This is a genomic window from Exiguobacterium sp. s28 (assembly GCF_018618135.1).
Lineage (GTDB): Bacteria > Bacillota > Bacilli > Exiguobacteriales > Exiguobacteriaceae > Exiguobacterium > Exiguobacterium mexicanum_A.
Genome location: NZ_JACSLL010000003.1, coordinates 1 through 56,330 on the forward strand (window position 1 = coordinate 1; position 56,330 = coordinate 56,330).

Below are 56,330 nucleotides of genomic sequence, written 5' to 3' on the forward strand. Positions count from 1 at the left end.
TGGCAAGTCCTTTTTCTTTTCTAAAATAGGAGTGCAGAGTTGTGTACGTTTCCGTTGCACACTTCTGCACTCCTATTTTGCATTACACAGCTAGCTTCAATCAATCAAATTATTTTCACTGCTTATCGACTGATTGATTCTACAATTCAAGTAGTCATCAAATCTACCAAAATAAGTCCTATAGTAAGGTATTAACTCAGAATCCAATACGCTTAATCTTGAGTTATGCTCATTCGCTAATGTTGATCGCCATATCAAATCATCCATTTTTGCAGCTTCCCTTAGATGTATCGAAAATTTTATATAATCCATGAAGTTAAAAGGTTGAGACATCTCGACGCCGTACAATTGATCCGAATACTTTTTCGAATGGTTGTAATCTTCAAAAGAATCTACGTTCTGAAGATTAGGTATTACTAAATTTACAGCGAGAGGAAATGCTCCTGACTCTAAGTTATTATCTATTCGCTTTGATAAATAAGCGATTCCATATACATCAGGCAACTCACTTACAATCTGCATAATGATTTGAGAAATAATGTACTCTGATCTAAACGTTGTCGTATGATTTTTATTTACAAAAGACGTTGCACAAACTAAAGGCCATAATTCAATCATATTCTCGGCTATTTTCTTGAAATCAGTTCTTAACGTTATTGTTTTTGGATTATCAACTTGTCCATAAATGTTTATCATATTGAGCGTTGTCATATCAAACGCTAAATCTAGTATCTTTTTATCACCACATAACTTTACAGCAGAAACATTAAATTCTTCATCTCGTGGTTTATCCATCTCCAGCCAACAACAGTAAGAAGTACTTCCTAAATAGAAACAAGGAATTCCTGGAACACTGAATCTCTGTGTTGAAATTTTTTGTCTTAAAGTCATTGGAATAGGAAGTAAGTCCGAATGTGAATATTCACCTCTACCTACCCTTGCTCTAAAAAATGTTGGTTCTATACCACTATCTATATCTAAAAAACCGTAGAATGCGGGGCTTTCATCTATTTTTGAAATTAAAGGCGTTTCTAAATAGCAATCAATTATTTCCTCAATCTCTTTTTTGGCTTTTTCAAACTTTCCAGAATAATAAAAAACTAATGAATTTTTAATGTGTGCTATATTCTTTGCAGTCTTATGCTTTACCAAAGCAGGAATAACATCGGAACTTTGGACTACTGTTTCGTATTTGTCTAAACACTGACATAAATCTGTATAGTATCTATTATCCTCAGCTATTTTAATTGGGAGTTTGAATTCACTAAACGCCTCTTCTTTAATTAGTCCTAGGATATAGTCTTCTGTATTCAATAAATTATCCTCCTTTTCTAAAAAATAAAATTGATAGGCGACTATCACCGCCACAGTTGGACGGTGTTCGCGAACTCGATATCGGTCGCGATTTCCCCGTCGAGGGCATGTAAATCGAAATCCTTGCCGTCGAGCCACTCCTGAAAATCGAAAATGACCGGGTCGCGGTCGCCACCGAGGGCGAACCACGTCTCGAGCGTCTCCGGGAAGTAAGCGGCCGTATGGATCGTGCCGGCCCAGCTCTTGTACAGCTCCGAGAAGACGCCCTTGTCCGAGTCGTTCATGAGCCGGAACGCGCTCTCGGCGTCCTGGACGATATGTTGATACATCTTGATTTCCATCATCCGGCGTGTTGAATCGTCGAGATGGTAACGGTTCTCGTGTTGTAGCAGCTCGAAATGGTTCGTACAGATATTCGACTCGCGGACACGAATATCGCGTGGTGTCGCTTCGATCACGCGTGTCTTCGACGACTTGTCGTGGACGACATACGTGAACGAGCCGCGGTGCGGAATCTCTTGAAGCAGATCGACCGCTTCCTCGACCGTGGCGCACGTCTCGAGAATCATTCGGCCGATCATCTGGCAGACGAACCCATCTCCAGGCCGCCGGCGGTTGATGAAGTTATAGCCCATGGCGAGCCCTTTCTCGTTCATCCCGTCCATCCGGCCGGTGACGCGTGAGACGGGACCGATGACGGCGTAACCCTCATCTGGCTGGAACACGTTATAGCGTCCATCGTACGTCATCGGGTGATAGTCATAGTTGCGGACGAGGAAGTTGTCCCCCGTCAAAATCGAACAGCCGCTGACCGGGTTATTGACCCGGAAATGACCGAAGTGAAGGAGCGTGTCGGCGAGCGTCAACTCGAGCTCGTCCTGCAGACCGAGCAGTTCTTCCCAAATCTTCGGGGCGAACCGGACGAACGCCTGCTTCGCCTCGCGCTCATCAATCTCAAAGCGCGGGACGCGGAGCTTCCATTGGTCAGTCCGATTCTCGAGCAGTTTGCTGCGCTTAATATAAGTACCTTGAAAACGGCCAAAGTCATAGTGACTGCCGCGAAATTGTGTGAGTTCACTTGAGACACGTTGCATGAAAAAACCTCCCTTGCGTCTAGTATAACGGACGCAACGGAGGTATGTCTGACTTGAGACTGTTTACAACTTGAACTGTCGGCTCATGCGCTGCATGTCCTCGGCCGTGTGCGACAAATCTTTGACGAGCCGGTTCATCGTCTCGCTCGTCGCCGACATTTGTTCGGTCGAGGCGGCCACTTCCTCGTTGCCGGCCGTACTCTCTTCAGAAATCGACGCGATGTCCGAGAGACCACGTTTGATGTCGTCTTGGTTCGTCTTGACGCGTCCGAGCTGTCCTTGCATCGAGTTCGTCAGGCGCTGCATCTCCCGCACGCTCTGCTCAATCTCATTGAAGGCGCGCTTCGTCTCCTCGAGCGTCCGCTTGCCATCCTCGGCGGCGTGCATGCTGTCCGTGAACGTCTCGCCGAGCGCAATCGAGTTTCGTTTGACGCTGCCAACGATTTCCGAAATCTCACTGACCGACCGCGCAACGCTGTCGGATAACTTGCGAATCTCAGAAGCGACGACGGCGAAGCCTTTTCCATGCTCCCCGGCACGAGCCGCCTCGATGGCCGCGTTCAAGGCGAGCAAGTTCGTCTGCTCCGAGATTTGACGGATCATCGTGACGAGCGCCGTCACTTCGTCCGCCTGTTGCTCGAAGTCCTTCACCTGGCCTTGCGACTCGCGCACTTGCAGATGGATGTTCGTCATCTTGCCGACGGCATCCTCCATCAGTTCGAGCCCTTCTGCCGTCACCCGACTGACGACTTCCGCTTGTTCGCTCACGCCGTTCCCGTCGTGCGCCGTCTGGTCGACAAGTCCCGAGAACTCATTCATATGTCCGTACAGTTTCATCGTGAGCACGCTCTGATTCTCGACACCGCCCGCGATTTCTTCCATCGTGAACGCGATTTGACGCGAGGCGTCATTCACTTCTTCCGAGATACTCGCCACGTTGCCGCTCTCGTCACGCACCGTCTGAGCGGATGTCTGCAATCCGGAAATCAAGTCGCGGAGCATTTTCGTCATCTGATCCATCGAGGCGGTGAGCCGCTTGATCTCATCGTTCGCTTTCAACTGGATGTTGTCCATCTCCCTGGCCGCTGTCGCCAAGTCGCCGCTCGCGATATGGGTCGCGACACGTTCGAGCTCACGGAGCGGTCGGAGTTTCCAGCCAAGGTAGCGCCAGATGATGACCGAGGCGATCCCAAGCAAGATGACGAGTCCGATGAGAATCGGCGGCAAGCTCTCTTGCAACACGTCTTCCGTCACCGCGGCGACGTCACTCGCCCCTTTATCGATTCCAAGGACACCGATGACGTCCCCGCCTTGTTTGATTGGAACGAGCACGGTCATATAGTCCCCGTACTCTGGATCCTCGACAATCGGTGTCGTGACGGTCCCACCTTCAAACGCCGCTCTCGCATCTGCAAACGACGTCGCTGTCGTCGGCGTTCCGATATCGACCGCGTCGGCCGCGCTCATCCCATCGACGATGATTTGAAGCTCTTCGCCGTCGGCTGCGAGTGTGTACACATACATGGCCCCGATTTGCGTCCGATACGTGTCGAGCTGTTCCCGAAACTGCTCGAACCGTTCTTCTTTCGTCGGGTTCTGTAAAAAGGCCGCATACGCTTCCGTGTCGATCGCCTCGCTGATGCGGGCCCCGTCCGCTAACAGGACCGCTTGCATCGAGCTCTGTACCGTATGCTTCGTGCTGACGTACTGCAGCACGCCGAACATGACGATGAGCAGCGTGATGAATGCCAACATCATCGCCAAAATCCGTGTCTGCAGTGACTGTGGTTTATTTCGTTTCATGTGATTCCCTCCATTCGTCCTTATTCCTTATATCGGACGACTGTCGCGAAGAGTCCACAAAAAAACGGATGATTTTCGACAAAAATCATCCGTTCGTTCATTCATTTGTCGAATCTACAACCTCGAGCGGCATCGACACCTCGGCCTCGCCTTCTTCTCCGATATGGAAGAGCGGGAGGGTCTCGGTAACGAATAGGTCAGGGTTCAAATCCGCTTGATAGACGTACGTCCGGACGTCCCCTTCGCGTTCCGCGACGAGTTCACCGAACGGGATTGGGACACGGGTGCCATCGACTTCATAACTGATGATCGTCGTCGGATCGAGGCGACGGTCTTCGAGCATCCGAATCGTGAACAGCATCGTCGAGCTGTTCGTCCGCTCGAGCGAGACCGCAATCGATTCCGATTGACCGGCCCGTTTTTCAATCATCGCATCTTCGACGTCCTGCTCGAACACGACGTTCTCTTCGGCCGGATCATCTTGCACTTGTTGGCAACCGACGATGGTCGCCAATCCGAGAATCAAGGCAATCACCAATACGCGCATCTCGTTCTCTCCTCACTTCAAGGCGAAAGTGAGTTCCGCTTCACAAGCAACTTCTCCATCGACCGTCGCCACGGCGCGCCCTTTACCGATTGGTCCGCGCACTTTCAAAATCTCGACCTCGAGGCGTAATTGATCGCCCGGGACGACTTGACGTTTGAAGCGACATCCATCGATACCTGCGAAGAACGCGAGCTTGCCTCGGTTCGACTCCTGCTTGAGCATCGCGAACGCGCCGACTTGCGCGAGCGCCTCGACGATCAACACGCCAGGCATGACGTTATAGTCTGGGAAATGTCCATTGAAGAACTCTTCGTTCGCCGTCACATTCTTTAATCCAACGGCCCGTTTGCCTTCTTCGACCTCAAGAATCCGGTCGATGAGCAAAAACGGGTACCGATGCGGGATCACTTCTTTAATCTGTTCAATCGTGTACATGGTTCCACCACCCTTATGATGTTAGCCAAAAATCGGTGATATGGCGCCACGTGTCGATGTTGAACACGTCCTTCCACTCGCCTCCGCCAATCACGCTGTACCCGATGATGGCCCCAATCGCAAGCATCACGAAAGCCAACAACAGGACAACGATGACGCGTAACAAGATTGGGAAACGTCGATGGTTCGATAATCGTTTCCGCTCCGTCCGCTCTTTAGACTCGGTCTGTTCCGAGCCGTTTTGTTCTTCCTTCGCCACGTCCATACATCCTTTCAGCTGAATTAATTATAACATATTAGTACCAGGTAATAAAACTGTTGCATGAGTTCTATATAAGTGTAACGTATCTACTATACGTCGAACAAGCGCCCGGCCTAGGGCAAGGGCGACGCTTCTGTGAAAAATACTGCCCGTTTCCACCTATGCTGTGCTACCGTAAGAGTATTCATCATTTAGGAGGGTTTATTTTTATGTGGAAAGAATTCAAAGAGTTTGCAATCAAAGGCAATGTAATTGACCTCGCCGTCGCCTTCATCCTCGGGGCCGCCTTCACGGCCATCGTCACGTCGCTCGTCAACGACATCTTCATGCCGTTCCTCGGCATCCTCATCGGCGGCATCGACTTCTCGACGCTCGCGGTGTCGGTGCTCGGCGTGAACGTGACGTACGGCAACTTCTTACAAGAAATCGTCAAGTTTTTCCTCATCGCCTTCGCCTTGTTCATGATGGTCAAAGTGTTGAACCGTCTGAAACGTGAGAAAGCGGTCGAAGAGACACCAGAACCGGAACTGTCGCGTGAAGAGCAGCTCCTATCTGAAATCCGTGACTTGTTAAAAGAGCGTCCATAACGTAGTAACGCCTGAACCGAAGTCGGTTCAGGCGTTTTTGTCGAGAATCGACATCACTCGGCTGACGGCGTCCGTGAGAAGCGGTTCTGCCTGGTGCATCGCCTCGGCGAGCGTCATTACCCGGGAAATGATTGAAAACACGGCACGGATTCCGGCGTCCGGAACGGCGATTACGTCTGTTTGTCCGGTGAAGACGAGCGTCGGGACCCCGTGTGCGTGGGCGAGACGGGCCAACCCGTACGGTGCTTTCCCGTGAAGCGACTGCGCATCGAAGCGACCTTCTCCCGTGATCAACCAGTCGGCCGTGCGCAGTTTCTTCTCCAGGTTCGACCAGCGTATGACTTCTTCAATGCCGCTCACGTACCGGGCACCGAGGTGGTAGAGCGCGAAGCCGATGCCTCCGGCTGCGCCCGCCCCAGGTCGCGTGGTCAAATCACGTTCGAAACAACGGGCGTACGTGGCAAGCAGTTCGTCATAGCACACGACTTCTTCTGGCGCCAACCCTTTCTGCGGACCGAACACGGCCGCGGCCCCGTCTTGTCCAAGGAGTGGATTCGTCACGTCCGCGGCGATGCGCCATTCGACATAACCCGCTTCCGGGAGGAGTCCTGTCCAATCGACTTGCACGACGCGCTCAAGTTGATGCGGGAACGGTCCAATGACATGTCCAAACTCATCGAAGAAGCGGACACCAAGCGCCTCGAGCAATCCCTTTCCCCCGTCGACGGTCGCGCTCCCGCCGAGGCCGACGGTGATGCGTGTCGCCCCGCGCTCGAGCGCATGCCGGATTTGCAAACCCGTTCCGTACGAACTATAGCGCCACGGGTCGAGCGTATCGACGAGTGTGAGCCCGGACGCTTCGGCGACTTCGATGACCGCTGCTCGTCCCGCCTCGAGCCACCCGTAACGCGTTGTTCGTAACGTCCCGTCGAGCGACACGACGTCCTGCGTGACGATTTCGGCATCCGGATGTGTCAGCAGCCACGCGTCTAAAAAGCCTTCCCCGCCGTCTGAGATCGGTACCTCGACGACGTCGTGCCCAGCGAGCGCCCGACCAACCGCTCGGTTCGCCTCCACACTCGTCATCGACCCTTTGAACGAATCCATCGCCACGACAATTCGCATGTCCATCCCTCCTCCTATTCAGTGTAACGCAAAAACCGCCCTTCCGAAGAAGAACGGTCCCTGATTAACGAAGCGACGTGACGAGTCCCATCATCTGGTCACTCATCGACAACGCCCGTGAATTCATCTGATACGCGCGCTGCGTGATCGTCATATCGGTCATCTCTTTCGTCAAATCGACGTTCGACGATTCGAGGGTGCCTTCAATCAACAAATTGCCGAGTGGACGGTCGATGTCAGCCGCCAAGTCGGCCGCATAGACGTTGTCTCCGAGTGGACGGAGCGCCGACGTGTTGCGTACCTCGACAATATCGAGGCGGCCGAACTCTTGCTCGACGCCGTTCACGCTGGCGACGACCGTGCCGTCTTGACGGACGCGGTGCGCCGTCGCCTCGTTCGGCATGACGATCGGATTGCCGTCCGCACCAAGAAGGGCGTTCCCGTTCACGTCGACGAGCGTCGTTTGTTCACCGACCGAGAGCTGCATGTTCCCGCTCCGGGTCAATCCGACACCGTTCTCTGTCTCGACGGCGAAGAACTGGCGGCTCGCTTTCAAGAACACATCAAGGCCACGGTCCGTCTTCCGGATTTGGCCGATATTGAACTGTTGACTGATGTCAGCGACGTGGCCGCCAACGCCGATGCGAATCCCATTCGGGGTGTCGCGTCCGACTTCAAGTTCGGCACGCGGTTGATTGTCATACGCCTGCGACAAGAGCGAGGCAAAGTGGGTCTGTTCCCGCTTATAGCCGGCCGTATCGACGTTGGCGATGTTATGGCCCGTCACGTCAAGTTGACGCTGAAGCTGGGTGAGCGACGAGACCGAGTTATAGATCGATTGCATGGGCTTCCTCCTTAACGAATCCGAGCGATCTCAATGGCCCGCTCGGCACTCTTGTCATACGCTTGGACGACTTTTTGGTTCGCCTCGAACTGACGGTACGTCGTCATCAAATCGGCCATCGTCCGATCGAGGTCGACGTTCGCCTCTTCGATGAATCCTTGTTGGAATTGGACGTTCGCTGCTGGCGGTGCGTCTCCGTTGACCCGGTAATCGTTCCCGACCTGTTCGAGCGTCGCTAAGTCATTAACTTGGACGGCACCGAGTGTCGCCACATTCTCGCCGAGCGACGTGATTTGTCCGTCGCCTGACAATGTGAACTCACTTGATGGCAGCTGGATGCGCTCGCCTGCGTCAGAGAGGATATATCCGCCATCCGCCGAGCGTAAAAAACGCTCCTCGTCGACCGCGAACCGTCCATTCGTCGTATAGAGCGTCTCGCCGTTCTGTTCGACGGCGAACATGGCGGCACCCGTCGCGTCAGCCGGCACCTTCATATATACGTCGGTCGGGCTGCCCGTCTCCGAGATGCTCCCGCTCGAGAATCGAGGCATCGTCTCTTGAAGGTAGACACCTGTCGATAACGTGCCAACTTCACCTTGGACGCGTGAGCGCGCATTCCCAGGGTGGCTCACTTGGGCGAGCAACATTTCCGGGAACGAGCGAACGACGCCGTTGGACGCCTTGAATCCTGGTGTCCGGACGTTACCGAGGTTATTGCTCAAAATCTCTTGTTGGCGCTGGAGCGCGTTCATCGCGCCCGCCGCCGTATATAATCCGCGTAGCATGGTCGTCTTCCTTTCATCGTTCAAAGTCTTCACTCTGTATATCGTACCAAATGAATGTTTCATTCACCGTTTTTTGAAAAAAAGTAAAAAAACCACTTCACGATGATGAAGTGGTTTTGCATCAAGCGACGATCGGGAGTTCGACCATCATCGTCGTCCCATTCCCAAGTTCCGAACGGACACTGATCGTTCCGCCGTGCGATTCGATGATCTCTTTACAGATCGCGAGTCCGAGGCCGGTGCCTCCAATATTGCGACTCTGCTCGTTCTGGACACGGTAAAACTTATCAAACAGTCGTTCGGCATCTGCGGGTGCCACACCCATGCCTTCGTCTTCGATGGCGATCCGGATGACATCGTCCTCGCACGAGACGTTGACGGCGATATTACCGCCGTCGGGTGAATATTTAATAGCGTTGTTCAAGATATTTGAGAACACTTGGCGCAGTTGCGCCGGGTCTCCTGAGACACGGAGCGTTTCATCACAATCGAAATGGAACGCATGCAACTCGGTCGATCCGGCATGAATCTCGAGAACGTCCGACAACAGTTCGAACAAACTCTCGACTTTGAAGTCTTGCTCCGCTTTACCAGCCTCCATCTTCTGAACATCGAGCAAGTTGCTGACGAGCCGCTCGAGCCGGGTCGTCTCACTGTGTATCATGCTCAAGTAGCGTTTCCGCTTCTCTTCGTCGACGTGACGATGTTCAAGCAGTTCGGTAAAACCGAGAATCGATGTGAGCGGGGTCCGAAGTTCATGAGACACCGTCGCGACGAGTTCCGTCTTCAAGCGGTCAATCTCAATCTCTTTCGTAATGTCCCGTGACACAAACATCACGCCGAAACGTTCGTCCTGCAGTTCAATCGGTTCGGCGTACATCCGTATGATACGTCTTCCCCCTTGCATCGAATACGTAAACGTCTCATCGAAGATTCCGCAGTTCTTCGCCCGGTGCGTGAACCGGTTGAGGCCGTCTTGGTCATCGATTTGATCCATGAACGGTTCGTAGAATGCGTCAATCGGATACAGGCTCTGACGGTCGCCGAACGGGAACGGTTGCTCATACAGTTCGAACAACGCCTCGTTGGCGAAACGTTGATTCGTGTCTGCCTCGACGAAGACAATCGCATCACGCATCGTGTGCAAGATCCGGGCCGTCTTCTCGCGCTCTTTCTCGAGTTCATCATGTTGATGAATCAACGAGCTCGACATCTCCGTGAATGAATTCGACAGTTGACCGACCTCGTTTTGGAGCGGTTTGATTGGAATGAGCGTGGCGTGCGGGTCGACCGCGAGCCGTTCACTGTTCGTGATGAGCGCCTCGAGCTGTCTCGTTAAGCGTACGATATACGGTTGCAAGCTGATGAACAGAACAAACAAAGCTCCGAGTAGAATGAGCAGCCACATCCATTGGGCTTTCGCGAGCTGTTCGGATAGTTGCTCACGCAGGCCCGTCTCTTGATAATCGAGCTCAGACCGATAGTCCGTGAACACCGATTCCATATCGACGATGCTCGCGCTCATATCGGCCGCACTATTCGAATTAAATTTGAATCGTGTCTGATTCGATGATGCGTTGCTCGGCATGAGTTGGCCGACGGTCGCCATCTGTAAGAACGGCTCATCGACTTCCCCGTTTGCTTTGGCGACAACGTAACGCTCAAGTCCGGGCATGACGCGAGATGTATAGATGGTGAACAATAGGCGTGCCTCTTCCGCGAACGTCGTCTCTTCGTTCGTCGCAGCGTTTTGTTCGAACCACATCGTCTGGTCGTCGATTCGGTCTTGGGCTTGCTTGACTTCCGCTAGCAACGCGTCTTCTCCAAGCAAGACGTGACCGCGCATCTCGTATTGCATCGACTGCCATGTCTCAAACAAATCGGTCGCCCGCGATCGTTGTTCACTGATCCGTTCGAGCTCGACTGTCGTTTCGCGGATCGCCTGTTGGGTATAAAAGTATGTGCCGAGTGACGTCAATGTGATTAAGGCGATTAATACGTAAAACACAGTGAGGACTTGGCGGCTAATTCGTTGTTCGATCCAGCGTTTCATATGTGGCCTTCTTTCATATCGGGGATTGATCGGATTGGATAGGTCAGTATGTTCGGCTATTCAAAAAAGTCAGTTTCGTGTACGATAAGAAAACATTCGTCACGTTAATATGTGAACGATTAGTGTCAGTATATCGTTCGTTTCTCACAAGAAACTCACAAACCACGAAGGGAATATGCAGATGACCCCTAAATCGATTGGGCTGGTCGTGTTGATGGTCTTCTTCGCGCTCGTTGGCGGCTTCGCCTTGACGCGCGGACAGACGATCGACGATTCAGTCACCGTCACACAAGGAACGGCCGATTTGATCGATTCTCGTGTGACCGAACAACTCATGCGTCTCGATGGGACGTGGCGCTTTCAATCGAGCCTGCTCGAGCGAGTCGACCGCGAGTCTTATCGACAACTCCCGCATGTGACACCACACAAGATGGCTACTTATGAAGCTGACATTTCACTACCTCCCGGACAATACGCTTTGCGTGTGCCGCGTAACCACCCACATGTCAACCTTCTCATTGATGGAGAAGCTGTTTCACCCGTCTACGCATCGACAGATGAAGACCTTCGGCATGCCTACCTCGTTCTTCTAGATACGCATACCCCGACGTTCCGTCTGACGATTCAAACGGCTGAGACGAATGAGCTCTCGACTGGAATTTCCGATAGCCTGCTCATCGGTCCAACGAGCAATATGATGACCTATCATAATCAATACTTCAGTTATGAGTTCGTGATTATCCTCATCTCGCTCCTCATTTTTTCATTCTACGCAATCGTTTGGCTGTTCCATCGTAAGGAATCGCTCTATTTATATGGGGCTGCTTTCTTTTTCCTCGTCAGCGTCTCGCTTATGACGAGTGATCAAATGATTGTATTCGAAATCGTCCCTATGATGTCTTACGTTTTGGCCCATAAATTAAATTTGATTACGGCATTACTGAGTGTCGCGATGTTAATCAACTTTGCGTTACGTCTCGAACGCGTCCCGTTTCGGCACTTTTTGAAATACGCGTCCTACCCGCTCTATGCGTTCAGCCTGATCGCCTTGGTGCTGCCAGAAGGTGCGCACGCGACGTTCGACCAATTCCCTTGGGTGTATGTCCTGTTCATCACGTTTTTCTGGACCGGGCTGAACATCAATTGGCTGTTCGAACGAAAAAACGACGGCTATCCGTTCGAATTTCTCGTGTTCACGATCTCACTCATCATCGGCTATGTCGGCCAGTTGATCAACGTTCTGATTGACCACCCGAACCAAGAACTGTATACGAGCGTCATGTCGCTCATTTACTTCCTGCTCATGTTCACGTTGCTCCCGATTCACTTGTCGACGGATAAACGGCAAAAGCGTGAAGTGCAGACGTTCGCCAACCAAAGTGAGATTTCGTTCTTCAACGCCCAAATCAAGCCACACTTCCTATACAACACGTTCGGGAACGTGATTGCGCTCTGTTACACGGCACCGACCGAGGCGGCACGTTTGCTCAGTCATTTGAGCACATATGTCCGCTTCATCTTCGAGAACGGGCGGACCGAGAACAATATCTCGCTCAAGCAAGAACTCGACGTCATCGACTCGTATTTGATGATCGAGCAGACTCGCTTCAATGATGCATTCACCATCACGAAAGATATCGACGAATCCGTCCTCAACGCCTCGATTCCACCGCTGTTATTGCAACCGCTCGTCGAGAACGCGGTCCAGCATGGGTTGATGAAACAACCAGGCATCAAACGGCTCATGCTGTCTGTGAAATCTTCAAACGATGCGATCGATATCCGGATTGCTGACAACGGCATCGGGTTCAATCCGACACCGCACTTGAGAAAATCGAATGGAATCGGTATCCCGAATGTCAAGAATCGGATCGACTTCATACCAGATGCCACGTTTAAATTAAATTCTGAACCAGGAGTCGGCACGCATGTGCATATCCGACTCCCAAAACGAGAGAGGATGAACGAGCAACATGCGCACGATCTTGATTGAAGATGAACACCATATTTTAAGGATGATGGAGCGCCTCATCCAAGCCGAACCGAACTTGAAATGGATGGGGTCGTTCCACGACCCGTTCCAAGCGCTTGAATTTTTAGCAAACCAGGAAGTCGATCTTGTCTTCCTCGATATCGAGATGCCGCAGATGAACGGTCTCGATTTCGCCAAGCGCTTGCCCGAGACGACACAAGTCGTCTTCACGACGGCGCACAGCCAATACGCGGTCGATGCGTTCAACCTGCAAGCGACGCACTATCTGCTCAAGCCGATCACCGAACAGATGATTCACGATTTGATTCCACGCGTCTCGAAGCGATACAAGGAGACAATGTCGACCGAGCATCATCGGACGTGTACGATTCAATGTCTCGACCACTTCTCGGTCAAGACGCAAGACGGCGACCTCGTCAAATGGCCGACACAGAAGACCGAGGAGCTGTTCGCCTACTTGATTTACCATCGCGATAAAGTCGTCAACAAGTGGCTGATCGCCGAGACGCTGTACCCGGACATCGACGAGCCGCAGCGTGCGCTCCATAACGTCTATAACCTCGTCTATCGGTTGAAGAAGACGCTCGCCGAGTACGATTTGAGCATCTCGGTCCAGACGATCAATAACGGCTACTCGCTTCACTTGGACGACGTCTGTCTATGCGATTACCACGATTGGCTGGACGCGAAGCACAAACCGTTCCCACAAGCAGATTTGAACGCCCGTCTCTTCGTCGACAAAGACTATACGTGGCATTGAAAAAGAGCTTGTCCCGATTCAGGAGAAGCTCAGCTCGTTGACCACTATGAAACATCCTGCTCGTCTTTCGGCGCCCACGCTTTCCGCAGGCAATCCCGGAGCCGCATCGCGACTCACGTCGCTGCTGGGTCTCCGTCGGATTGCTTTCCTGTCGGAGTCGGGGCGCCTTTGACGAGCAACGCAAACGGTCGCCTTCAGGCGGCCGTTTTTCATGTCTATCGCTCTTCATTCACATAACGACCATTGAACACAAGAAACGGCAACTATACATCGTCGCCCCCATTCAAAACGAACCAACTCGCTGTTTGGCGAATCGGTTCGTTCACAACCCGAGCTTGTCCCTATCTATAGGACAAGCTCTTTTTAGCGTCCGACGAAGCCGCCATCGACGTGAAGATGTTGTCCGTTGACCCACGCCCCGTCCGGCCCCATGAGGAACGCGATATAGCGGGCCGTGTCCTCAGGTGTGCCGATGCGCCCATGCGGGAACAGCGGTACGAGCTGCTCACGGAGCGCGTCATCAATCCAACCCGAATCGGTCGGACCCGGATCGAGCGCGTTCACAGAGATTCCGTACTGCCCTGCCCCGTTGGCGAGCGCCGGTGTGATGGCGATCAACATGCCTTTCGTGGCGATATAAGCCAAGTTGGATGCATCCGCTCCCCCGGATACCATGAACAAGATGCGTCCGTCCGTATGCGCCGCTCGTTTGTATCGCTCGATGAAGGCGAACGTCAGGCCGAGCGTCCCTTCGTTATTGACAAGATAATGGTGACGGAGCGTCTCGGTCGAGAACGTATCGACACTCACGTGCCGCTCATACGTCGCGTTGTTAATGAGACGGCTCGGAGTACCGAGCGCCGCTTCGACGCGGTCGAGCAGCCCTTCTGCGTCTCCAGACGACAAATCATACGCCTCGTGTGCGACACGGGCGCCTGAGGCCCGTAATTCGTCGACAAAGCCGTCGATGAAGTCGGGTTCCGCTCCGACGCCTTCCGTGCCATCAAACGGGCTCCAGTGCGTCATATACAAATCGTGGCCTGCCATAGCAAGTTTTCGCGCGATGGCCGCCCCGATGCCTTGCGTCCGGCTGACACCGGTAATGAGTGTGAGTGGTCGTGTCATTCAATCATCCCCTTTACTCCTTAATTGGTGAGAAAATACGGTCCCCAGTCCGCTTCGTGCGGGATGACATACGTCCACGTATAAGCCGGGTCGACGATATAGATATCCGCGTAGTCCATGGTCTCGACAATCAAGTCTCTCCTAGTGAGTGGTTTTGCTTGCGTCAAATCGAGCTCGAGCACATCGTTCGAGTGTTGAAAAAAGAGGATCGCTTTCCACTTTCCGGCCCGTTCGAACGCGTGATCAGCAGCCGTTCCGACGAGACAGCTGTCAGTCCTTGCCACGATATCCTCCCACAAATAAGGAGAAAGCCGTATCGGCTGTTCTGGTCGTATGAAGTGTGCCACCCATGTCTGACGCGCTTCTTGGCCCCGTTCTTCAACCACTGTGACCTCGACCCCTTTCGCCGTCAATCGCTCAATCAATGGATTCATCTGCACCCCTCCCCCTTTAGTCTATCCATTTACAGGAAATTCGGACAGTCTTGAATGCAAAAAAGGCACGACGCCTGCAGACGTCGTACCTCTATCTCGTATTACTTCAAACGATCTAAATGCTCGAGCATGATGCCCGTGCCGTGTGCGACGCTGAGCGTCGGCTCTTCGGCGATCATGACGGGCAACCCGACACGCTCGGCCACGAGCTGGTCGATGCCGTGGAGGAGCGAGCCGCCACCTGTCATGATGATGCCGCGGTCGATGATATCGGCCGCAAGTTCCGGAGGCGTCTGTTCGAGGACGCGCTTCGTCGCTTCGACGATTTCATTCGCCGATTCGGCCATCGCTTCACGGAGTTCTTCCGACGTAATCGTTACCGTACGCGGAAGCCCACGCACCATGTCACGACCGCGGATATCCATCGTCTCGTTACGACCGCCTGGGAAGACCGTCGCAATCTCTTTCTTGATTTGCTCGGCCGTCCGCTCACCGATGACGAGCTTATGCTTGTCCTTGATGGCGCGGAGGATGTCCGTATCGAAACGGTCTCCGGCGATTTTGATCGTTTCACCGCAGACGATATCGCCCATCGAGAGGATGGCAACGTCTGTCGTCCCGCCACCGATGTCGACGATCATATGACCGACCGGCTTCCAGATGTCCATGCCCGAACCGACCGCTGCTGCCTTCGGTTCTACGGCGAGGAAGACCTCTTTCGCGCCGGCCTTCTCGGCCGCCTCACGGATCGCTTTCGCTTCAACCGGTGTCACGTTTGCCGGTGTACAGATGAGCATGCGGATGCCGCCAAAGAAACCGCGGACTTGGATCTTCTCGACGAAATGGCGAAGCATTTCTTCGGTTGTCGCGAAGTCAGCGATGACCCCATCACGGAGTGGACGGATGGCGACGATGTCACCTGGCGTACGTCCGACCATCTGATACGCTTCCGTTCCGACAGCGAGTACTTTCCCTGTCGAACGCTTGATGGCAACGACGGATGGCTCGTCGAGGACGATGCCTCGACCTTTGACGTGGATGACGACGTTTGCTGTTCCTAAATCAATCCCGATATCTTTTGAAAACATGGTGTGTAGGTTCCTCCGTTCGTTACTTCATTGAAAAGAGCGAGAAGAGTCTCTCCTCGCTCCTATGAGTCTATTAATTAGTTCTTGACCATCTCTTCGGCAACTTCGACGTTCCCTTGGATCCGCTCGATGTCAGCACCAAGCGCTTGCAATTTCTTGTGGAAGTCGACGTAGCCACGGTCGATGTGGTAGAGATCGCCAACGCGTGTCTCTTCGTCCGCGATGAGTCCCGCGAGGACGAGGGCAGCACCGGCACGAAGGTCAGTCGAGACGACTTCAGCACCTTGGAGGCGAACGCCGCCTTTGATGATCGCCGAGCGTCCTTCGATTTTAATGTCTGCGTTCATACGGCGGAATTCTTCGACGTGCATGAAGCGGTTCTCGAACACTGTTTCGGTGATGACCGATGTGCCGCCAGCTTTCAAGACGAGCGCCATCATTTGTGCTTGGATGTCAGTCGGGAAACCAGGGTGTGGCATCGTCTTCACGTCGACCGGCTTCAACACATCCGGTGCGATGACACGCATGCCTTCTGACGTATCCTCGAACTTGACGCCCATTTCTTCCATCTTCGAGATGAGCGGGCGAAGGTGCTCGCGCTCTGCGCCGATGACTTCGATGTCGCCACCTGTGATCGCTCCAGCAACGAGGAACGTACCGGCTTCGATGCGGTCAGGGATGATTGAATGCTCGGCACCATGGAGTTTCTCCACGCCTTCGATTCGAATCGTTTCTGTACCGGCACCACGGACGTGTGCGCCCATACCGTTCAAGAAGTTGGCAAGGTCGACGATTTCAGGTTCTTTGGCGACGTTTTCGATGACCGTTGTTCCTTCAGCAAGGACTGCCGCCATCATGATGTTCTCTGTCGCGCCGACAGATGGGAAGTCCAAGTAGATCTTCGCACCTTTCAAGCGACCGTCGACCGAAGCTTCGACGAAACCGTTGCCGATGACCGTCTTCGCGCCCATTGCCTCGAAGCCTTTTAAGTGGAGGTCAATCGGACGTGACCCGATCGAGCAACCGCCTGGCATTGCGACACGCGCATGCCCAAGACGAGCAAGGAGAGGACCCATAACAAGGATCGAGGCACGCATCTTGCGGACGTACTCAAGCGGCGCCTCGTCTTTGATTGTGCCCGACGCATCGACAGTGACTTCGTTATTCGCTTCGTCAAACGCAACCTCTGCACCGAGGTGGCGAAGTACTTTGTTAATCGTGTACACATCAGCGAGGCGTGGCACGTTTTGAAGTACCGACTTTCCTTCGCTTGCTAAAAGAGTGGCAACCAATGTTTTGAGTACGGCGTTTTTAGCTCCTTCAACACGCACAGTACCTGACAATTTACGTCCTCCACGGACTACAATCAAATCCTTCATATCTCTCTTTGTCCTCCAACTTCGTTGTTTTTTTGTTTTATACGTCGATATCCGCTACCGGATGTGGTTATGTCGATTACTACGATGGTTTGTAACACGTGACGCTTCATCAGAGAGAAAAATAATAATAAAAGCACTCATGAAATTCTGATGAAAAATTCGTCATGTCAGACGAATTTATCCTACACGATAAACATATAAGAAACGTTACAGCAGGATTACAGTTTAGTAATCGTTTCCCTGCCTACTGTAATGGTGCGAGCGCCTGGGCCAATCGGATATACTCCAAAAAGAACTGGGCGATCAGTGAACCGAAGACGACGGCCACGAGGACACGCAAGACTGCTGCTTGCGGACTCCTCACTTGATTGAGCAAGCGGTCCCATTTGACCGGCATGAGTGCCCACCAAGCGACGTAGATCGCTACGACGTAAATGACGAGCGATAACACGGTGTTCAACATCGACGATTCCCCTCTTTTCAAAAATTCGTACCATTTTTAATCATAGCATGTCACGTCAGAGAAAAAAAGACTTAGCGTTTAAGTGAGTGGTGGAATGGGTTCATCCGATCAACTCGCTTTCTATCCATAAACCGCATACAAAAAGGAACGTCAATCGGCGCATGGCCTTAGTACAGTAATTGACGTCCCTTCAACATTTCAAACATTATTCACTTCGCCGTCATACGTTTGGCTCCATCGAATCGCCTCGACATAGTAACGTGACAAGTCAGGCGCTGTCTCCTCGACAGGCACGGTCAACTGCTCGTAGGCGAGGACCGTGTCGAGTAAACCCCGCAACTCGTTGTCTTCTCCGAGGAGCGCTGCCTTGACGATTGGTTCGACCGGCAACTCCGAGACGAGCGTCTGCATCTCCTCATCCAAAATCACATCGAGCGACGAGAAAATCCCGGTGATGAACGCATCGAACGCCGTCACTTGCGGCAATGTCTCGGCAGCGATCAGCTCCATCATCTTGCCCCGGACCACACTCTGTTTAATTAATTCTTTCGATTCGGACGTCTGCAGCTCCCGAAGCAGCATCAAGTACGACCAGCGTCGCATCTCATCGAGACCGATTCGTGCGACGGCCTGCTCAATCGATTGAATCGTATGACGACCTTTCTGATAGACCGTGTTGACCGAACGCAACATCTTATACGACAAATCCACACTGCGTTCGATTTGGCTCGCGATGCGGCGGAAGTTCGGCTCTGGCTTGTCGAGCTCTTTCAACACTTCGACGAGCGTATGCCGGAGCGGATGAACCTCGGCACCGTGGACGACCGTCGGCCGGCTGAAGAAATACCCTTGGAACATGTGATAGCCGAGTTTTTTGGCGATCTCATATTCAAACGGCGTCTCAATCTTTTCCGCTAAAAATTCGACGCGATGCCCGAGCGCATCGATCAGCCGCTTCTGTTGGTCGATCGGTGTTGCTTGATAATCGATTTTAATGATATCGGCGAGCCCGATGAGCGGTCGATACTTCTCTTCGAACACGAAGTCGTCGAGGGCGATCGTATAGCCTTTCCGGCGCAAGGAGCGCAAAGCGGCCAACACTTTCTCTGTCGGCTCGACGTGTTCGAGCACTTCGACGACGAGTGTCTGTCGTGGCAACAAAGCCGGCACTTCGCTCTCAATCAAATTTTGCGGAAAGTTGATGAACGCCCGCGTCCCTTCCGTCAATTCCCGAAAGTTGAAGACGAGATAGGCATTATGTATCACGTCAGCGGTCGCGAGTGCGTCATCGACGTGTTCAAATATATTTTTTTCGCTGCGGCGATATAACAGTTCATAGCCACAGACGCGTAATTTCTGATCAAAAATCGGTTGGCGCGCAACATAAACTTTCATTCCCTTTAGCTCCTTTACCGTAGTTCCCACCTATATTATCGGATAAGGCGCCCCTTCCTTCCACTATTTGGGCGTGAAACTTCTGATGCTTTTGACCTATATATATAGAAGGAACATGATCTATTCGGTCTAGACGCAAAAAAATCTCCCCTGCGGCTGCAGGAGAGATGTTGGTTATTCTTTGATATCGCGAATGCTCAAGCGGTTGATCGCTTTTTTGAGCGCGAGCTCCGCGCGACGGAATTCGAGGTCCGAGAGCTTCGTGTCTTGGAGACGACGCTCGGCACGAACTTTCGCCGCAGAAGCGCGGTCGTAGTCGATTTTATCCGCCATTTCGGCTGTTTCAGCTAAGATCGTCACCGTGTCGGGACGAACTTCCATGAAACCGCCGCTGAGTGCGATCAGCGTGCGTCCACCATCTTCGTGGCGCAGTTTGAGAACTGAGATATCGAGCGGTGTCACCATCGGGATGTGTTTCGGTAAGATACCGAGTTCACCAGTCACCGATTTTGCGACGACCATCCGTGCCTCGCCCTCATAGGCTGCACCATCCGGGGTGACGACGTTGACGTGAAGAGTATTCATCGTCTAGTTTCCCCCTTCCGTGTAGGTCTTAGACCAACGTCTTCGCTTTTTCGATGACGTCTTCGATTGGACCAACGAGACGGAATGCATCTTCTGGAAGATCATCGTGTTTACCATCGAGGATCTCTTTGAAGCCGCGGACTGTCTCTTTAACTGGTACGTACGAACCTTTTTGGCCTGTGAACTGCTCAGCCACGTGGAAGTTTTGTGACAAGAAGAACTGAATGCGACGCGCACGGTGAACCGTGAGCTTATCGTCTTCAGACAACTCGTCCATACCGAGGATTGCGATGATATCTTGAAGCTCTTTGTAACGTTGAAGCGTCTGCTGGACGTTACGGGCTACTTCGTAGTGCTCTGGTCCGACGATGTCAGGCGAGAGGGCACGTGAAGTCGATGCGAGCGGGTCAACGGCTGGGTAGATCCCCATCTCCGAAAGACGACGCTCCAAGTTAGTCGTTGCATCAAGGTGAGCGAACGTTGTCGCTGGAGCCGGGTCAGTATAGTCATCGGCTGGTACGTATACGGCTTGAATCGATGTAACCGATCCTTTAGCTGTTGACGTGATCCGCTCTTGAAGCATACCCATTTCCGTCGCGAGTGTCGGTTGGTAACCTACGGCAGATGGCATCCGACCGAGAAGGGCCGAAACTTCCGAACCTGCCTGTGTGAAACGGAAGATGTTATCGACGAAGAGAAGAACGTCTTGTCCTTGCTCATCGCGGAAGTATTCTGCCATTGTAAGACCCGTCAAGGCTACGCGAAGACGCGCGCCCGGCGGCTCGTTCATCTGACCGAAGACCATCGCCGTTTGCTTGATAACGCCTGAGTCCGTCATCTCGTGGAACAAGTCATTTCCTTCACGCGTACGCTCGCCGACTCCTGCGAATACAGAAATCCCGCTGTGCTCTTGCGCGATGTTGTTGATAAGTTCCTGGATGAGAACGGTTTTACCTACACCGGCACCACCGAAGAGGCCGATTTTACCACCTTTGATGTAAGGTGCGAGAAGGTCGACGACTTTGATCCCTGTTTCCAAGATCTCAACTTTTGTCGACAATTCATCGAACGTCGGTGCGAGACGGTGGATTGGTGACCGACGGACAGTCGGTGATACTTCTTTATCGTCAATCGGGTTACCGAGTACGTTGAAGACACGACCGAGCGTCTCTTCTCCGACCGGTACTGAAATCGGTGAACCTAAGTCAAGTACTTCCATGCCGCGGCGAACGCCGTCCGTTGAGTCCATCGCAATCGTACGGACCGTGTCATCCCCAAGGTGAATCGCCACCTCGAGCGTCAAGTCGACACTGACATCTTGCGCCGATTCAGCCACATGCGTGACTTTGAGGGCGTTGTAGATGTTCGGTAAGTGGTTGTCGAACTTAACGTCGATAACTGGGCCCATGACTGCGACTACGCGGCCTTTCATGCCGTATTCGTTCATCGTGTTAGCCTCCTACAATCTAGAGGGCGTGCGCTTATTCAAGCGCAGCCGCACCTCCGACAATCTCTGTGATTTCTTGTGTGATCGCCGCTTGACGCGCGCGGTTGAACTTGAGCTTGAGTCCACGGATGAGTTCATCCGCGTTGTCCGTCGCGTTCGACATCGCCGTCATCCGAGCCGCGTGCTCCGATACTTTCGCATCAAGGAGCGCGCCGTAGATGAGTCCTTCCGCGTAACGCGGAAGGAGCGCTGCTAAGATCGTTTCTTCTTCTGGTTCGTATTCATACATCACATTAGATGCGGTCTGTTCGATATTCCCAAGCGGAAGCAATCGATCGATCTTCACTTCTTGGCTGATGACAGAGATGAATGAGTTGTAGCAAAGCTTCAATTCATCGATCTCGCCTTCACTGAACGCGCCGACCGTCTGTTTGACGATCTCTGCGACTTCAACGAATGATGGCTGGTCGTTGAGTCCTGTCATGGCACTGTACACCGGAATGTTACGGGCCTTGAAGAACTGAACGCCGACCTTCCCGATCACGTACAGACGGTATTCGTCTGTTGAACCGTGTTTGGCTTTCAACTCGCGATACACGTCACGAAGGACGCTGGCGTTGTATCCACCAGCAAGTCCGCGGTCTGACGTGATGACGATATAGCCGGTCCGTTTAACGGGACGGACTTGAAGCATCGGGTGTGTTGCGCCTGAAGTACCGCCGGCAATCGACGAGATGACTTCCTGCAACTTGGTCATGTACGGCTTGAAGTTGGCGTTGCTCCCTTGAGCGCGGTTCAATTTCGAGGCCGACACCATGTTCATCGCTTTCGTGATTTGCTTCGTGCTTTGGGTCGAGGTGATCCGCATCTGGATCTCACGTAATGATGCCATTTCGATTCACCACCTTAATAGACGCTCGTCACCGGATTAAACCGATGGCGAGAACGTCTTTTTGAATTCCGTAAGTGCATCGACCATCGCCTCGTCAGCAGGAAGGTTTCCTGTTTGACGGATTTCACGGCAGAGGTCCGCACGGTTTTGGTCGAGCCATGCGTTCATTTCTTTTTCGAAACGACGGATGTCTTCGACTGGGACGTCATCGAGATGACCTTTCGTGAGAGCGTAGATGATGATTACTTGCTTGTCGACCGAAAGCGGTGCGTTCAAGTCTTGTTTCAAGACTTCAACAGTCCGTTGTCCACGGTTGAGCTTCGCTTGTGTCGCTTTGTCGAGGTCCGACCCGAACTGGGCGAACGCTTCGAGCTCACGGTATGACGCGAGGTCAAGACGGAGCGTACCGGCAACTTTCTTCATCGCTTTCACTTGAGCCGAACCACCAACACGCGATACCGAGAGACCGGCGTTGATCGCTGGACGTACCCCTGAGAAGAAGAGGTCCGACTGAAGGAAGATTTGACCGTCTGTGATCGAGATTACGTTCGTCGGGATGTAAGCCGAGATATCCGACGCCTGTGTCTCGATGAACGGAAGTGCTGTCAATGAACCACCGCCGAGTTCGTCGTTCAACTTCGCCGCACGCTCAAGAAGGCGTGAGTGGAGGTAGAAGACATCCCCTGGGTAGGCTTCGCGGCCTGGAGGACGACGGAGAAGAAGCGAGAGCTCACGATAAGCTGCCGCTTGTTTCGAGAGGTCATCATACACGACGAGGACGTGTTGTCCGCGGTCCATGAAGTACTCACCCATCGATACCCCAGCGAATGGTGCGAGGTAAAGAAGTGGGGCTGGCTGTGAAGCCGATGCCGAAACAACGATCGTGTAATCGAGGGCGCCGTTTTGACGGAGCGTCTCAACTACGCCACGGACAGTCGATTCTTTCTGACCGATTGCGACGTAGATACAGACCATGTTTTCTTCTTTTTGGTTGATGATCGCGTCGATTGCGATCGAAGTCTTACCAGTTTGACGGTCACCGATGATGAGCTCACGCTGACCGCGACCGATTGGTACGAGGGCGTCAATCGCCTTAATCCCAGTTTGGAGCGGTTCGTGAACTGACTTACGGGCCATAACGCCGTAAGCTTTACGCTCGATCGGGTTGTATGTGTCCGTCACGATCGGTCCGAGACCGTCGATTGGTTGTCCGAGCGGGTTGACGACGCGTCCGAGGAGCGCTTCACCGACTGGAACTTCCATGATGCGGCCCGTACGTTTTACCGAGTCGCCTTCTTTGATGCCTTTGTAGTCGCCAAGGATGATAATCCCGACGTTACCTTCTTCTAAGTTTTGCGCCAAGCCCATTACGCCGTTAGAGAACTCTACGAGTTCCCCCGCCATAACGTTATCGAGTCCGTATGCACGAGCGATACCGTCACCTACTTGAATGACTGTACCTGTCTCACTGACTTCGATTTCAGAACCGTACGAAGCGATCCGCTCTTTTAGCAGGGCGCTGATTTCTTCAGCTTTGATCGTCATTGAATTCACCCCTATTTCTTACGCATTCAACAATTCACGCTCGAGGCGTGTTAGTTTGTTTTCGATTGTGTCATCATACGTCGTGTAGCCGATCTGGACACGGAGTCCACCGATGACGTCTTCATCGACGACGTTCTTCAATTGAAGCGTCTTGTTCATCTTCTGACCGAAGACGAGTTCGACTTCTTTCAACTCTGTTGCCGACAACGGGTAAGCACTCGTGACGAACCCTTCGGCGATGCCACGGTAGTCGTTGATATAATCAAGGACGTAGCGCGACAAGCCGCGAACTTCGCTCGCACGGTCGTTTTCGACCATGACGAGAAGTGTGTTGAGCACGATATCTGTCATGTCACCAAAGCTATGTGTTAAAAGCTGTGCAAGCTCGCTGTCACTGATCGCCGGATTCGTTAAGAGATCCGTGAGTTCAGGAGTCGCGTGGAGCACTTCATCGAGCAGACGCACTTCCGCTTCGACTTGGTCGAGCGTGCCTTGTTCCCGCGCTAAGTCGAAGAGCGCTTTGGCATAGCGTTTTGCTAACGATGTGTTCATCAGTTAGCACCTTTCGCTTTAGACAGGAAGTCTGTAACGAGGGCACGTTGTTTCACTTCGTCGCCTTTAAGGTCTGACTGAAGGACGTGGCGTGCGGCCGAGAGCGCCTGTGTGACGACTTCGGTCTGGAGCGATTGCTTCGCGAGCTCACGCTCACGTTCGATCGCTTTACCCGCCTCGATCTTGATTTGTTCGGCTTCCAAACGCGCCTGCTCCACCAAGCGTGCTTGTTCCGCTTCTGCTTGACGACGGCTTGAATCAAGCATTTCTTTCGATTCTGTACGTGCGGCGCTTAACGCGTCACGTTGTTCGACTACATATGTTTCCGCATCTTTGCGGCTCTTTTCAGCGAGCTCAATTTCGTTCGCTACATACTCTTCACGCTGTCTCATCATTCCAAGGAGTGGTCCCCAAGCAAATTTCTTCAACAGGGCCAAGAGTACGAGGAATGTGAAAAGTGTAAAGATCATATCCAGGATGCGGAGGCCTTCGCCGCCAGCACCAGCTGCAATCATCATCGTATCCATGCATACCCTCCTCTTGACTAAATAAGTGAGGGAGACACGCTCCCTCTTACGTTGTTCTCGTTAACTCGTAATCAAGAGTTGAGGAGAAGGAAACCGACAGCCACACCGATGATCGGGAGGGCTTCAACCAAACCGATACCGATGAACATTGTTTGACGAAGTTCGTTTTTGAGTTCTGGCTGACGTGCTTGTCCTTGTACTGTTCCGTATACGATGAGACCGTTACCGATACCAGCCGCGAGTGCTCCAAGACCGATAACGAGTGCTGTTGCGAGAAGATTCATTTGTTCCATTGTGTATATTCCTCCTAAAAGTTAAGTAAATAGTTTTTTTGTTCAACGCTTTGGCGAGACCTGCCCGAATTAATGCTCGGCAGAAGCTTTATGCCCGATATACACCATTGCAAGCGTCAGGAAAATGTAGGATTGGATAACCCCGATAAAGATTGAGAAACCTTGCCATAAAATCATTGGGAGAATTGCGAACACAGCACCGAGCGGGTTAAGTGCCCCTTCTGCGGTAATTGCGAGTCCCAAGATGATGGTAATCATGATTTCACCGGCAAAGATGTTACCGTAAAGACGCAGACCGAGCGTCAAGGTGTTCGCGAACTCCTCGATGAGCTTGATCGGCAATAAGAACCAGACCGGCTTCACGAATTCCGCCGAGTAGTGCTTCAAACCGTGTAGCTTCACGCCGTAATAGTGCGACATTGCAACGACGAGTGTCGACAATGCCAACGTGACGTAAGGATCGGCCGTCGGTGAGTTGAACCATAGATAGTGACCAGAAATGACGTTAAACGGTAGACCCATTAAGTTTGAGAAGAGAATGAACAAAATCAACGTCATTCCAAACCCGATAAAACGGCCACCTGTCTTCCAGTCCATCGCACTCGAGATAATCCCGCGTGTGAATTCTGCGAAGAATTCCATTAAGTTCTGCTTACCCGTCGGCTTCATAGCCAAGCGTCGCGTTCCCCAAACGGCAAACGTAAATACGAGTAGTGATGCGATCAGCACCGTAATGACGTTCGTCCAGCTCCCATATAACGTATAATCTCCGAGTTGTAGAGAATATGTGGGAAACTCATGACCCATTAGTATTCACCTCTTTTCCTGCTGAGCTGGGCAAGTGTGAACTCGCCAAATTGTATGATGTGGCCGGCGATTAGACCAGTTACCACCGCTATCAGCGATACTCGATCCTCATAAAAGAGACCGACTATCACGGCTAGTGCACCGACTGCCATCCTTGAAACAGTCCCGTGCGACTTCGGGCGTCGTCCATGTTCGATCACGTCAAACATCCGAATGACGCTTCGATTCTGCATATGTAGAATGATGAGACTGGCGACCCCGCCTAAGAACAAGCCGAGAAATACCGGTTTGTACATAGGGACGATGAGCGCTCCGATGAGGAGAATGGCGAACCATCCGATAAACCACTTCGTATAGCGTTTCATCAACTGCTGTTGTGCTTTTCTGTCTGCTTGCACTTGTTGTAAGTTCATTCGTCCTCTCCTGTCAGTAAACTTCGAAGGGTGAGAACTAGCGCCGTGATCCCGAAAGCCATTCCGAGAAGCACTGACACATTCCAACCAAACGTGCCCCAAATTTCACGTCTCGCCCCGTATTGGCCAACGAGATAACCGATGACGATCGGTCCAGCGAGCGCGGTCGAGATTTGAGAGGCGAGCGAGGCATAAGATAGGTAACGATTGTCTTTTTTCGTCATCCCCATCCCCCTTTCGAGCTGCCAAGCCATGCATCTTCTCCATCGGATTCACACTCGCGTGACCATCAAAAGTCACACAAGTTCAGAGTACTGGAAATGGCATAAGAAGTCAATTGATTTCACAATTATAAAAGCGCTTTAAATCAAGTCGTATCAAGGCTTTTACGCAGTTCACAAACTAAATTAAAATCATCAAATTTTAAGAAAGTATGAAGAAATGGTGAAATAAAAATGTTGACTTTATAACATTTCACATTACGAACCAGATGAAGAATAGTTCAGTTATACCTTCACGTTTTGGAAATTACAATGCAAAACGGCTTACGTTCACAAAAGGTTTTGAAACAAACGTTGACCCGATTTTGAAATCGTTTTCATCGTCCTGTATCAGTATACCGATTATCTTTTTGTCATGTCGAGGGGTTCTGACGAATTTGTAGTGATGAATATCACACCGCCTTTTCCGAGCGGTCAATCGCCTGGAAATCCCTTCCCATCAAGCCGAAATGGGTGGACAATACCAGTTCGAATGGCTACGATTACGATGTAAGCGCTATCTAAAAATGTGTCGATTTTGTGACTTTCGAAACCGACGCCCGCATCGAATGCATGTTGATGCGTGTGAGGAGGAACTAGAATGGATTGGATGACCCAACTACGCGAGGAAATCGGCGCCGATGTCGTCTTCACGGACTCGACGACCCGACTCGCCTACTCATTTGACGCGACGCCGAACTATCAAGCGATGCCAGACGCGATTGTCGCTCCCCGCTCGACCGAGGACGTGCAGGCCGTGTTGCGGCTGTGCCACGAACACCGGATCCCCGTCGTCCCACGCGGATCGGCGACAAATCTTGCCGGCGGCACGACGCCGCTTTCAGGTGGTGTCGTCATGGACTTCCGTCATATGGACAAGATTGTCGAGATCGACGAGAAGAATTTGACGGTGACGGTCGAACCGGGCTGCATCACCGCCCATTTGGCACAAGCCGTCGAGGCGAGAGGCCTGTTTTATCCGCCGGACCCGAGCTCGATGAAAATCTCGACGATTGGCGGCAACATCAGTGAGAACTCCGGCGGCTTGCGCGGGCTGAAATACGGGGTCACGGCCGATTATGTGCTCGCTCTCGAAGCGGTGCTCCCGAACGGCGACGTGCTCCGTACGGGCGGGAAGCTCGCCAAAGACGTCGCCGGTTATGATTTGACCCGTGTCCTCGTCGGCTCGGAAGGGACCCTCGCCGTCATCACGCAAGCGACGCTCAAGCTCATCCCGCTCCCCGAGACGAAACAGACGATGCTCGCCTATTTCGAGGACTTGGACAGCGCGGCCCGGACGGTGAGCCGCATCATCGAGAATCGCGTCATCCCGGCGACGCTTGAGTTCATGGACAAGAAGACGATCGAGGTCGTCGAGGCGTATGCGAACATCGGATTGCCGACAGACGTCGGTGCTCTCCTTCTATTAGAACAGGACGGACCTCGTGACGTCGTCCGGCGCGATATCGATGCGATGCACGCTGTTTGTCTCGAGGAAGGGGCCTTGTCGGTCGAAGTGGCCCGGGACGAAGCGCACGCCGAGACGTTGCGCTATGCGCGGCGCATCGCCTTATCCGCCCTGGCCCGCCTCAGCCCGACGACGATTTTAGAGGATGCGACCGTGCCACGGAGCGAAATCGCCGAGATGGTCCGGCGCATCGAAGCGATCGGGCGGGCGTACGACATTCAAATCGCCACGTTCGGCCACGCCGGGGATGGCAACCTGCATCCGACGGTCGCGACCGATGCCCGGAACCACGAAGAGATGGAGCGCGTCGAGGCCGCGTTCGCCGATATTTTCGCCGCCGCGCTCGATCTCGGTGGCACGATCACCGGCGAGCATGGGGTCGGGGCGATGAAAGCCCCGTATCTCGAATGGAAGCTCGGACCGGCCGGGATAGACGTCATGAAAGGCATCAAGCTCGCCTTCGACCCGCACGGCATCATGAACCCGCAGAAAATGTTCGCCAAAGCGGCGAAAAAACGCATCGTCCAAGGAGGGGTCTCATGAAGCAAAGAACCGAACTTGCCACCCGCATGACCGAACAACTCGACTATGAAGAGATGCTCGGCTGCATGCGTTGCGGCTTTTGCCTGCCGACGTGCCCGACGTATATCCGCTCGAAAGACGAGTCGGCTTCCCCGCGCGGTCGCATCGCCATCATGAAAGGTGTCGTCGACGGATTGATTGAACCGGACGAGGGCGTCGAAAAGACGCTCAACGAATGCCTCGGTTGTCTCGCCTGTGAGCCGGCATGTCCGGCCGGGGTACGCTATAGCGTCTTGCTCGAGGACGCACGCGCCGCCATCACCGAACATAAACGTGCGACGGGACAGATGCCCGTCCGAGAGCGAATCGTCCGGAAAGTCGTCTTTGACGGGCTGTTCTTGAACAAAGCGAAGATGGAGACGGCGACGGGCTTCCTTCGCTTTTATCAACAGTCCGGCGTCCAGACGCTCACCCATAAACTCCGCATCCTCGACTGGTTCCCAGACCAACTCCAAAAGATGGAGACGATCTTACCGACGGTCCCGGCGAAGACGGAGCGCAGACGTCGTCCCGAGCGGATTCGAGCGACGGGTGCGACGACGGCCCGGGTCGCCTTCTTCAGCGGTTGCTTGATGGACACGATGTTTTATGAGACGAATGCCAACACGATCAAACTGCTCCAAGCGGCAGGTTGTGACATCGTCATCCCGAAAGCGCAACAGTGCTGTGGGGCACTTCACGGCCATGCCGGTGAACAGGCGGGCGCCGTCACGCTCGCCAAACAGAACATCGCGGCGTTCGAGGCCGAGGACGTCGACTACATCATCACGAACGCCGGTGGTTGCGGGGCGTTCCTCGTCGGTTATGATCATCTGTTGAAGCACGACCCGGAATGGGCCGAACGCGCCGACCGATTCACGGCCAAGATCAAAGACTTCGCCTCGATCTTACTCGAGGTCGGCTTCCTCGACCGCGTACCGCTCTCCCTACCGGAGCAGCTCATCACGTACCAAGACTCGTGCCACCTCCGCAACGTGCAAAAAGGGGCACTCGCCCCGCGGGTATTGCTCCAGGCGATCAAAGGGGGCGTCTATATCGAGCAGAAGCACGCCGACCACTGCTGCGGCTCGGCCGGTGTGTACAACATTCTGCAGCCCCATATCGCCAACGACATCCTCGAGATGAAGATGGGGCACGTGAACGCCACGGCAGCACAAACGATCGTGACGTCAAATCCGGGTTGCCACATGCAAATGCAACTCGGGATTCAAGAGCATGGGACTGAATCGATGCGCGCCGTCCACTTGGCGGACCTGCTCGTCGAAGCGATGTCATCCTGACCAATCAAGAGGAACGGCCCGCTGATCCGGGTGCTGTTCCTCTTTTTTCTCCTTTTATAAAAAATAGAAGTAATAATCCCCGCTTTATTCGACCTTTAAACGCTTTTTTCAAAAATAATGTTTACAATCCTTCGACAACGGGCATATAAGGTTATGTGAAAATAATTATTGAAAAGGGTGAATGCATGATTGAATTTAAACAAGTGCAAAAAACATTCAAGAATACGACCGTCTTGAAAGAGATGAACCTCACCATCAACAAAGGTGAACTCGTCGTCTTTATCGGCCCGTCCGGCTGCGGGAAGACGACATCGCTCAAAATGATCAACCGTTTGATCGAGCCGACGGAAGGGACGATCATCGTCAACGGACAGGATACCCGGAAGATGGACCCGATTGAACTGCGTCGCCAGATGGGCTACGTCATTCAACAGACCGGCCTCTTTCCGCATATGACGATTCGTGAAAACATTCAATTGATCGCCGGTCTCGAAGGACACGCCGAACAAGACATGGATGCGCGCACCGAACACCTCCTCCGCATGGTCGGCCTCGACCCGGACCAATTCATCGATCGCTATCCGAGCGAATTGAGCGGCGGTCAGCAGCAGCGTATCGGTTTCGCCCGTGCCCTCATGAACGACCCGGAAGTCATTTTGATGGATGAACCGTTCAGCGCCCTTGACCCCGTCACTCGAAACGATCTCCAAGAAGAGCTGTTCAATCTTCAAGAAGAAGTGAAAAAGACGATTGTGTTCGTCACCCATGATATGGATGAGGCGATCAAGCTGGCCGATCGCATTTGTATCATGCGCGACGGGGAAATCGTCCAATTCGATACTCCGGAACAAATTCTCCGGAACCCGAAAGACGAATACGTCGAGTCGTTCATCGGGAAGAATCGGATTTGGAACAGCCCTGAATTCATTAAAGCGAAAGACATCATGATCACCGACCCGGTATCGATCAGCGGGAAGCGGACGGTGCTTCAAGCGATTGAAATCATGCGCTCCCGCAAGGTCGACAGCTTGTTGATCACGGACCGTGATCGTGTCCTTCAAGGACTCATCAAATTGAAAGATGTCCACGGCATCCAAGACAAGACGAAGCGGCTCGAGGAAGTCATGAACACGAATTATGCTTTCGTCTCAATCGAGGACTCGCTCCTCGACATTTTAGACGTCATGAACACGAGCGACCAAGGGTATCTCCCGGTCGTCGACGGTTCGATGCTTCACGGTTTGATCACACGCAGCAGTTTGCTTTCCGTCCTCAGTGAGCAATTCATGCAAGAGGAGGAAACTATATGAATGCCATTCAATCGTTTTTCAATTACTTCACGAGCAACACCGACCAAATCGGGACGCTCTTGCTCGAACACTTGCAGTTGACGGTACTTGCCGTCTCGCTCGCCGTCTTACTCGGGGTACCGCTCGGGATTCTCATCTTACGGATCCCGCGTCTCGCCAAGCCGATTCTCGGTCTGACGAGCGTCGTCCAAGCCGTACCGAGTTTAGCACTCCTCGGATTTTTGATCCCGTTCATCGGAATCGGATCGACCCCGGCCATCATCATGGTCGTCTTGTACTCGCTCCTCCCGATCGTGAAAAACACGTATACGGGACTATCGAGCATCCCGGGCGATACGCTTGAGTCGGCCAAAGGGATTGGGCTCACCGACCGCCAGATTTTGAGTAAAATCCAGCTTCCGCTCGCACTCCCGATCATCATGGCCGGGATTCGCATCTCGGCGGTCACGGCCGTCGGGCTCATGACGATTTCGGCGTTCGTCGGAGCAGGTGGTCTCGGTTACCTCGTCTTCGCTGGGATTCAGACCGTCGACAACAATCAAATCCTCGCCGGTGCCATCCCGGCCGGACTGCTCGCCTTGTTGATTGACTTCATTGTCAGTCGCATCGAGTATAAAGTAGCCCCAAACGGCATCGTCCTCGCGGATGGACGGATGAAGAAGAAGACGCATCGTTCGGCGAAAAAAGTGACGAAGCCGCTCATCGTCATCGCGACGGCGTTCACGCTTCTCCTCGCCGGTTCGATTTATGCCTTCACCCGTGAAGACGATACAATCGTCATCGGTTCGAAAAATTATACAGAACAAGCCATTCTCGGTAACATGGTCGCCGACTTGATTGAAGACAAGACCGACCTCGATGTGAAACGTCAACTGAACCTCGGCGGCACGCAGGTCGCCTTCAGCGCTTTGCGCACCGGGGAGATCGACACGTATGTCGAGTATACGGGCACATTGTTCGTCGACGTCTTGAAACAAGAAGTCGAGAATGATCCAGAAGCTGTATATGAGCAAGTCCGGACACAAATGAAGGAGCGCTTCGATATCCGGACGCTCGACCCGATTGGATTTAACAATACGTTTGCCATCGCCGTCAAACAAGAAGACGCCGACTCTTATGACTTAAAGACCGTCTCTGACCTCGCCGCAGTGAGTGACGAGCTCGTCTTCGGTCCGACGATCGAGTTCTCGAACCGGGAAGACGGCTACCTCGGCTTGAAAGAGGCCTATCCGTTCAACTTCGAAGACGTGAAGCCGGTCGACGGCGGACTCCGGTATACGGCACTCATGAACGGTGAGAGTCAGGCGATTGACGGCTTCTCCACCGACGGATTATTGAAACGATTTGAACTCGTCGTCCTCGAAGACGACAAACAGTTCTTCCCACCTTACTACGCGGTCCCGATCGTCAACGAAGAGACGCTCGCCGAGCATCCTGAGCTCGCGGACGTATTGAACTTGTTGAGCGGGAAAATCACGGATGAGACGATGCAAGAACTCAACTACCTTGCCGACGTCGAAAAACAACGTCCGGAGAAAGTCGCCCGCGACTTCCTCATCCGAGAAGGATTGATCGAAGAATAAGCACACGAAAGACGACCATCCCGTAGCTAACGGAATGGTCGTCTTTTGGCGTTCCTTGATTCAAACGGCTTTCCCGACCGAGACGCGATTGCGCCCGCTCTGCTTCGCCTGATACAGTGCCCGGTCGGCCGCCTCAATCAAGTCACCTTTCTCGCTACCCGGCGCAGGTGCTTGTTCGGCGACACCGATACTGACACTCACTTTCCGGAGCGGATGATAACCTTCATGCGGGATGTTCAGTTTGAGCACTGCTTGTCGAATGCGTTCAGCAATCTCTTTCGGTTGGCGGGCGTGACGTGGCTTGAGCAGTACCGCGAACTCTTCTCCGCCGTAGCGAGCGGTCATCCCGTCTCCCCCAACCGCCTTGTCGATCGCGTTCGCCACCCGTTCGAGACAAGCGTCTCCGGCCAAATGACCATACGTATCGTTGTACACCTTGAACGCATCGATGTCGAGCAAGAGGAGTGCGAGCACGTCTCCGGTCTCCGCAGCCTCATCCCACATCCGCTCGAATCGTTCATCGAAGGCGCGTCGATTCCAAATACCGGTCAACGCATCATGCAACGAGCGATGGATGAGCGCTTGTTTGCTGCGCTCGAGCCGGAACGCATGCATGAACGTCATCAACAGTAACAGTGCAATCCCGACGACGATCACGATCACCCACTTCGCCGAGCTCGAGGCGGTATCACTCCGGATTGACGCCTGTTGAATAATGTTGTCGATATCCTCACGAATCGCTGCATCGACGTCCCGAAATCGATTGATGTAGCCGATGCCACTATAGCGTCGCGCGTTCGCCATTTCAATATCTCCGGCCTCGACGAGCTCAATTTGCGATTCGTGGAACGCTTCCATCTGTCGGATGAGCGTCAACGCCTCTTCTTGAATCAACTCCTGCATGATCGGGTGACGATGATCGAGTTCTCGGATGACGTGAATCGTCTCCGACAACGAGCGCTTCGTCGCTTCATACTGCTCGAGTGACAGGGTGTCTTGATTATATGTATAGCCTCGGACCGACAACTCTTGATCGAGCAACAACCGGAGCAGTTCCGAGGCGGCGTTCGCAATCGGGATCGCCTCTTCGACGATCCGACGGTTCTCTCGTTCGATATCTTGAAACGCGCTATAGCTCCAGATGCTCGTCAAAAACAGCGCCATCAAAGAAATGAGCAAATATCTTTGTAGTAGTGAGAATTTAGTCTTCACGGCGTCTCTTCCCTTTTTCATGATTGGACCGCCATACGGTCCCTTCCTTTTCTACTATCGGTCGTGACTCGCTTCACCTCAACTATTTTGAATCGATCGCGGCACATTCCACAAAAAAAGAGGATCACTCGGATCCTCTCTGTACGGGTTCGTGCTTATTTTGTTCCGAACAAACGGTCACCCGCGTCACCGAGTCCTGGGACGATGTAACCATGGTCGTTCAACTTCTCGTCAAGTGCGGCGAGATAGATTTCGACGTCTGGGTGTTCAGCTTGAACACGTTCCACACCTTCAGGGGCTGCGCAGAGGCAAGCGAGCTTGATCGACTTGGCACCGTGCTTTTTAAGCGCGGCAATCGCATCAGCGGCCGAACCACCAGTTGCGAGCATCGGGTCGACGACGATGAAGTCACGCTCTGTGACGTCCGTCGGCAACTTGAGATAGTATTCGTGCGGCTCGAGCGTCTCCGGGTCACGGTATAGACCGATGTGACCGACTTTGACGTTCGGCATCATTTTGAGGAAGCCATCCACCATGCCGAGGCCTGCCCGTAAAATTGGGACGATTCCCAATTTCTTGCCGGCGATCATCTTCTGTGTCGATACAGAGACCGGTGTCTCGATTTCTACATCAGTAAGCGGAAGGTCGCGTGTAATTTCGTATGCCATGAGTGACGAGACCTCGTCTACGAGTTCACGGAACTGCTTTGTCCCCGTCTCTACTTTGCGCATAATCGTCATCTTGTGCTGAATCAATGGGTGGTCATAAACGTGTACTTTGCCCATCATGCTTCACTCCTCTCTCAATCTCTCTTGAGCATTGTACCCTAACTTTTCTGAGAAAGGTAGGGTCAACTTCTGTTTTCTAAGAGGTCAGACGAAACCCGAAGGAACGGAATCGATCCCTCGGGCTTCAGGTGACACGTCGATCAGAATTTGAAGAAATTCAGAAAACCGGCCGTCTTGTGTTTCACTTTTCCGCACATGTTTCCTTTGGCGGCGTGATGGTCGTTAGACGAGCTGTGCTTGGCGGCATGCTTTTTAGCATGCTTCTTTGCAAGTTTTTTTGCCTTCTTCTTGTCTTTCTTCTCTTGCTTCAACTCGGCTTTTGTCTTTTGTGTTGACTTCTCTTTTGACGCAGTCTGGTCATTCGTCGACGGAGCCGGTTTCGTCGTGGTCGTCGGCTTAGCGACTGGTGTCGTTGCCGTTTCTGTCGCAGGTTTGGTCGCGGCTGGCTTCGTTGTTGTAGCCGGCTTCGTTGTAGTCGTTTCAGCTGGCTTCGTTGTTGTCGTTTCAGCTGGCTTCGTTGTTGTCGTTTCAGCTGGCTTCGCTGTAGTCGTTGTAGCTGGCTTCGTTGTTGCCGTTGTAGCCGACTTTGTCGTAGTTGTTTCAGCTGGCTTCGTCGTTGTCGTTTCAGCTGGCTTCGTCGTTGTCGTTGTAGCCGGTTTCGTCGTAGTCGTTTCAGCTGGTTTCGTTGTTGTCGTTGTAGCCGACTTTGTCGTAGTTGTCGTTTCAGCTGGCTTTGTCGCCGGTGCTACCGCGACTGGCGCTGGTGTCGGCGCCGTGTCTTTCGTACGTGTCACAAGTCCCGCGTTCCAGTTCACGTAAGCATCCGCTTCATGGAAGTGGATGAAACCAGAATCTTTGGCGAGCTTGTGGCTGTCCGCGCTAAGACGTGTCGAAATCGTGAGCGTCTTGACCGAGTGCTTCGCGTCGACCGCTTGTAGCTTCTTGATCATGTTTTGTGACCAAGCGTCGCTCTTGATCGTATCGGCATTGAAGCTCTCCCACATGATGCCGTCGACATATGGCGCCGTCGATGTTTCAAGTGTGTCGAAGCCCCAGTTTTGGACCATGGCGATATCCCCATAGCGAGCCCGTGCTTGTTTCAAGAAGTTGACGAGGCCGTCTCGTTGTTGTTTGAGCACCGTCGGGTTGTTCAAATGTTCGTTATCGATATCGCCGACCGTATCCATGAACACGCCATCGATGCCTTTGGCGACGACTTGGTTCTGGATTTCCGTAAGGAGTAACCCTTGGAAGTGCGGCGAGGCGATGTTCGTCAAGTACGAATCCCATTCTGAGTAATGGACACGTTGTCCGTTACGCGTAAAGAAGTCGCCTGACTGAAGTTTTGACATGAGACCGGTGTTCCATGTCGCGACTTCCATGACGCTAATATAACCGAGCACTTTCGTCCCGCGTGCTTTGATTTGCTCCACTTGTGCTTTCGTGTAGTGGAGCGGCTCAATGATGACGAGATCGTAGTTCTGCATATCTTTTAGAATCGCTGCCGTTGGATGGCCATAATACACTTGATAGTTCTTCACACCGTCGAGTGGGTTCATGGTTTGTGCCCCCGTTTTAGACATGTTCAGACTAACAATTAACAACACTACCGTTAGAGACATAATTAACTTTTTCAATTTCACTACCTATTCCTCTCCTGATGACTGACAAAACGTGGTGACGGACGATGATGGTTGAATGGAGTTGTGTCTCGTTGCTCCCCCTTTTCTTTCTATTCAAATGACGAGAAGGTTAGTGCTGTGTGTTTTATGGATGTATCGGATTCGTGTATGTAATGTTGAACCTTCGCAAAAAAAATTATAGGATAGTTTTTCACGAAAACATAGTGTCAATTTGACAACAAAAAACCGCTTCACGACATGAAAGTGTCATGAAACGGGTAAAACAATAAGTTATTTGGTCATATGTAAGTATTCAGCGTTGACTCTAATTCGAGACGATCAATCAAATAGACTCGTTCCGTCTCGACGTCCATCAATTGAAGGGTGTCTTGCCCTTCCTCCATCCAGACGTCAAACCGTTGTTCGGTCAACTGCTCATAGAGCGCGAGCGTCCCGCATCGTTCCCCGGTCGGCTGTCCACTACTCGGCTTCACGTGGGATAACAATTCAAATAGGTCGCTCGTACTCGGTCCACCGAGATGGGCGATTTTCGTCTCCGTCTCATACGTCGCCAGACGCATCGTCTCTTTGGGCTCCGATACAATCGTCAATTCCCCGGCGCCAGGCCGTTTCACCGTGCCCCACACCTCGATTACGGTCCCGTAACGTTCCGACAACTCGACCGATGCCCGTTCAGTGAAATCATGGATGGGCACATCTGCTAGGACAACCCGCTTCAGCAGCCTGCGCTCATTCGCAATTGATGCAAAAACGGCTTCCGTTGAGTCGACGGCGACATATTCGCCCGTGAAGACGGCCGGGAGCACGGTACGTTCCCATGCTTCTTCCCTCCCCATCTGTAACGTGATTCGATTGTCGGCCAATTGAGTCAAGAAGGCGACCCCATCGTTCTTTCCGCTCTCAAAAACGAACAATCCGGGCTCGATCATTTGCCCTTTCGCCGCCCCGTCCTGAAAGACTTGGTACGTGACGTGGAGCGCCCCTCGGTCCGGTGTCTTATACCGGAAGACGGATCCTGGGATGATCGTCTCGTGTACCTTATTGACCGAGAAGGACTGTATCACATTTTCGACGTTCGGTTCAGGAATGAACGACAGCGTATCTCCGACTTCGATTTCAACAGGATTCGCCGTAACGGCAGCCTCGAACGCTGCGATCTTGTCCGTGCGGAAGACCCGTGCGTTTTGCTCGTCACTGTTCAAGCACGAGACGTAGTGCGACTCCCCGCTCCGCCAATATTTGACGGTCTTGCTGCCTAATTCGTCGTAGAAAGGATGACGGAATGTAATGGAGGCCACTTCAGCCCGACGCATCGGCAACACGTCCGTCGGTTTTTGCTCACAGTAATTCAATAATCGCGACTTCAGCGCAGACGTCAACGGGATGTCTCGGTCTTGGTGAATCGCATACGTCGACAATGACCGCAAGTTGAGCGCGTTCGTCTCGTTTGCGCCACATCCGCTTAAAAAGATGATGCCAACGATCATCATCCATAAGACGTGTTTCATTCCGCCCCCTCCTTTCACATTTATTTGGGTACTATCACCTAAAATTTTCTTTTTCACTTTATCATACAATAATAATTACTTATATAGTTAGAAGAACAAACAAAAAATGCCACTTGCGTGGCATTTTTTTAGTCGTCATCTCGGTCGTCGTCTTGATCATCGTTCCGATCGTCATCTTGGTCGTCATCATTTTGATCGTCGTTTTGATCATCTTGATCGTCTTGGTCATCCCGGTCATCGTCACGTTCAATCTCTTTCACTTGCTGTTGAAGGTTCAACTCAAGTTTGACGCGGTCACCGGCTTTTGGCGCCTCGTCGTCAAGCTCGTAGCGGCTCGCGAGTTTGAACGTCTCTGACTTGCCGTCACGCTCGATGGTCACGTCACGGTCCGACAAGCTGACGAACGTACCGTAGATGTCAAAGTCGTCACTCTCGCGGTCGACTTCCTTCACTTCCTCGTTTTGATTGAACTCGAGTTTGACGCGATCACCGGCTTTCGGTGTGTCGTCATCAATCTCATGACGGGCCGCGAGCGGATACGTCGCTTCCTTGCCGCTGAAGCTGATCGTCACGTCCCGGTCTGATAGGTTGACGAGGGTACCATACAATTCATAATCATCGTCATCGACCGAGCGGACCGGCGTATCACTCGAGGCTGTTCCTTCTGTCGACGCGGCCGCTTCCTTGTTCGCATCGTCTTGTGCGTCATCTGCGGCATCATCCGTCCCACTGTTCACACTGTCGACCGACCGCGGGACGATGACCGTGTCCGTGTTGTCGTTCGCGACATACAACCCGATCCCTGCGACGGCGAGGACTGCCAAGCCGACGCCTAAAATCCATCCGATTAGTTTCATGATGTTTCCTCCTCGTTTCATGTGGTGAACTTGTTCTACATCTTCATCATAGAACGGTGACCTTAGAGCACCACGAGGATTCCATTAGAAAATGATGAGAATCTGCGAAAGGTTTGTCATTTTGCGACGAAGAAAATACTTCCGTCCGGCGCGTTCGCATAACTGCCGACCGACCAACCGTTCATGTCGGCCACTTCCTTGGCGATGGCGAGCCCGAGTCCGCTGCCGCTCCGGTCCCGCGCCTCATCGAGTCGATAAAAACGGTCGAACAGACGCGCCCTGGCGTCATCGCTCAGCGTCGTCCCATGGTCACGCACTTCAATCCGATTCGGTGTCATCGTCACGTGCGTGTCAGTCGCGTACTTCAAGCTGTTGTCGATGAAGATGACGACGAGCCGTTGCAGCGAATCACGGTGCCCGTACCACGTTCCTGTCGCCTCGATTGGAACCCGGACGCCATGCGAACGCTCGAACCGCTCGGTCAATTGGTCGGCGAGCTCGGCTAATTCAATCGCTTCAGCCTCGATTTCTTCAAGTGAGGAGAAGCGGCTCAGTTCAAGCATCGGTTCAATCAAGTCTTCGCGCATTTGCCGGGATTCGGTCAAAATATGGTCAATCGCCTCGTCACGGACGGCCGGGTCGCTTTGTCCCCAGCGCCGGAGCAGTTTGGCGTACCCTTCGATGACCGTGAGCGGCGTCTTCAGTTCATGTGAAACATCGGCGACGAAACGCCGTTGTTGCTCCATCGACCCTTCGACCCGGCCAATCATTTGATTGAAGCCGGTCGCAAGTGTCGACACTTCGTCTTGGCTCGTCCCGACATCGATGGTCTCAAGGGTGCCCGATTCCGTGATTCGTTCCATCGTCGTCTCGAGCCGGCGGAGCGGGTCGAGCCCTTGCCTGACGATCCAAAGGCTGCCGATGAACGTCATCGCCACGGCGATCAAAAAGATGATGAGAAAGATCGTGGCGAGCGTCTGGAGTGTCTCACTCACGGCCGCGTCTTGAAACGCGTAGCCGAGCCCGTTCGACGTCGCGATGACGAACCAGTCGTCGACGAGGGCCGGCTCGCCGAAATTGACGGGAAACCGCAATCCTTCCTCGGCCTCTCCGCCGATGATGCCCCAGGCGCCGTTCGCTTGTCGCTCGAGCACGACACTGTCCTCGTGTAACGACAAGACGGCCTGGCGATTCCGCTCGTCCTCCTCGAGCAAGCTGAGTGCCTGGCGCAAGACGTCATAGCGGGCGTCGACAATCTGTTGACGCGAGACGAGCCAGGCGACACCGAACGAGGTGATCAGGAGGAACAACATGAACCCCGCCATCGCCAAAGCGATTTTCGTCCGTAGCTTCACCTTATTCACCACGCTTCAGCATATAGCCGACGCCTCGGACCGTCTGAATCCAAGAGCCTCCGAGTTTCTTGCGGACATAGCGGACGTACACATCGACGACGTTCGTGTCCCCGTAATAGTCAAAGCCCCAGACGTGTTCGACGAGTTGGTCGCGCGTGAGCACGCGTTCCGAATGTTCGAGCAGATAGACGAGCAAATCGAACTCTCTCCGGGTCAGGTCGACTTTTTGCCCCTCGCAGATTACTTCGTGACGATTGACGTCGACGGTCAGCCCTTCATAAGATAAGACCCGTTCACTCGTATCGACTTGGACGTGTTGCCGCATCCGTAAGAACGCCCGGATCCGTGCGAGCAACTCTTCCATCTCGAACGGTTTCGTGATGTAATCATCGGCCCCGAGGTCGAGCCCGCTCACTTTGTCGTAACGGTCCCCACGTGCCGTCACCATCAATACCGGGAGAAGCGGCTGCTCTTCTTTGACGCGGCGAACGACTTCAAGTCCGCTCATCTGTGGCAACATGACATCGAGCAACATGAGGTCAATCCCACCAGTGAGTGCCCGGTCGAGCCCGGTCCGCCCGTCATGAGCGACCTCGACTTGATAACCGGCATGCATAAGTTCAAGTTCGAGTAATCTGGCAATTTTAGCATCGTCTTCAACGACGAGAATCGTAGGCATTCCATTCATCCTTTCTTAAAAAAACGCCGAGCAGTCCGCCCGACGCATCATTCTAAGTGTTCCCGGATTCCTCAGTCAAAAAACGGACGAACTGCTTCTGGAATCGCTTGTTCGATGCGCAATTCGAGTGAATCGCCCATCCGGTCAAACGTCGTTTCAATTCCTTCCGCCTGAAATGCCAAATCAGTCCCGACTTGAGCGATTTGGTCGAGCCAAGCGTTACCGGTCAAGGTGAATAATAGGAACCCGGCGACCCCTGCCGCCATGAGTGTCAATGCGAGCGCACCGACGGCCACTCTTCGAATCATTCTTCCAATCTTTCCTCTGCTAGTTGCGCGCATAAATCCCTCTCCCTTGTCTATTTTCTTTCTTTACTGTACGGGAGCGAGCTGAGAAAGAGCGGTGAAACAGATTAGAATTTGATGAGAAAAAAAGGCCACAGCACGCTGCGACCTCAATTTTCTTCAAGCACCGACTTGGCGATCGGCGCCCAATACGTTCCATCCATGGCAGCGACTTCTGCGAGCGTCGTCCGGTACGTGTCGTCCCCGGCCTTCTTCTCGGCGATGCCTTTCATCCATAAGACGTCCGCTTTATACCCTGATTCGGGATACGTCTCGACATAGGCGGCATAGTCTTCGATCTCCGCTTCACCGAGCTTGTTGTCGACGAGCAAGCGATAAAATCCGACCGCCTGTTCTTGACCGGCTTTCGCCTTGCCGACGAGGAGCGCATCGGCTTCCTCGTATCGTTTGTCCGAGACGAGTGTCTCGACTTTAGCGAGCGGGATGACGGCCTGTGCCTCAGGCGACTCGGTCGTCTCGTCCTCGGTTTGGAGCGCCTCGTTCGCTTCTTCAAGCCGGGCGACTTCTTTCTCGAGTTCTTCTAACCGTTTCGCGAGTGCCTCCTCTTCCGTCACCGTCACGACCCGCTCGTCGGAAGCGGACGGCGTCACTGGGGGTGGCGCCGGGTCCGGCCAAAAGGCGAGCGCGACCAGCCCGAGCCCGACGACAAGCGGCAGGCCGAGCCATGTCTTGTCCCACTTGAACGCATTCTTCCAATCTGACAAGTCCGCATGACCGATGACGGCCGGCGAGAACGAACGAAAGCGGCGCTTGGCCGCCTTCTTTCCGTTCGCCTTCACTTCGAGCGCGAGCCCAAGCCGATGAAACGCCGCCGGCACTTTCATCCCGAGAAGCGGTACGATCCGTTCACTTGCCTCGATATAATAGCCATGATCGAGCAGCGTCGTCACGACCTCGAACTCGTTCGCGACGAGGCGAAACGTCGGGTCGTGCTCGCCTTTTCGGACGAGCCATTCGGTCATATCGATGAGCGGCAGTTCCGCGAGTTCCCGATCTGCGAGTGTCCGTACGTCCATTCGTCAGCCTCGTTCAGGATAGAGCGGGAACTTCGACGTCAACGCGCGCACGGCTTCGTGCGCTTCGGTGAGCACCGCCTCATCTTCATGGTTCGTCAAGACGCGTCCAATCAAGCGAGCGACTTCACGCATATCGTCTTCTTTCAATCCGCGCGTCGTCATCGCGGCCGTCCCGAGACGAATCCCGCTCGTCACGAACGGTGATGCCGGATCGAATGGGATCGTGTTCTTGTTGACCGTGATGCCGGCTGCGTCGAGCGCATGCTCGGCCGCTTTCCCGGTGATATCGATGCCACGGAGGTCGACGAGGAGAAGGTGGTTATCCGTGCCGCCCGATACGATGCGGAGTCCCTCTTCTTCTAATCCTTGCGCGAGCACTTGTGCGTTCTTGATGACTTGTGCCTGATAATCTTTGAACTCAGGTTGAAGCGCTTCTCCGAACGCCACTGCCTTCGCAGCGATGACGTGCATGAGCGGACCACCTTGAATCCCTGGGAAGATCGACTTGTCAATCGCCTTGGCGAACTCCTCTTTACAGAGGATCATGCCGCCGCGTGGACCGCGGAGCGTCTTGTGCGTCGTCGTCGTCACGAAGTGCGCGTGCTCGACCGGGTTCGGATGAAGCCCGGCCGCGACGAGACCGGCGATGTGCGCCATGTCGACCATGAGGTAAGCATCGACGCTATCGGCGATCTCACGGAACTTGGCGAAGTCGATTGTCCGCGGGTACGCCGAGGCACCAGCGACGATGAGTTTTGGTTTATGTTCTTTCGCGAGGGCTGCGACAACGTCATAATCGATGTGTTCTGTCTCTTTGTCCACACCGTATTCGACGAAATTGTATTGAACGCCCGAGAAGTTGACCGGACTTCCGTGCGTCAAATGGCCACCGTGCGACAAGTTCATGCCGAGCACCGTGTCACCGGCTTCAAGTACTGTAAAGTAGACGGCCATGTTCGCTTGGGCACCCGAATGCGGCTGCACGTTGGCATGTTCTGCACCGAACAGCTCTTTCGCACGGTCGCGGGCCAAGTTCTCGGCTACGTCGACGAACTCACAACCACCGTAGTAGCGACGGCCTGGATAACCTTCCGCGTACTTGTTCGTGAGCACGCCACCTTGCGCTTCCATGACTGCTTCTGAGACAAAATTCTCCGAGGCAATGAGTTCGATGTTCTCGCGTTGGCGACCGAGCTCGTGTTGCATCGCTTCAAACAATTCCGCATCCTGTACTTTCAACTTCGTCGTGTTTACCATGTTGAAACCCCCTCTGAATGTCTAAAAATCAACACCCCCATCGTAACATATGCTTCTTTTTTTGGGTATCGTCTAATCAGAGGTCAAGTTGGGTATCATAATGAAGAAGACGATCAGAGGAGGATGTTTATGATTGAGACAAAACAGATCACGATTACCCCGTTTGAACGCGAGCGGACGGTTCGGATTTATACACCTGCGGATTACGACACGACGGACAAACGTTATCCCGTGCTCTATATGCATGACGGCCAGAACGTGTTCGCCGACGAGGACGCGAGCTATAAGATGAGTTGGCGCGCCGGCGAGTATGTGGACGCCTCGAAACGCGACTTGATTATCGTCGGCATCGACAGTGCCCCCGGCGAGATGCGACTCGACGAATACGGACCGTGGGAAAACCCATACATCGGTGAGAGCTTGCTCGGTCAAGACGTGACGCTCGGCGGCCAAGGGTCGGCCTACATCGAATACATCGCCCAAGAGTTAAAACCGATGATCGATGCGAACTATCGGACGAATCCGGACGAGACGGCGATGATGGGTAGTTCGATGGGCGGCTTGATCTCGATTTACGCCGCATGTGTCTATCCCGACATCTTCAAACGCGTCGCCTCGTTATCATCGGCGTTCTGGTTCAACCAGACCGAGCTTGAACAGTTGATCGAGTCGAGTGATTTGAGCGGTGTCGAACGTCTATATATGGACGTCGGTCGGAAAGAAGTCGAACAACCGTCAGCGGACGGTCCGACGAACGAAATGTATCTCGAGTCGAGCGAACGCGTCTATGCGCTCCTCCGCGACAAAGTCGACCATATCCGTTTCGAGGTCATCGAGGAAGGCGTGCATAACGAGCTCGCTTGGCGTGAACGGTTCCCGATGGTCCTTTCCTACTTGTTCAGTGAAGAGTTATAACGCAAAAAAAAGCCGGTCCTCGCGACCGGCTTTCGTTTATTTCGCTGGATAGTGGGCCCGGGGGCCGCCAATCAGTTTCGGCCGCGTGACGGCGAACGTGACATACGCCTCACCGAGCTGCTTCGCTGATAAGCGGACCGGGATCGCGACCGGCTTCAAATGCATACCAATCAGCGTCGACCCGATATCGATCCCTGCATCCGCTTGAATCGATTCGACGACGCAAGGCGTATCGAAGCTTTCGTACGCTTTTTCCGCCATCGCCCCGCCCGCTGCGCGCACAGGGACGACCGTCACTTCTGTCAAACCGAACTGTTTCTGCGTCCGTCGTTCGACCGTGAGCGCCCGATTAATATGTTCACAGCCTTGAAAGGCGAGATGGACGCCGGTCTTGTCGCGAAACGTCAGAAACGCTTCGATGAAGTCCGACGCCACATCAATCGAGCCCGCTTTCCCAATCGTCTTCCCGACGACCTCACTCGTCGAACAACCGATGACGAGAATCTTGTCCTCATCTAACGGAAACCGTTCGTGCAACTCCGTCAATAAGTTCAAAAGTTCCGCCTTCATCGTCGTCACTTCGTTTCGTAAGCGCTCATCTTATCGACACGGTTCGAGTGACGTCCGCCCTCGAAATCTGTATCGAGCCATGTCGCCACTAAATCGAGTGCAAGACCCGGTCCGATGACGCGCTCGCCCATCGTCATGATGTTCGAGTCGTTGTGTTGACGTGTCGCTTTCGCGCTGAACGAGTCATGGACGAGTGCCGCCCGGATGCCTTTCACTTTGTTGGCGGCAATCCCGATGCCGATCCCTGTCCCGCAAATCAAGATGCCACGGTCGAACTCACCAGCCGCGACGGCTTCAGCGACCGGAATCGCCACGTCTGGATAATCGATTGACTCGGCCGAGTGTGTCCCGAAGTCCTTATACTCGTGACCAAGCTCTTCCAATAGTCCGATGATGTCTTTTTTCAAGTTAAATCCGCCATGATCGGCGCCAATTGCGATTTTCATTCGTTCATTCCCCCGTCTTCTTTGGTAGGCGTCTCGGTGGTTTTGTCACCTTTGACCCGTCATTCGTCAATTTTAGCACAAGTCGATTCACGAGTGGTTCGAGTTCGTTTCGGACTTGGCGGTAGACGTTCATCGACCCTCCGAACGGGTCATTGATGTCGCGCTCGAGTCCGGTGACGAACTCGTATAACGTGAACGTGCGGTCGGCCAAATCCGGGTACGTGTCCCGAATCTGTTCACGATGCGTCCGTGTCATCGTCAAGATGACGTCCGCCCAACGTCCGAGGACGTCGTCGAATGTCTGGGTCACGTGATCGAGTTCAATTCCTCGTTCACGCAACACTTGGAGTGCATTTTCTGAGGCGTCGAACCCTTGCATCGTCCGCAGCCCGGCCGAACGAATATCGAACTCGTCCCCCGTCACTTTCGAGCGGAGCAGGGCCATCGCCATCGGGCTTCGGCATGTGTTCCCACTACATATGAATAATACGCGTTTCATTGACATCGCGTGATCCTCCTCTATGTCCTTAAGCCTCTTCCTGTGGACGGATGACTTTACCGCCTGCCGCCTTGTAGAGGCGGTTATATACGGCAAGAGCGACTCCCGTCGGTTCAATCCGATTCACGTAAATCTCTTCTACATCCGTCTCATCAAACTTTCGCAACGCCTCATACAAACGCTGGGCCGCCGTCTCCATCGAAATACCGAGGGAGAGAGTGACGTCCGCCGGGGTCGTCGCTTCATCGAATACGAGTGCGCCAACTCGCTTGCCCGTCGCCTGTCGTGTCGTGATGACACGGACGAGGTCATCGCGTCCTCCTTCGACTAAATAAAGAGGAGCGCTCGGGGCGTAATGGGTGTACTTCATTCCTGGTGATCGTGGCGCAGCTGCTTCATCGCTCAAGTTGGCATCGAGAATGACCGGGCCGATGACCGCCTCAATCGCTTCTTTCGTCACGCCGCCCGGACGTAAAATCGTCGCCGGCTCCGTCGTGCAGTCGATCACGGTCGATTCGACACCGATGCCTGTCGGTCCCCCATCCATAATACCCGCGATCCGGCCAGTCAAATCATCTGCCACGTGCCGGGCTGACGTCGGTGATGGACGTCCAGAACGGTTCGCGCTCGGTGCCGCCAGTCCAAGACCGGACGTACGAATCAATTCCAGCGCGGCCGGATGATTCGGCATTCTGAGTCCGATCGAATCAAGACCAGCCGTCACGAACGAAGACGCTCGGCCGTTCGACGGTAAGATGATGGTCAAGGCACCAGGCCAAAACGCTTCCATCAAGCGTCTGGCGACCGGCGGGATGGTTTGCGCGAAATGCTCGGCCTGTTCGACCGAGGCCACGTGGACGATGAGCGGGTTGTCCGACGGTCTTCCTTTCGCCTCGAAAATCTTTTTGATGGCGACGTCGTTCGTCGCGTCTCCGGCGAGTCCGTAGACGGTCTCCGTCGGCATGGCAATCACCTCGCCCGCCTGCAAGAGACGTACCCCTTCCTCAACTTCTGTCGGCTTGATCCATTTCGTTTCCATGCGCAATCCCTTCCCTCACGGCGTAGACGATTCGGTCTTTGCCGTTTATATCTTTTAAAATACCCGTTTCTGCTTCAGGATAACGTTCGGACAGGTACGATTTCACAACTTGTCCTTGATTATACCCGATTTCAAATGCAATCAATTGCCAATCGGCACACAAGACACGCATCGAGTCGGCGATGATCGTTCGATAAAAGTCGAGCCCATCCGCTCCTCCGAACAAGGCGAGGTGCGGCTCATAGCCTGAGACCGTCTCATCGAGCAGTTCGTCCGCCTCGATATAGGGCGGATTTGAGACGAGCACACGAATCGAGTCGTCGGCAATCGGTTCGAGGCAATCACCTTCATGGAAGGACACGTCCGCCCCGAGCGCTGTTGCGTTCCGCTTGGCGACAGCAATCGCTTCCCGGGAAATATCGACTGTCTGGACGCGGACACCGAGTTCGAGACTTAGCGTGACGGCGATTGCCCCGCTGCCGGTCCCGATATCGACGATGTCATCATCGGCCACGTCGGTCACGTGCTCAACGACCCATTCGATCAACTCTTCCGTTTCCGGTCGCGGAATCAAGACGTCCCGATTGACCTCGAACATCCGCCCGTAAAACGGGGCGTGACCAATCAAATGCTGGACCGGCTCGCCTGCGAGCAGGCGCTCGAATCCTGTTCGGAATTTAGATTCCTCATCATCTGTCAATTCGTCGGATAAACGGATGAGCAGTCCCGTCCGGTCGACGTCAAGGACGTGCATGAGCCACCACTCCGCGGTCGAGGCATCGCGCCCCGCGTCAAGAAGTTCCCGCTCCGCTTGCTTCAATCTCGCGGCGATTCGCATCAATCCACGTCCTCCATGAGACGCGCCTGTTCGTCCATGACGAGGGCGTCGATGATATCTTCAAGTTCCCCAGCGAGGACGCGGTCGAGCTTTTGAAGCGTGAGTCCGATGCGGTGATCGGTCACGCGGCTCTGTGGGAAGTTATACGTCCGAATCCGCTCCGAGCGGTCCCCTGTCCCGACGGCAGACTTGCGCTGCGCTGACAGTTCTTCGAGGTGTTCGCTCTGCATCTTGTCATAGAGCCGAGCCCGGAGCACTTTGAGTGCTTTGTCTTTATTCTTATGTTGCGATTTTTCATCCTGACATGAGACGACGAGTCCCGAGGGAATGTGCGTCAACCGCACGGCCGATTGGGTCGTGTTGACCGACTGCCCCCCTGGTCCGGACGACGTGAACGTGTCGACACGGACGTCTTTCATATCGATATGCACTTCGACGTCTTCGGCTTCCGGCAATACCGCGACGGTCGCCGTCGATGTATGGATGCGTCCGCCCGACTCGGTCGATGGGACGCGTTGAACCCGATGCGCCCCATTCTCGAACTTCAATTTCGAGTAGGCACCGGTCCCGTTGATCAGGAACGTCACTTCTTTGAAGCCGCCGAGTTCTGTATAGTTGGCGTCGATCAATTCGGTCTTCCAGTTCTGCCGCTCGGCGAAACGCGTGTACATCTTGTACAGGTCGACTGCGAACAGTGCCGCTTCGTCCCCACCGGCCGCTCCGCGAATCTCGACGATGACGTTTTTGTCGTCGTTCGGGTCTTTCGGCAACAGCAAGACGCGAAGTTTCGCTTCGAGCGCCTTCACTTCCGGCTCGAGAAGCGCCATCTCTTCTTTGGCGAGCTCCCGCATGTCGGCATCGAGTGTGCGGTCTTCAAGCATGAGTTTCGCTTCTTTATACGCCGTGCTCGTTTCTTTATAGTGGCGATATGCCTGTACCGTCTCCTCGAGTTGGGACTGTTCTTTTGAATATTGTCGTAATTTATTCGCATCGCTGAGCACTTCAGGGTCAGCGAGCATCTCATTTAATTGCATATAGCGTTCTTCTAATACGCTCAAACGGTCAAACATGATGATCCGTCCTTTCTCCGTCAAATCGAACTGTCTTCATTATAGCAAAAAACGAACCGCCGAGGGCGGTTCGTGGACGTCAGTCGGCCACTGTATGGCGGACTGGGCGTGGTTTATTCGGGACGTCATGACAATGGCGGCAACGCGGCTCATACGACTCCGAGGCACCGACCAAGATGACCGGATCCTCGAAACGGGCCGGTTCCCCGTCAATCAATCGTTGCGTCCGGGAAGCCGGCGCCCCGCATGACAGACAGATCGCCTGCAGTTTCGTGACGAATTCGGCACGTGACAACAGTTCCGGCATCATCGTGAACGGCTCGCCTCGGAAGTCCATGTCGAGTCCAGCGCAGATGACACGTTTGTCTTCTGACGCCAATTGTTCAATCACATCGACGATCCCTTCGTCGAAGAACTGAACCTCATCGATGGCGATGACTTGTGTCTCTTCGCGCACCGCATCGTACAAATCTTGACTCGATTGAATCGGTACGGCCACGACCGAATTGCCGCTGTGGGAAACGACGTTTTCCTCATGGTAACGGTCGTCAATCGCCGGTTTGAACACTTGGACAGGGATTTTCCCGTAATGCGCCCGACGGACACGGCGGATCAGTTCCTCCGATTTCCCAGAAAACATACTCCCACAAATCACTTCTATCCAACCGTAACGGTTCGTCACATGCATCATTCTACTTCGCCCTCTCCTTCGTTAATCGCTTTCCGATTATAACCATCTTTCGGTCACAGGAAAAGGGTTGACTTCTGACAAAAATCGGAACGGCATGCTCCCGTCCCGATTTCGCTTCATTCGTCTGCCGCTTCTTCTTTTTTATTATCAATCAAATGCAATTTTCGAGCGAGCGGTCGAATCGTCAGCCCGTGTAGTGTCACAGAAATAAAGACCAGTCCGATCGTGAGCGGTAGCATTTGCGACGCGTCGTCAATCCCGAGATGCGCCACTTCTTCTGCGAAAAAACCGGCGACTGTCATGGCGACGATGCCACGCGGGGCAATCCATCCGATGAAACCACGTTCGCTGAGCGGAAGCCCGACGCCGATTGTCGATCCATAAATCGCGAGCGGACGAACGAGAAACAAAATGCCGGCAATCGTCAAAAGAAGCGGCCATTGGAAGATGTTGAGCAGTTCATCGCGTGATAGCGACGCCGTCAACAGGATGAACACCGACGAGATGAGCAAGATCGAGATATCCTCTTTAAATGATTGCAACTCCTCGATGATTTCCTCATCCCGATGTTTCGTGTTCGCCATCGTCATCCCCATCGCCGTCACGGCGAGCAGACCGACTTCGTGCATCATGAATTCACTCAATGAGAACAAGATCAAGACGGCCGTCAACGTGACCGAGGCCCGGAGATAGCGAGGGATTTTCTCACCGACAAACCAGCCCATCAACACGTGCCCGAACAAATAACCGAGACCGATGCCGACGAGACAAGCGCCCGCGAACAAGAGTTGCATCCACAAGTCCATTCCTTCATAGACGATATAACCGATGCGGATGACGAACAGACCGAGCAGGGCGCCGACCGGGTCAACGATAATTCCTTCCCATTTCAAAATGGCACCGACCCGATCCTTTAAATGTGCTTGGCGCAATAACGGGATGACGACCGTCGGACCGGTGACGACGAAAAGTGCGCCCATCGTCCAAGCGACGACCCAATGGAGACCTCCGACGTATTGAATCAACAGTGAGGCCCCGACGAACGACAGCGTCACTCCGATCGTCACGATGCGGACGATGGAACGGCGAAATTGATTGATTTCACTGAAATGGAGGCCGAGGCTCCCTTCAAACAAGATGATAGCGACGGCAAAAGAAATGATCGGGCTATACAGTTCACCGAGCAGTTCTCGCGGGTCGAACAATCCGAGCATCGGCCCGGCCAGTACACCGGCGACCGTCATGACGATGATGGCCGGGATTTGATAGCGCCAGGCCAACCATTGTGACAGAATACCGACACCAATCAATAAACTGATACTAATCAGTATGAATTCCATAAAAGCCCCCTCACGTCAGTCTTTCGTCTCTTTACCCATCAGAAGACAACAAAAAACCGCCAAGGGCAATCCCTAGGCGGTGTGCATACAAGTTGACGATTAACGTTGGTACTTCTTGTTGAAGCGCTCGATACGACCGTCTGCAGATGCGAATTTCTGGCGACCTGTGTAGAACGGGTGCGAATCAGAAGATACATCGACACGGATGAGTGGGTATTCGTTACCATCTTCCATCGTGATTGTCTCGTTAGAGTAACGAGTCGAACCAGAGATGAATTTGAACTCAGTCGTCGAGTCCATGAATACGACTTTACGGTATTCTGGGTGGATTCCTTGTTTCATTGCTTTTCAACTCCTTCGGCCCTAAGTATTCTTTCAACCTAGAGAAAGTTCACTAGAATATAATAGCACCCGGCTCACGGATTTACAAGTCTGTTTTCGTTTTTTTCACCGGGCGTCGACTCTTTTTCTTATCGGCCTCAAGCGCCGCAAAAAAGTCGAGGTTCGTTTTCGTTTCGCGGACCCGCCGCAAGAACTGATCGACGAAATCTGGCGACTCGTTCATCGTCCGTCGAATCGTCCAAAGCGAGTCGAGCTCGCCTTTGCCGAGCAGCAATTCTTCCTTGCGCGTTCCCGAACGACGGATGTCGATGGCCGGGAAGATTCGGCGTTCCGCGAGCTTCCGGTCGAGATGGAGCTCCATGTTGCCCGTCCCTTTGAACTCTTCATAGATGACGTCGTCCATGCGTGACCCTGTGTCAACGAGCGCCGTACCGAGGATCGTCAAACTGCCGCCGTCCTCGATGTTACGGGCCGCCCCGAAGAACTTCTTCGGTTTATGGAACGCGGCCGGGTCGATTCCGCCGGAGAGCGTCCGCCCGCTCGGTGGGACAGACAAGTTATACGCTCGTGTCAGACGCGTGATCGAGTCGAGCAGGATGACGACATCCTTCTTGTGTTCCACGAGACGCATCGCCCGCTCTAAGACGAGCTCTGAAATCCGGGCGTGGTTCTCCGGTGTCTCATCAAACGTCGAGTAGGCGACGTCTGCGCCCGGCACCGAGCGCTGGATGTCCGTCACTTCTTCTGGCCGCTCGTCAATCAAGAGAATGATCAACTCGACGTTCGGATGGTTCGTCGTGATCGAGTTGGCGATCTCTTTTAAAAGCGATGTCTTCCCGGCTTTCGGCGGGGCGACAATCAACCCACGCTGTCCAAATCCGACAGGCGCGATCATGTCCATGACGCGGACCGACAAGTGATTCGGCTCTGTCTCGAGCACCATCTGCTGTTCCGGGTAAATCGGCGTGAGCGCCGGGAAGTAATCCCGATTCCGAGTCGAGTCGGTCGTCTCACCGTTGACCGCTTCGACACTGAGCAGCCCTTGGAACCGTTCATTCTCTTTCGGTTTCCGGACTTTCCCCGTCACGAGGTCCCCGTTGCGAAGATTAAAGCGCCGGATTTGCGAGGCGGCGATGTAGATGTCTTCAGACGATTGAGAGTAGTTGATCGGTCGGAGGAAACCGAAGCCTCCGTCGTTTTGGGACTGCGGGTTTGGCGGGATGATCTCAAGGATGCCTTCGAGGAAATAAAGATCTTTCGATTCAGCCTGTGATTTTAAAATCCGAAACATGAGCTCGCGCTTGCGTGCCTCTCGATATTGGGGCACGTTCACTTCTTTCGCGATTTCATATAATTCTTTCAACGTCTTCGTCTCGAGTTCCCGAAGCGTGTAATTTTTAGCCGGTTCTGTCGTTTGACTCATTCAAGTCACCTGTCTTTCATGATTCTATATTTCAAAAATAAACATTCAATCCTCATTCATCTAATCACAATTCTGTCGAGCCGTCACTGTTTGAAAAACGGCTTCATGACAGTCTATTCCCCTATTGTTGAAAACATAACAGTCTTTTCCCTTTCTATGTAACAAACAAGTCTCTATTCTCGCATATTGTTTCAAATATGTTACAAGAAAACCGTTTTTGTCTCGCGATTGAAAAATGCCATCGGTCTTGCGCATGATATAGTTTATTTGCACAGGAAACCGGGTAATATCCGCAACTTGTGCTCGACTATTGTTTACACACATCGATCATATACAGCCACTTAGGGTTTTATTTTAAAAAACGGAGGGAAATATATTATGTTAAAGCGTTTCGCATCTATCATTGTCGCTGCCACTCTCGCTTTCTCGGGTCTTGCTTTCACAACAGGTGAACAAGCAGAAGCCGCTACCGGAACATTCGCTTACTCGAAAGTTAACGGCTTGAACATCCGCACAGCACCGTCGCTCAAATCGAAAGTCACGACAACGATGAACAAAGGCCAACGCTATACATACCTCGGTAAAGTTGGTTCGTTCTACAAAATCAACTACAAAGGGTCTCACCGTTATATCTCAGCTTCATCGACATATACGTACTTGAAGCCAAACACGAAAACAGCGACTGCGAAGAAAGTAACAACATCTTCTACATCAAGCGCTCGTACGAAACTCGTAGCCGAGTCGAAGAAGTACCTTGGTACACCTTACCGTTACGGCGGAACGACAACTTCAGGATTTGACTGCTCAGGTTACACAGGTCATGTCTACAAGAAAGCCATCAACAAATCGATTCCACGTGATTCACGTTCGCAATACGCAAACTCGAAAAAAGTTTCGAAGTCAGCGATTCAAGCCGGCGACCTCGTGTTCTTCTCACACAACGGCCGCACGATCCAACACGTTGGAATGGCACTCAGCAAAACACAAATGATCAACTCTGAAACAGGCGGCGTTAAATACGCGAGCTTCACATCAGGTTACTGGGCACCACGTTATGTCGGTGCAGGCACGTACCTCTAATTTAAACGATCAAACGACTCGGTTCATCGGAACCGAGTCGTTTTTTTCGTCTGGACGTTTCGTAACACCGTATCCGTGCTCGTCAACACCGAGAACGTCCCATCCGTCTCCAAGACGACAGCCTCGACTTGATTGAAATCCGTCCCGCTCGATCGAATCGCCTGCAACACTTCAATCTCGAGCACCCGTTCCCGGCGCATCGTTTCCTCTAAATATGTCCCGTCATAGTAAAGCAGTGCCGGCGTCGACTTGATCAGTTGATTCACACGTTTCGAGCGGGTCGCCAATTTGGCCATGACGTATTGCATGAACACGAGCGTCGCAAACGCGGTCAGTCCGTTCAGCAGCGGCGTCTGGCGACTCGTGAGTGTCGTCGCCAAAATTGATCCGAGCGCGACGGTGACGATAAAATCGAAGGCGTTCATTTTGGCAAGTGTCCGTTTACCGGAGACCCGCAAGATGAGGATGATCGCCAAATAGGCCCCCACCCCGGTCAGTATGATTTGTAGCATCGTTCGCAGTTGGTCCATCGTCTCCCTCCTTCTCTACTGCTGTTCCACGAAGCGCATCGATTCAATCCCTGTTCATCTTCCGTTCATCTGGCTTCGTTACGATAAAGCCATCACGTTGAAGGAGTTGTTTTATGCCATGGAAAAGATTTGGAGTCTTCGTTTGATTCGCCTCGCCGCGCTGTTCGGTCTCATCGGGACGGCGCTCGGATCGCACATGTCGGGTGCCGGCAGTTATGCCTTTCGTCCGATTCATGCCCACATTCTGCTCGCCGGTTGGCTATCGGTCTTCGCCTGGGGCGTCTTCTATCGCTTGTATGCGGTCCGGAACCAATTACTCGTCACGATTCACGGGTGGACGGCTGTCATCGGATCAATCGGATTGACGAGCGGGATGTGGCTCTATACGATGAACCCGTTCCAATGGAATGAGACCGTCACCCTCGTCTATTTCATTATCGGGGGCACGGTCTCATTAATCAGTTTCATTCTCTTTTTGATTGTCACGTTTATGATCGACCAGGACGAGCGGGGTTGAACCCTGCTCGTCATTTTTGTTTTAAGGCGCCTCGCGCATTCGTCGCTGCGAATACGACCATGATGACGCTCATCGCCCCGGCGACGGCAAGTCCAGCCGATAAGGCGCTCCAATCGATCGTTGGTTGCGTCAAGACGGCACGCATCCCTTCAAAAATATACGTCGTCGGATTGAACGTCGCCGCCACTTTCAGCCACTCGGCCTCAATCAACTCTTTCGGGACGAACGTCGTCGATAAGAAGATGAGCGGGAAGAACAAGAGCGTCCCGGCCTGGGCGGCCTGAGCGTTCCGTGTTTTCAGCGCGACACCGACCGAGTACCCAGCGAAACCGAGGCCGAACCCGATGGCGAGCAACACCGTGAACAAGAAACCAGGCAAACCGACCGGAATCGATAAGCCGAGCAAGAACGCCACCGCGAAGATGAGGAGTGTTTGGACGAGCAGTTGCAACATGCCGGCGATCATCGGGCCGAGCACGATCGCCGTCCGCGTCGCTGGCGTCAGAAGCAACCGGGCGAAGTAGCCGCTCTCGATATCACGGACGAGCGCTTGTCCCGTCCCCCCGGCCCCGCCGACCGCCCCTGAGACGATGGAGACCGGCAAGATGAAGTTCAAATAAGCGCTCCCTTCAAACTGAGGAAGCGACGCGACGCTCGACAATCCGCTCGTGTACACGAGTAGGAAGAACACCGAGATAATCAAGTTCGGGATGAATGAGAACGGATTTCGAATCGTCGTGACGAGACTCCGTTTCGTGAAGAGCCATGTCTCAGTCCACATCGGGCACACCTCCTTCGTATGACTCGCCGGTCACTTTCAAAAAGACGTCGTCGAGCGACGGTTGCTTCACGGTCAAACGTTCCGGTTGAAGCGACCGTTCATCGAGCTGACGCACGACTTCCATCAGCGTATGATCGACGAGCTCGAACGCTACGTGTTGCCCGGTCGCCGCATGACCGAACAGCGCAGCGGCTGCGGCCGCCTCTTGATCGCTGTGAAACGTCATCGCAATCGTCTCGCCGCCGACGAGTCGTTTCAACGCTTCGGCCGTCCCTTCACTGACAATTTTCCCATGATGGATGATGGCGATTCGGTCGGCCAGTTCATCTGCTTCTTCTAAGTACTGAGTCGTCAAGAAAATCGTCGTGCCGAACTCCTCGTTCAGCCGTCGCACCTCGTTCCAAATCTCGATACGGCTCGCCGGATCGAGCCCGGTCGTCGGTTCATCTAAAAACAAGACGGTCGGTCGATGGACGAGCGTGAGCGCCAAATCGAGACGGCGCCGCATCCCGCCCGAATACGTGCCGCTTCTCCGGTCG

At 53.3% G+C, this 56,330-nt stretch carries 59 protein-coding genes (1 of these 59 running past the window's edge); 10 read left to right on the forward strand and 49 right to left on the reverse strand.

What is annotated here, in order from left to right; all coding sequences use genetic code 11:
* Positions 1 to 96 precede the first annotated feature (96 nt).
* The 6 genes from KNP78_RS04375 to KNP78_RS04400 all read right to left on the reverse strand — a co-directional run bounded on the left by KNP78_RS04375 (position 97) and on the right by KNP78_RS04400 (position 5,458).
* Positions 97 to 1,314: a hypothetical protein gene (locus KNP78_RS04375; protein ID WP_214823332.1), complete on the reverse strand. Its 1,218-nt coding sequence runs from the start codon at positions 1,312 to 1,314 to the stop codon at positions 97 to 99.
* A 44-nt stretch (positions 1,315 to 1,358) separates the two neighbouring features.
* Positions 1,359 to 2,408: a C45 family autoproteolytic acyltransferase/hydrolase gene (locus tag KNP78_RS04380; protein ID WP_214823333.1), complete on the reverse strand. Its 1,050-nt coding sequence runs from the start codon at positions 2,406 to 2,408 to the stop codon at positions 1,359 to 1,361.
* A 63-nt stretch (positions 2,409 to 2,471) separates the two neighbouring features.
* Positions 2,472 to 4,211: a methyl-accepting chemotaxis protein gene (locus KNP78_RS04385; protein WP_214823334.1), complete on the reverse strand. Its 1,740-nt coding sequence runs from the start codon at positions 4,209 to 4,211 to the stop codon at positions 2,472 to 2,474.
* A 97-nt stretch (positions 4,212 to 4,308) separates the two neighbouring features.
* On the reverse strand, positions 4,309 to 4,758 hold the full coding sequence (locus KNP78_RS04390; protein ID WP_034779196.1) for a hypothetical protein: 450 nt from the start codon (positions 4,756 to 4,758) through the stop codon (positions 4,309 to 4,311).
* Positions 4,759 to 4,770: 12 nt separating this feature from the next.
* Positions 4,771 to 5,193, reverse strand: coding sequence for a 3-hydroxyacyl-ACP dehydratase FabZ (gene fabZ, locus KNP78_RS04395; RefSeq protein WP_021066156.1), 423 nt, complete (start codon positions 5,191 to 5,193; stop codon positions 4,771 to 4,773).
* Between the two features lie 13 nt (positions 5,194 to 5,206).
* Positions 5,207 to 5,458 (reverse strand): DNA-directed RNA polymerase subunit beta, encoded by a 252-nt coding sequence (locus KNP78_RS04400; RefSeq protein ID WP_214753720.1) that lies wholly within the window; start codon positions 5,456 to 5,458, stop codon positions 5,207 to 5,209.
* A gap of 206 nt (positions 5,459 to 5,664) precedes the next feature.
* Between KNP78_RS04400 and mscL the strand changes: the two genes are divergently transcribed.
* Positions 5,665 to 6,042, forward strand: coding sequence for a large-conductance mechanosensitive channel protein MscL (gene mscL / locus KNP78_RS04405; protein WP_034779201.1), 378 nt, complete (start codon positions 5,665 to 5,667; stop codon positions 6,040 to 6,042).
* A gap of 27 nt (positions 6,043 to 6,069) precedes the next feature.
* Here the strand turns inward: mscL and KNP78_RS04410 are convergent, their stop codons facing one another.
* From KNP78_RS04410 to KNP78_RS04425, 4 genes are all read right to left on the reverse strand, one after another.
* Complete coding sequence (locus KNP78_RS04410) at positions 6,070 to 7,167, reverse strand: glycerate kinase (RefSeq protein ID WP_251128447.1); 1,098 nt, start codon at positions 7,165 to 7,167, stop codon at positions 6,070 to 6,072.
* 64 nt (positions 7,168 to 7,231) lie between these two features.
* A complete protein-coding gene (locus KNP78_RS04415) occupies positions 7,232 to 8,011 on the reverse strand; it encodes a flagellar hook-basal body protein (protein WP_214753718.1) in 780 nt (259 codons plus the stop codon).
* Positions 8,012 to 8,022: 11 nt separating this feature from the next.
* Positions 8,023 to 8,796, reverse strand: coding sequence for a flagellar hook-basal body protein (locus KNP78_RS04420; RefSeq protein WP_214796725.1), 774 nt, complete (start codon positions 8,794 to 8,796; stop codon positions 8,023 to 8,025).
* Between the two features lie 121 nt (positions 8,797 to 8,917).
* Positions 8,918 to 10,849 (reverse strand): sensor histidine kinase, encoded by a 1,932-nt coding sequence (locus tag KNP78_RS04425; protein ID WP_214823335.1) that lies wholly within the window; start codon positions 10,847 to 10,849, stop codon positions 8,918 to 8,920.
* 181 nt (positions 10,850 to 11,030) lie between these two features.
* Between KNP78_RS04425 and KNP78_RS04430 the strand changes: the two genes are divergently transcribed.
* Positions 11,031 to 12,842, forward strand: a complete 1,812-nt coding sequence (locus KNP78_RS04430; protein ID WP_214823336.1) for a sensor histidine kinase — start codon at positions 11,031 to 11,033, stop codon at positions 12,840 to 12,842.
* The gene (locus KNP78_RS04435) at positions 12,823 to 13,602 is read left to right on the forward strand and encodes a response regulator (RefSeq protein ID WP_214823337.1); all 780 of its coding nucleotides are present in this window, start codon (positions 12,823 to 12,825) and stop codon (positions 13,600 to 13,602) included. The genes KNP78_RS04430 and KNP78_RS04435 overlap by 20 nt, the downstream gene beginning before the upstream one ends.
* 363 nt (positions 13,603 to 13,965) lie before the next feature.
* Here KNP78_RS04435 and KNP78_RS04440 read toward each other — a convergent pair whose 3' ends face one another.
* The 16 genes from KNP78_RS04440 to KNP78_RS04515 form a co-directional block, all read right to left on the reverse strand.
* A complete protein-coding gene (locus KNP78_RS04440) occupies positions 13,966 to 14,727 on the reverse strand; it encodes an SDR family oxidoreductase (protein WP_214823338.1) in 762 nt (253 codons plus the stop codon).
* 20 nt (positions 14,728 to 14,747) lie between these two features.
* Complete coding sequence (locus tag KNP78_RS04445; protein ID WP_214823339.1) at positions 14,748 to 15,161, reverse strand: DUF4275 family protein; 414 nt, start codon at positions 15,159 to 15,161, stop codon at positions 14,748 to 14,750.
* Between the two features lie 101 nt (positions 15,162 to 15,262).
* Entirely contained in the window at positions 15,263 to 16,249 is a 987-nt protein-coding gene (gene mreB / locus KNP78_RS04450) for a rod shape-determining protein (protein ID WP_021066145.1), read from the reverse strand.
* Between the two features lie 77 nt (positions 16,250 to 16,326).
* The gene (murA, locus tag KNP78_RS04455; RefSeq protein ID WP_029594691.1) at positions 16,327 to 17,628 is read right to left on the reverse strand and encodes a UDP-N-acetylglucosamine 1-carboxyvinyltransferase; all 1,302 of its coding nucleotides are present in this window, start codon (positions 17,626 to 17,628) and stop codon (positions 16,327 to 16,329) included.
* A gap of 244 nt (positions 17,629 to 17,872) precedes the next feature.
* Positions 17,873 to 18,091: a DUF1146 family protein gene (locus tag KNP78_RS04460; RefSeq protein ID WP_021066143.1), complete on the reverse strand. Its 219-nt coding sequence runs from the start codon at positions 18,089 to 18,091 to the stop codon at positions 17,873 to 17,875.
* A 198-nt stretch (positions 18,092 to 18,289) separates the two neighbouring features.
* A complete protein-coding gene (locus KNP78_RS04465; protein ID WP_214823340.1) occupies positions 18,290 to 19,486 on the reverse strand; it encodes an EAL and HDOD domain-containing protein in 1,197 nt (398 codons plus the stop codon).
* Between the two features lie 174 nt (positions 19,487 to 19,660).
* Positions 19,661 to 20,071: a F0F1 ATP synthase subunit epsilon gene (locus KNP78_RS04470; RefSeq protein ID WP_021066141.1), complete on the reverse strand. Its 411-nt coding sequence runs from the start codon at positions 20,069 to 20,071 to the stop codon at positions 19,661 to 19,663.
* Between the two features lie 28 nt (positions 20,072 to 20,099).
* A complete protein-coding gene (atpD, locus tag KNP78_RS04475) occupies positions 20,100 to 21,518 on the reverse strand; it encodes a F0F1 ATP synthase subunit beta (RefSeq protein WP_021066140.1) in 1,419 nt (472 codons plus the stop codon).
* A gap of 34 nt (positions 21,519 to 21,552) precedes the next feature.
* Entirely contained in the window at positions 21,553 to 22,410 is an 858-nt protein-coding gene (gene atpG / locus KNP78_RS04480; RefSeq protein ID WP_021066139.1) for an ATP synthase F1 subunit gamma, read from the reverse strand.
* A 36-nt stretch (positions 22,411 to 22,446) separates the two neighbouring features.
* A complete protein-coding gene (gene atpA, locus KNP78_RS04485; protein ID WP_029594689.1) occupies positions 22,447 to 23,955 on the reverse strand; it encodes a F0F1 ATP synthase subunit alpha in 1,509 nt (502 codons plus the stop codon).
* Positions 23,956 to 23,973: 18 nt separating this feature from the next.
* Positions 23,974 to 24,507 (reverse strand): F0F1 ATP synthase subunit delta, encoded by a 534-nt coding sequence (locus tag KNP78_RS04490; protein WP_021066137.1) that lies wholly within the window; start codon positions 24,505 to 24,507, stop codon positions 23,974 to 23,976.
* Entirely contained in the window at positions 24,507 to 25,034 is a 528-nt protein-coding gene (gene atpF / locus KNP78_RS04495; protein ID WP_021066136.1) for a F0F1 ATP synthase subunit B, read from the reverse strand. The genes KNP78_RS04490 and atpF overlap by 1 nt, the downstream gene beginning before the upstream one ends.
* Before the next feature lie 71 nt (positions 25,035 to 25,105).
* Positions 25,106 to 25,318, reverse strand: coding sequence for a F0F1 ATP synthase subunit C (gene atpE / locus KNP78_RS04500; RefSeq protein WP_024370837.1), 213 nt, complete (start codon positions 25,316 to 25,318; stop codon positions 25,106 to 25,108).
* 78 nt (positions 25,319 to 25,396) lie between these two features.
* Positions 25,397 to 26,134, reverse strand: a complete 738-nt coding sequence (gene atpB / locus KNP78_RS04505) for a F0F1 ATP synthase subunit A (protein WP_021066134.1) — start codon at positions 26,132 to 26,134, stop codon at positions 25,397 to 25,399.
* Entirely contained in the window at positions 26,134 to 26,547 is a 414-nt protein-coding gene (locus tag KNP78_RS04510; protein ID WP_029594687.1) for an ATP synthase subunit I, read from the reverse strand. Before KNP78_RS04510 ends, atpB begins: the two co-directional genes overlap by 1 nt.
* Positions 26,544 to 26,771: a hypothetical protein gene (locus KNP78_RS04515; protein ID WP_029594686.1), complete on the reverse strand. Its 228-nt coding sequence runs from the start codon at positions 26,769 to 26,771 to the stop codon at positions 26,544 to 26,546. Before KNP78_RS04515 ends, KNP78_RS04510 begins: the two co-directional genes overlap by 4 nt.
* Before the next feature lie 646 nt (positions 26,772 to 27,417).
* Here KNP78_RS04515 and KNP78_RS04520 point away from each other — a divergent pair.
* From KNP78_RS04520 to KNP78_RS04535, 4 genes are all read left to right on the forward strand, one after another.
* Complete coding sequence (locus KNP78_RS04520; RefSeq protein WP_251128456.1) at positions 27,418 to 28,818, forward strand: FAD-binding oxidoreductase; 1,401 nt, start codon at positions 27,418 to 27,420, stop codon at positions 28,816 to 28,818.
* Positions 28,815 to 30,137, forward strand: a complete 1,323-nt coding sequence (locus tag KNP78_RS04525; protein ID WP_251128448.1) for a (Fe-S)-binding protein — start codon at positions 28,815 to 28,817, stop codon at positions 30,135 to 30,137. The genes KNP78_RS04520 and KNP78_RS04525 overlap by 4 nt, the downstream gene beginning before the upstream one ends.
* Positions 30,138 to 30,322: 185 nt before the next feature.
* Positions 30,323 to 31,447, forward strand: coding sequence for an ABC transporter ATP-binding protein (locus KNP78_RS04530; RefSeq protein ID WP_029594683.1), 1,125 nt, complete (start codon positions 30,323 to 30,325; stop codon positions 31,445 to 31,447).
* Entirely contained in the window at positions 31,444 to 33,030 is a 1,587-nt protein-coding gene (locus KNP78_RS04535; protein WP_214823342.1) for an ABC transporter permease/substrate-binding protein, read from the forward strand. The genes KNP78_RS04530 and KNP78_RS04535 overlap by 4 nt, the downstream gene beginning before the upstream one ends.
* 60 nt (positions 33,031 to 33,090) lie before the next feature.
* Here the strand turns inward: KNP78_RS04535 and KNP78_RS04540 are convergent, their stop codons facing one another.
* The 10 genes from KNP78_RS04540 to glyA form a co-directional block, all read right to left on the reverse strand.
* Entirely contained in the window at positions 33,091 to 34,242 is a 1,152-nt protein-coding gene (locus KNP78_RS04540; protein WP_371819179.1) for a GGDEF domain-containing protein, read from the reverse strand.
* A 155-nt stretch (positions 34,243 to 34,397) separates the two neighbouring features.
* Entirely contained in the window at positions 34,398 to 35,027 is a 630-nt protein-coding gene (upp, locus tag KNP78_RS04545) for a uracil phosphoribosyltransferase (protein ID WP_021066126.1), read from the reverse strand.
* Between the two features lie 143 nt (positions 35,028 to 35,170).
* Positions 35,171 to 36,589 carry a glycoside hydrolase family 191 protein gene (locus KNP78_RS04550; protein WP_214823344.1) on the reverse strand — a complete coding sequence of 473 codons (1,419 nt, stop codon included), beginning with the start codon at positions 36,587 to 36,589 and terminating at the stop codon, positions 35,171 to 35,173.
* A gap of 362 nt (positions 36,590 to 36,951) precedes the next feature.
* Entirely contained in the window at positions 36,952 to 38,181 is a 1,230-nt protein-coding gene (locus KNP78_RS04555) for a hypothetical protein (protein ID WP_214823345.1), read from the reverse strand.
* Positions 38,182 to 38,309: 128 nt separating this feature from the next.
* Entirely contained in the window at positions 38,310 to 39,038 is a 729-nt protein-coding gene (locus KNP78_RS04560; protein ID WP_251128449.1) for a hypothetical protein, read from the reverse strand.
* Positions 39,039 to 39,154: 116 nt separating this feature from the next.
* Positions 39,155 to 40,393, reverse strand: a complete 1,239-nt coding sequence (locus KNP78_RS04565) for a sensor histidine kinase (protein ID WP_214823347.1) — start codon at positions 40,391 to 40,393, stop codon at positions 39,155 to 39,157.
* A gap of 1 nt (position 40,394) precedes the next feature.
* Positions 40,395 to 41,072, reverse strand: a complete 678-nt coding sequence (locus KNP78_RS04570; protein ID WP_214753691.1) for a response regulator transcription factor — start codon at positions 41,070 to 41,072, stop codon at positions 40,395 to 40,397.
* A gap of 71 nt (positions 41,073 to 41,143) precedes the next feature.
* Positions 41,144 to 41,380 (reverse strand): hypothetical protein, encoded by a 237-nt coding sequence (locus tag KNP78_RS04575; RefSeq protein WP_034779230.1) that lies wholly within the window; start codon positions 41,378 to 41,380, stop codon positions 41,144 to 41,146.
* A gap of 146 nt (positions 41,381 to 41,526) precedes the next feature.
* Complete coding sequence (locus KNP78_RS04580) at positions 41,527 to 42,453, reverse strand: hypothetical protein (RefSeq protein ID WP_214753689.1); 927 nt, start codon at positions 42,451 to 42,453, stop codon at positions 41,527 to 41,529.
* Positions 42,454 to 42,456: 3 nt separating this feature from the next.
* Entirely contained in the window at positions 42,457 to 43,710 is a 1,254-nt protein-coding gene (glyA, locus tag KNP78_RS04585; protein WP_034779234.1) for a serine hydroxymethyltransferase, read from the reverse strand.
* Between the two features lie 129 nt (positions 43,711 to 43,839).
* Here glyA and KNP78_RS04590 point away from each other — a divergent pair, with 129 nt between their 5' ends.
* A complete protein-coding gene (locus tag KNP78_RS04590; protein ID WP_214708450.1) occupies positions 43,840 to 44,625 on the forward strand; it encodes an alpha/beta hydrolase in 786 nt (261 codons plus the stop codon).
* Positions 44,626 to 44,661: 36 nt separating this feature from the next.
* Here the strand turns inward: KNP78_RS04590 and KNP78_RS04595 are convergent, their stop codons facing one another.
* The 10 genes from KNP78_RS04595 to rho form a co-directional block, all read right to left on the reverse strand.
* Positions 44,662 to 45,204 carry a TIGR01440 family protein gene (locus KNP78_RS04595; protein ID WP_152567762.1) on the reverse strand — a complete coding sequence of 181 codons (543 nt, stop codon included), beginning with the start codon at positions 45,202 to 45,204 and terminating at the stop codon, positions 44,662 to 44,664.
* Positions 45,201 to 45,641 carry a ribose 5-phosphate isomerase B gene (gene rpiB, locus KNP78_RS04600; RefSeq protein ID WP_021066115.1) on the reverse strand — a complete coding sequence of 147 codons (441 nt, stop codon included), beginning with the start codon at positions 45,639 to 45,641 and terminating at the stop codon, positions 45,201 to 45,203. Before rpiB ends, KNP78_RS04595 begins: the two co-directional genes overlap by 4 nt.
* 4 nt (positions 45,642 to 45,645) lie before the next feature.
* Positions 45,646 to 46,146: a low molecular weight protein arginine phosphatase gene (locus KNP78_RS04605; RefSeq protein WP_214764362.1), complete on the reverse strand. Its 501-nt coding sequence runs from the start codon at positions 46,144 to 46,146 to the stop codon at positions 45,646 to 45,648.
* 22 nt (positions 46,147 to 46,168) lie between these two features.
* Positions 46,169 to 47,179, reverse strand: a complete 1,011-nt coding sequence (locus KNP78_RS04610) for an L-threonylcarbamoyladenylate synthase (protein WP_034779243.1) — start codon at positions 47,177 to 47,179, stop codon at positions 46,169 to 46,171.
* The gene (gene prmC, locus KNP78_RS04615; RefSeq protein ID WP_214823435.1) at positions 47,145 to 48,017 is read right to left on the reverse strand and encodes a peptide chain release factor N(5)-glutamine methyltransferase; all 873 of its coding nucleotides are present in this window, start codon (positions 48,015 to 48,017) and stop codon (positions 47,145 to 47,147) included. The genes KNP78_RS04610 and prmC overlap by 35 nt, the downstream gene beginning before the upstream one ends.
* Positions 48,017 to 49,087, reverse strand: coding sequence for a peptide chain release factor 1 (gene prfA / locus KNP78_RS04620; RefSeq protein WP_034780138.1), 1,071 nt, complete (start codon positions 49,085 to 49,087; stop codon positions 48,017 to 48,019). Before prfA ends, prmC begins: the two co-directional genes overlap by 1 nt.
* A gap of 79 nt (positions 49,088 to 49,166) precedes the next feature.
* Positions 49,167 to 49,778 carry a thymidine kinase gene (locus KNP78_RS04625; RefSeq protein ID WP_021066110.1) on the reverse strand — a complete coding sequence of 204 codons (612 nt, stop codon included), beginning with the start codon at positions 49,776 to 49,778 and terminating at the stop codon, positions 49,167 to 49,169.
* A 116-nt stretch (positions 49,779 to 49,894) separates the two neighbouring features.
* Positions 49,895 to 51,118: a cation:proton antiporter gene (locus KNP78_RS04630; RefSeq protein WP_034779247.1), complete on the reverse strand. Its 1,224-nt coding sequence runs from the start codon at positions 51,116 to 51,118 to the stop codon at positions 49,895 to 49,897.
* 99 nt (positions 51,119 to 51,217) lie between these two features.
* Positions 51,218 to 51,460, reverse strand: a complete 243-nt coding sequence (locus tag KNP78_RS04635) for a type B 50S ribosomal protein L31 (protein WP_021066109.1) — start codon at positions 51,458 to 51,460, stop codon at positions 51,218 to 51,220.
* Positions 51,461 to 51,542: 82 nt separating this feature from the next.
* The gene (gene rho, locus KNP78_RS04640; RefSeq protein ID WP_021066108.1) at positions 51,543 to 52,883 is read right to left on the reverse strand and encodes a transcription termination factor Rho; all 1,341 of its coding nucleotides are present in this window, start codon (positions 52,881 to 52,883) and stop codon (positions 51,543 to 51,545) included.
* A gap of 378 nt (positions 52,884 to 53,261) precedes the next feature.
* Between rho and KNP78_RS04645 the strand changes: the two genes are divergently transcribed.
* Complete coding sequence (locus KNP78_RS04645) at positions 53,262 to 53,963, forward strand: C40 family peptidase (protein ID WP_034779250.1); 702 nt, start codon at positions 53,262 to 53,264, stop codon at positions 53,961 to 53,963.
* A gap of 23 nt (positions 53,964 to 53,986) precedes the next feature.
* Here KNP78_RS04645 and KNP78_RS04650 read toward each other — a convergent pair whose 3' ends face one another.
* Positions 53,987 to 54,493 carry a DUF421 domain-containing protein gene (locus KNP78_RS04650; protein ID WP_214823348.1) on the reverse strand — a complete coding sequence of 169 codons (507 nt, stop codon included), beginning with the start codon at positions 54,491 to 54,493 and terminating at the stop codon, positions 53,987 to 53,989.
* A gap of 118 nt (positions 54,494 to 54,611) precedes the next feature.
* Here KNP78_RS04650 and KNP78_RS04655 point away from each other — a divergent pair, with 118 nt between their 5' ends.
* The gene (locus tag KNP78_RS04655; protein ID WP_214823349.1) at positions 54,612 to 55,010 is read left to right on the forward strand and encodes a hypothetical protein; all 399 of its coding nucleotides are present in this window, start codon (positions 54,612 to 54,614) and stop codon (positions 55,008 to 55,010) included.
* A gap of 10 nt (positions 55,011 to 55,020) precedes the next feature.
* On the opposite strand, the gene KNP78_RS04660 is transcribed toward KNP78_RS04655, so the two are convergent.
* A complete protein-coding gene (locus KNP78_RS04660) occupies positions 55,021 to 55,791 on the reverse strand; it encodes an ABC transporter permease (RefSeq protein WP_214823350.1) in 771 nt (256 codons plus the stop codon).
* Positions 55,781 to 56,330 carry the 3' portion of a daunorubicin resistance protein DrrA family ABC transporter ATP-binding protein gene (locus tag KNP78_RS04665; protein ID WP_034779257.1) on the reverse strand. It continues 377 nt past the right edge of the window, so the window shows 550 of its 927 coding nt (coding positions 378-927); its start codon lies beyond the right edge, outside the window; the stop codon is at positions 55,781 to 55,783. Before KNP78_RS04665 ends, KNP78_RS04660 begins: the two co-directional genes overlap by 11 nt.

What these genes read in the sequence shown, in the direction of transcription:
- KNP78_RS04380 (WP_214823333.1), bottom strand. Translation starts at nt 2,408, where the DNA reads ATGCAACGTGTCTCAAGTGAACTCACACAATTTCGCGGCAGTCACTAT.
- KNP78_RS04385 (WP_214823334.1), bottom strand. Translation starts at nt 4,211, where the DNA reads ATGAAACGAAATAAACCACAGTCACTGCAGACACGGATTTTGGCGATG.
- KNP78_RS04390 (WP_034779196.1), bottom strand. Translation starts at nt 4,758, where the DNA reads ATGCGCGTATTGGTGATTGCCTTGATTCTCGGATTGGCGACCATCGTC.
- fabZ (WP_021066156.1), bottom strand. Translation starts at nt 5,193, where the DNA reads ATGTACACGATTGAACAGATTAAAGAAGTGATCCCGCATCGGTACCCG.
- KNP78_RS04400 (WP_214753720.1), bottom strand. Translation starts at nt 5,458, where the DNA reads ATGGACGTGGCGAAGGAAGAACAAAACGGCTCGGAACAGACCGAGTCT.
- mscL (WP_034779201.1), top strand. Translation starts at nt 5,665, where the DNA reads ATGTGGAAAGAATTCAAAGAGTTTGCAATCAAAGGCAATGTAATTGAC.
- KNP78_RS04410 (WP_251128447.1), bottom strand. Translation starts at nt 7,167, where the DNA reads ATGCGAATTGTCGTGGCGATGGATTCGTTCAAAGGGTCGATGACGAGT.
- KNP78_RS04415 (WP_214753718.1), bottom strand. Translation starts at nt 8,011, where the DNA reads ATGCAATCGATCTATAACTCGGTCTCGTCGCTCACCCAGCTTCAGCGT.
- KNP78_RS04420 (WP_214796725.1), bottom strand. Translation starts at nt 8,796, where the DNA reads ATGCTACGCGGATTATATACGGCGGCGGGCGCGATGAACGCGCTCCAG.
- KNP78_RS04425 (WP_214823335.1), bottom strand. Translation starts at nt 10,849, where the DNA reads ATGAAACGCTGGATCGAACAACGAATTAGCCGCCAAGTCCTCACTGTG.
- KNP78_RS04430 (WP_214823336.1), top strand. Translation starts at nt 11,031, where the DNA reads ATGACCCCTAAATCGATTGGGCTGGTCGTGTTGATGGTCTTCTTCGCG.
- KNP78_RS04435 (WP_214823337.1), top strand. Translation starts at nt 12,823, where the DNA reads ATGCGCACGATCTTGATTGAAGATGAACACCATATTTTAAGGATGATG.
- KNP78_RS04440 (WP_214823338.1), bottom strand. Translation starts at nt 14,727, where the DNA reads ATGACACGACCACTCACACTCATTACCGGTGTCAGCCGGACGCAAGGC.
- KNP78_RS04445 (WP_214823339.1), bottom strand. Translation starts at nt 15,161, where the DNA reads ATGAATCCATTGATTGAGCGATTGACGGCGAAAGGGGTCGAGGTCACA.
- mreB (WP_021066145.1), bottom strand. Translation starts at nt 16,249, where the DNA reads ATGTTTTCAAAAGATATCGGGATTGATTTAGGAACAGCAAACGTCGTC.
- murA (WP_029594691.1), bottom strand. Translation starts at nt 17,628, where the DNA reads ATGAAGGATTTGATTGTAGTCCGTGGAGGACGTAAATTGTCAGGTACT.
- KNP78_RS04460 (WP_021066143.1), bottom strand. Translation starts at nt 18,091, where the DNA reads ATGTTGAACACCGTGTTATCGCTCGTCATTTACGTCGTAGCGATCTAC.
- KNP78_RS04465 (WP_214823340.1), bottom strand. Translation starts at nt 19,486, where the DNA reads ATGAAAGTTTATGTTGCGCGCCAACCGATTTTTGATCAGAAATTACGC.
- KNP78_RS04470 (WP_021066141.1), bottom strand. Translation starts at nt 20,071, where the DNA reads ATGAATACTCTTCACGTCAACGTCGTCACCCCGGATGGTGCAGCCTAT.
- atpD (WP_021066140.1), bottom strand. Translation starts at nt 21,518, where the DNA reads ATGAACGAATACGGCATGAAAGGCCGCGTAGTCGCAGTCATGGGCCCA.
- atpG (WP_021066139.1), bottom strand. Translation starts at nt 22,410, where the DNA reads ATGGCATCATTACGTGAGATCCAGATGCGGATCACCTCGACCCAAAGC.
- atpA (WP_029594689.1), bottom strand. Translation starts at nt 23,955, where the DNA reads ATGACGATCAAAGCTGAAGAAATCAGCGCCCTGCTAAAAGAGCGGATC.
- KNP78_RS04490 (WP_021066137.1), bottom strand. Translation starts at nt 24,507, where the DNA reads ATGAACACATCGTTAGCAAAACGCTATGCCAAAGCGCTCTTCGACTTA.
- atpF (WP_021066136.1), bottom strand. Translation starts at nt 25,034, where the DNA reads ATGGATACGATGATGATTGCAGCTGGTGCTGGCGGCGAAGGCCTCCGC.
- atpE (WP_024370837.1), bottom strand. Translation starts at nt 25,318, where the DNA reads ATGAATCTTCTCGCAACAGCACTCGTTATCGGTCTTGGAGCACTCGCG.
- atpB (WP_021066134.1), bottom strand. Translation starts at nt 26,134, where the DNA reads ATGGGTCATGAGTTTCCCACATATTCTCTACAACTCGGAGATTATACG.
- KNP78_RS04510 (WP_029594687.1), bottom strand. Translation starts at nt 26,547, where the DNA reads ATGAACTTACAACAAGTGCAAGCAGACAGAAAAGCACAACAGCAGTTG.
- KNP78_RS04515 (WP_029594686.1), bottom strand. Translation starts at nt 26,771, where the DNA reads ATGACGAAAAAAGACAATCGTTACCTATCTTATGCCTCGCTCGCCTCT.
- KNP78_RS04520 (WP_251128456.1), top strand. Translation starts at nt 27,418, where the DNA reads ATGACCCAACTACGCGAGGAAATCGGCGCCGATGTCGTCTTCACGGAC.
- KNP78_RS04525 (WP_251128448.1), top strand. Translation starts at nt 28,815, where the DNA reads ATGAAGCAAAGAACCGAACTTGCCACCCGCATGACCGAACAACTCGAC.
- KNP78_RS04530 (WP_029594683.1), top strand. Translation starts at nt 30,323, where the DNA reads ATGATTGAATTTAAACAAGTGCAAAAAACATTCAAGAATACGACCGTC.
- KNP78_RS04535 (WP_214823342.1), top strand. Translation starts at nt 31,444, where the DNA reads ATGAATGCCATTCAATCGTTTTTCAATTACTTCACGAGCAACACCGAC.
- upp (WP_021066126.1), bottom strand. Translation starts at nt 35,027, where the DNA reads ATGGGCAAAGTACACGTTTATGACCACCCATTGATTCAGCACAAGATG.
- KNP78_RS04550 (WP_214823344.1), bottom strand. Translation starts at nt 36,589, where the DNA reads ATGAACCCACTCGACGGTGTGAAGAACTATCAAGTGTATTATGGCCAT.
- KNP78_RS04555 (WP_214823345.1), bottom strand. Translation starts at nt 38,181, where the DNA reads ATGAAACACGTCTTATGGATGATGATCGTTGGCATCATCTTTTTAAGC.
- KNP78_RS04560 (WP_251128449.1), bottom strand. Translation starts at nt 39,038, where the DNA reads ATGAAACTAATCGGATGGATTTTAGGCGTCGGCTTGGCAGTCCTCGCC.
- KNP78_RS04570 (WP_214753691.1), bottom strand. Translation starts at nt 41,072, where the DNA reads ATGCCTACGATTCTCGTCGTTGAAGACGATGCTAAAATTGCCAGATTA.
- KNP78_RS04575 (WP_034779230.1), bottom strand. Translation starts at nt 41,380, where the DNA reads ATGATTCGAAGAGTGGCCGTCGGTGCGCTCGCATTGACACTCATGGCG.
- KNP78_RS04580 (WP_214753689.1), bottom strand. Translation starts at nt 42,453, where the DNA reads ATGGACGTACGGACACTCGCAGATCGGGAACTCGCGGAACTGCCGCTC.
- glyA (WP_034779234.1), bottom strand. Translation starts at nt 43,710, where the DNA reads ATGGTAAACACGACGAAGTTGAAAGTACAGGATGCGGAATTGTTTGAA.
- KNP78_RS04590 (WP_214708450.1), top strand. Translation starts at nt 43,840, where the DNA reads ATGATTGAGACAAAACAGATCACGATTACCCCGTTTGAACGCGAGCGG.
- rpiB (WP_021066115.1), bottom strand. Translation starts at nt 45,641, where the DNA reads ATGAAAATCGCAATTGGCGCCGATCATGGCGGATTTAACTTGAAAAAA.
- KNP78_RS04605 (WP_214764362.1), bottom strand. Translation starts at nt 46,146, where the DNA reads ATGTCAATGAAACGCGTATTATTCATATGTAGTGGGAACACATGCCGA.
- KNP78_RS04610 (WP_034779243.1), bottom strand. Translation starts at nt 47,179, where the DNA reads ATGGAAACGAAATGGATCAAGCCGACAGAAGTTGAGGAAGGGGTACGT.
- prmC (WP_214823435.1), bottom strand. Translation starts at nt 48,017, where the DNA reads ATGCGAATCGCCGCGAGATTGAAGCAAGCGGAGCGGGAACTTCTTGAC.
- prfA (WP_034780138.1), bottom strand. Translation starts at nt 49,087, where the DNA reads ATGTTTGACCGTTTGAGCGTATTAGAAGAACGCTATATGCAATTAAAT.
- KNP78_RS04625 (WP_021066110.1), bottom strand. Translation starts at nt 49,778, where the DNA reads ATGATGCATGTGACGAACCGTTACGGTTGGATAGAAGTGATTTGTGGG.
- KNP78_RS04630 (WP_034779247.1), bottom strand. Translation starts at nt 51,118, where the DNA reads ATGGAATTCATACTGATTAGTATCAGTTTATTGATTGGTGTCGGTATT.
- KNP78_RS04635 (WP_021066109.1), bottom strand. Translation starts at nt 51,460, where the DNA reads ATGAAACAAGGAATCCACCCAGAATACCGTAAAGTCGTATTCATGGAC.
- rho (WP_021066108.1), bottom strand. Translation starts at nt 52,883, where the DNA reads ATGAGTCAAACGACAGAACCGGCTAAAAATTACACGCTTCGGGAACTC.
- KNP78_RS04645 (WP_034779250.1), top strand. Translation starts at nt 53,262, where the DNA reads ATGTTAAAGCGTTTCGCATCTATCATTGTCGCTGCCACTCTCGCTTTC.
- KNP78_RS04650 (WP_214823348.1), bottom strand. Translation starts at nt 54,493, where the DNA reads ATGGACCAACTGCGAACGATGCTACAAATCATACTGACCGGGGTGGGG.
- KNP78_RS04655 (WP_214823349.1), top strand. Translation starts at nt 54,612, where the DNA reads ATGGAAAAGATTTGGAGTCTTCGTTTGATTCGCCTCGCCGCGCTGTTC.
- KNP78_RS04660 (WP_214823350.1), bottom strand. Translation starts at nt 55,791, where the DNA reads ATGTGGACTGAGACATGGCTCTTCACGAAACGGAGTCTCGTCACGACG.